The sequence below is a fragment of the Streptomyces sp. NEAU-YJ-81 genome (assembly GCF_017592595.1).
Classification (GTDB): domain Bacteria; phylum Actinomycetota; class Actinomycetes; order Streptomycetales; family Streptomycetaceae; genus Streptomyces; species Streptomyces hygroscopicus_B.
This window is the reverse complement of the sequence record NZ_JAGFNO010000012.1, coordinates 226,661-272,704: the sequence shown is the minus strand read 5'-3', so window position 1 is coordinate 272,704 and position 46,044 is coordinate 226,661. Positions and strand designations below refer to the sequence as shown.

Here is a 46,044-nt window from a genome sequence, read left to right as displayed (position 1 = left end):
GACGCGGTCGGCCGCCCGATGTCCCTCACCACGGCGGACAACTCCCTGCGCTTCGCCTACGACGCGGCGGGGCGGGAAACGTCCCGCACCTTCGGCGACGGCGTAAGCCTGACCCAGACCTGGGACAGCCTGGACCGTCTGACGACCCAAGCCCTGACCCACGACGCCTCCGGCGCGGCCGGGGCGCTGCTCCAACACCGGGCATACGCCTACCGCCCGGACGACCACCTCACCGAAATCCGCGAACTGACGTCCGGCACCCGCCGCTTCGACCTCGACCCGGTCGGCCGTGTGACGTCGGTCCACGCCCACGGCTGGACCGAGACCTACGCCTACGACGCGGCGGGCAACCTCACGCACGCCACGGCCCCTGACCACGAGGCATCCGGCGACCGCGAATTCACCGGCACGGTGATCCACCGCGCGGGCCGCACAAAGTATGAACACGACGCCCAGGGCCGCCTGACCCGCCGCACCCGCAAGCTACTGAACGGCCAGACCCGCACCTGGACCTACACCTGGAACGCGGAAGACCGCCTCACCGACGCGACGACGCCGGACGGCGAGCGCTGGCACTACATGTACGACCCGCTGGGCCGCCGCACCGCCAAGCAGCGGCTGGCGAAGGACGGCACGGTCGCCGAATCGGTGGACTTCACCTGGGACGGCACGAGGCTGACGGAACAAGTCACACCGGAGGGCGCGGCAACAACCTGGGACTACGCCCCAGGAACCCACCGCCCGGTAACTCAGACCGCACACCGCATACCGCGGGAGCCGGTGGAGGAAGCGTCATCGATTCTCCGCCGCCTGACCGGCACGACTGCCCAATCGGAATACGACGCCCGCTTCCACGCCATCGTCACCGACCTCGTCGGCACCCCCACCGAGTTGGTCGCACCCGACGGCACCTTGGCTTGGCAACATCGCACTACCCTCTGGGGCACTCCCCTCCCCACCCCGCCGGGGACCTCGGAGGTGGACTGCCCTCTTCGATTCCCAGGCCAATATGCTGACTCTGAAACTGGACTCAGCTACAACTACTTTCGGCATTATGACCCGGAATCTGCTCGGTACACCTCTCCTGACCCACTCGGATTGGCTCCAGCCCCCAATGCGATAACCTATGTCCACAATCCGCACACTTGGACTGATCACCTAGGGCTTGCCGGAGATAACGGAGCAGAATGGGCTGACCCTAAGGATATAAACTTTTCACAACGCACCGTATCTCCGAACGACTACGCGGAGAAGATGCGCTCTGGGGAATGGGATTGGCAGCGGCCTGGGGCAGCCTTGAGGGTCATGGAGGTCGACGGTCAACTGGTGTCGTACGACAACCGAAGGCTTGATGCAGCGCGAGAAGTTGGGGCACCCGTGGCAATCGAGCGCGTCGACCCGAACGCTGTCCACCCTGATTCGACAACTGGACGAACCTGGGCAGAGCAGTTCAGAAGGCGTATGAATTCGGCACGGAACAGGAATGAACTCGGTGAGCCTGTGCCACCGACAGGACTCGAGCAGAGACCAGATCACGTTCGGAACACGAAATGCAAGAAGGGGAAATGACCACCATCACAGAGCTGTGGGAGGAATTTCAGCTCCCCATCAGAGATGCCCTGCACTTCGCCGATGGGCAATCCTTCGACGTGAGCCTCGCTCCGGAATCATCGAGCGGACTAACGATCCAGGCACCTTTCGATTTGAATAGCATGCTTGCAGACGATCCATCATGGACGTCCTCAGTTGATGGACTTGTCGAGGCAGACCTAGGGAAGCGGGGGCTGCTGTGGGGCGGCGAGGGTTCGTACGGCTCCGAGGGCTTTATCGCCCGCTTGACCGCCGAGCGCTCACTGGTTTGGGCGATCTTCTTCATGGATTCGAATCCATTTGATCAGATCCAGTTGACCAACAACGTCGCCACCTTTATCTCAACCTCCACCGTGGAAATCACAGTCGACATCGATGATCCACGAGCGCCAACCCCCATGATATAAGGACAGGACGCCTGCCGAACATCCAACAGATCCGCACTTCGGCCCGTCGGCGGGGGCGTCCGATGTCACCGATATGGGGTATGCGGTGCGGGTGGTGCACGGCGGGGCCTGAGGGGTCGCGCCAGAGGTGGATCTGAGCATGGACGCCGCCCACGTGGCCTCTCAGGCGGTGGCGATGGCCAAACTGTCGGCCAACGTGATCGAGGCGGTCGGGGTCCGATGAGCGCGTGGAGTTGGCAAACGAGCCGGTGCATGCCGACAGGCCGTGGGTGTCGTCGTACGCGATCGACCCGTTCGAGGTGCCGGACGCCGACAAGACCCGACTGCTGGCCGAGTGGAACGAGCGGCTGCTGGCCGCCGACGGCGGTCAGCGGTCCTCGGGATAGGTCCTCAGGTCCGTGGTGGAGAGGGTCCAGTCACCGATGGTCACCTCGTCGCCAAAGGCGTAATCACTGCGGGTGCGGTAACGGGGGCTCTCCCCGCCGAGCCCGGGACCTGGATCGGACAGGGCCGCGATCGTGCCCTTCCGTGGGTCGACAAGAAGATAGAGAGGGATACCCATCGCTGGGTAGTCGTGCATCTTCTCCGACATAGTCGGTGGAGTGATTCGACGGCGAGACGATCTCGGCGACCAAAGCGACATCTCGAGGATGGAACGGCGCCATCGTGTTCTCGGCAAACACCGCGTCCGGAACGACGATGAGATCAGGGCGCCGAAGTTTCCCAAGAGAGGCATCTTCCACCTCGCTGCCCGTGTGAGCGACCAGAAAAGACGGGATTTGCCGGTCAAGCTGCTGGCGGATACGCAGAGCGATGAACTCGTGCGGACGCGAGGACGATCTCGTCACCACTGATCTCATAGCCCGGAACGGGTCCGGGGCGTTCTCGGCGAGCCGCTCCGCGATTCCCCGTGGACGTCCATACTCCACGGCCGACGCTCCTTCACCACGGCGAACCCGCTCGTCTGCGCCTCCATCATCACGCATCGCCGGCTCCAGTGTCTCCCGTGACCTGCTGCGACCGGCTCTCCTCGGACGCGAGAGCGTATTCGCACCACACCGTCTTACCGACGCCTCGTTCGGCCACCCCCCACTTCGAGGCCAGCGCGTCCACGAGCAGCACCCCGCGCCCGTCCTCCGCCTCGTCTCCTTGGTTACGGAGCACAGGGCGCCGCTCATCGCGGGCGTCGGACACCTCGATACGGGCCGAGGCGGGGGCCCGACAGCCATCGGGACCGGGCGGGGGCTGAACGCTGAGCCGCAGATGAAAGTGCCGACCGGGCACGTGCCCATGGCTCACGGCGTTCGCCGCGAGTTCCCCCGCGATCAGCGCGAGGCTCTGCGAGGCGTCACTGTCGCGGGGAATGCCCCACTCCTCCAGTCTGCGAACAACGAGGCGCCGGGCGAGCCGGGCACCGCGTCGGGAAGAGGTGAAGAACATCTCGAACGTACCGCTAGGGGGATTTTCGCCATTCACATCACCGAGCGTGGCGAAGCGCACTTAGCCTGACCAGACGGGCGGCGGGTACGCAGGGTCGCGGTACGGGCACGGTTGGTGCCCGTACGGGAGGACCGCCGTGACGCCGAGGGGAAGGAGCGCGTTCTCGCGCAAGGAGGTGGGTGGGTCATGGCGGGTGACATCGTCAAGTGCATCGGCAGGCAGGTGAAGCTCTTCCGCGAACGGGCGGGGCTCACACAGGCGCAGTTGGGTGAGGCGATCGGGTACAGCGAGGAGCAGGTCTCCTCGGTCGAGCAGGGACGTCGAGTGCCCCAGCCCGACTTCCTGGACACGGCGGACGAGGCGCTGGAGGCGTTCGGGGTGCTGCGGGCCGCCAGGGAGGAAGTCGCCAACGTACAGCTCCCGGCGTTCTTCCGGGGCGCGGCACGGCTGGAGGCGCAGGCGGTCGAGTTCCACGCGTACGAGAACCAGGTGATCAACGGGTTGCTCCAGACCGGCGATTACGCCCGCGCTATCTTCACGATGCAACGCCCGATGTTGGGCGAGGAGACCATCGAGCAGCGAGTCACCGCCCGGTTGGCTCGGCAGGAACTCATCACTCGGCAACCCCCGCCGATCATGAGCTTCGTGACCGAGGAGGCGGTGTTGCGCCGACCGTGCGGCGGAACACCGGTGATGCGCGCGCAATTGGAACATCTGCTGCACCTCGGCCGGATGCGAAATGTAGATCTTCAAGTCATGCCGACGGGGCTGGAAGAGCACGCCGGAGCGGGCGGCCCCTTTGCCTTGCTGGAGCCCAAGGGGCGCCAGATGATGGCCTACGTAGAGGCCCAGGACATCAGCAGATTGCTGACGGATCGCAAAGCGGTCCGCACGCTCGAACAGCGCTACGGGATCATCAGGGCCCAGGCTCTCACTCCACGGGAGTCGCTGGACTTCATCGAGAAACTGCGGGGAGAAACGTGAACGACAACGACATCGAACTGTCGTGGTACAAGAGCAGCTACAGCAGCGGTGAGGGCGGCATGTGCGTCGAGGTGGCCGCCACCACCGACACCGTCCACGTACGGGACTCCAAGAACCGCCACGGATCACAACTCGCCTTCTCCATACGCCAGTGGGACGCGTTCATCGGCCGTCTCACGGCTGAAGAGTTCGGCGCGTAACCACCCGTTCGGGCCGCCCTGGGTAACCGGGGCGGCCGTTGTCTTTTCATCGCGCAGAGCGGTGTGGCGATTACCGGTGGTGTCGGTCACCCGTGCCCGAGCGGCCTGCGGTCGGCGTGGACGTAGGACGCGGTCGGCCGCCCGATGTCCCTCACCACGGCGGACAACTCCCTGCGCTTCGCCTACGACGCGGCGGGGCGGGAAACGTCCCGCACCTTCGGCGACGGCGTAAGCCTGACCCAGACCTGGGACAGCCTGGACCGTCTGACGACCCAAGCCCTGACCCACGACGCCTCCGGCGCGGCCGGGGCGCTGCTCCAACACCGGGCATACGCCTACCGCCCGGACGACCACCTCACCGAAATCCGCGAACTGACGTCCGGCACCCGCCGCTTCGACCTCGACCCGGTCGGCCGTGTGACGTCGGTCCACGCCCACGGCTGGACCGAGACCTACGCCTACGACGCGGCGGGCAACCTCACGCACGCCACGGCCCCTGACCACGAGGCATCCGGCGACCGCGAATTCACCGGCACGGTGATCCACCGCGCGGGCCGCACAAAGTATGAACACGACGCCCAGGGCCGCCTGACCCGCCGCACCCGCAAGCTACTGAACGGCCAGACCCGCACCTGGACCTACACCTGGAACGCGGAAGACCGCCTCACCGACGCGACGACGCCGGACGGCGAGCGCTGGCACTACATGTACGACCCGCTGGGCCGCCGCACCGCCAAGCAGCGGCTGGCGAAGGACGGCACGGTCGCCGAATCGGTGGACTTCACCTGGGACGGCACGAGGCTGACGGAACAAGTCACACCGGAGGGCGCGGCAACAACCTGGGACTACGCCCCAGGAACCCACCGCCCCATAACCCAAACTGAGCACCACACGTCGCCTGAGCCAGCGGAGGAAGTATCACCGCTCCTCCGCCGCCTGACCGATACGACCCCGCAATCGGAATACGACGCCCGCTTCCACGCCATCATCACCGACCTGGTCGGCACCCCCACCGAACTGGTCACCCCCGACGGCACCCTCGCCTGGCAACACCGCACCACCCTCTGGGGCACCCCTCTCCCCGCCCCACCCGGCTCGGTCGACTGCCCCCTCCGCTTCCCCGGCCAATACGCGGACCCGGAAACGGGGCTGCACTACAACTACTTCCGCTACTACGACCCGGAAACGGCGCGGTACATCTCCGCAGATCCCCTTGGGCTGAGCCCGGGTCCGAACCCCATCGCATATGTGCCCAACCCCTTCGTGCTATCCGACAGCCTAGGTCTCGCACCCGATGGCTGCCCGAGAGACGACACATCGCCACGGACCCCTGTTGGCCACAGGGGGCAAAAGTGGGAAATAAAGCATCCCGTTGACAGGACAGCGAGTAACGCCCCAGGCGAGGTGAACGGGATTCACTACAGTGGCCATGCGTTTGACCGAATGCAGAAACAAGGCATCATGCCTTCAGCCGTTCAGCATGCGATCGAGCATGGTCACGAGATGTCCGGAAAGAGAGAGGGCACAACGGTATATTACGACGAGCTAAACGATCTGACGGTCGTCAGAAGTTCTTCAGACGGCAGGGTCGTAACCGTGGACTACGGAAAGATTCGACAGTAAGGCTGGTCGTGGAAACTAATTATGGGGCATTGCTTCGGAAATCGTTGCAGGAGTTTCGGGAAGGTAAGATTTCGCTGGCACGACTCGTCAGCGACGTTGACTCCATTTGGGAATCATTGGAGCCTTCTGGAGCGAAGGACAGCATTCGCGGAGACTGGTGGACGCTGGAGCAAGTGCTCGCTGTGGACGTGATCGATCGCGCGTTGGACACTCTTCCCTCAGATGCCGCAGAACAGGTAGCAGAAGCACTTCAGGGACTCGAGTCGGCGTCGCGAGATCTTGATTAAGCGCCCGGAAGATTCGGGACCGGAGCAGGCTACACAGCCCCACGACAGTGGATGTAAGCCGTCGACGCAATCAGCCCGTATCGGGTTGCGGCAGCCGCTCCGAGCCCCGGCCTCCACGGGCAATTACCGCACCCCAGCCCGCAGCAACATGGTTCACTGCCGACGGACAACACCATCGACAGAACCGACGAAGGGGAGTCGCCCGTGGCGCACGAGATCGATCCGTCCTTCCTCGCGCTACCGCTGAGGGCGCTCGCCGACGCGGCGCTCGCGCGGGCACGCGCGCTCGGGGCCGAGCATGCCGACTTCCGGTTCGAGCGGGTGCGCAGTGCCGCCTGGCGGTTGCGGGATGCCAGGCCCTCCGGGGCCTCCGACATCACCGACCTGGGGTATGCGGTGCGGGTGGTGCACGGTGGGGCGTGGGGGTTTGCGTCCGGGGTGGACCTGAGCATGGACGCCGCCGCCCGCGTCGCCTCGCAGGCGGTGGCGATGGCGAAGCTGTCGGCCAAGGTGATCGACGCGGCGGGGTCCGATGAGCGGGTGGAACTCGCGCCGGAGCCGGTGCATGCCGACAAGACCTGGGTTTCCTCGTATGAGGTCGACCCGTTCGAGGTGCCGGACGCCGACAAGACCGGACTGCTCGCCGAGTGGAGCGAGCGGCTGCTGCGGGCCGAGGGGGTCGCGCACGCGGACGCGTCGCTCCTGACCGTCCACGAGAACAAGTTCTACGCGGACACCGCGGGCACCACGACCACCCAGCAGCGCATCCGGCTCCATCCGCAGCTCACGGCCGTCGCGGTGGACCCGGCGAGCGGGGAGTTCGACTCGATGCGCACGCTGGCCCCGCCGGTCGGGCGCGGCTGGGAGTATCTGACCGCAGGGCCCGGGGCGGGCGGCTGGGACTGGGACGGGGACCTCGCAGAGATCCCGGAGCTGCTCGCGGAGAAGATGCGCGCGCCATCCGTCGAGGCCGGGTCGTACGACTTGGTGGTCGACCCGTCCAATCTGTGGCTGACCATCCACGAGTCGATCGGCCACGCCACCGAGCTGGACCGCGCGCTCGGCTACGAGGCGGCGTACGCGGGCACCTCCTTCGCCACCTTCGACCAGCTCGGGTCGCTGAAGTACGGCTCCCAGGTCATGAACGTGACCGGGGACCGGACGGCCGAGCACGGGCTGGCCACCATCGGGTACGACGACGAGGGGGTGGCAGCGCAGTCCTGGGATCTGGTGAAGGACGGCACGCTCGTCGGGTATCAGCTGGACCGCCGGATCGCCCGGCTGACCGGTTTCGAGCGGTCGAACGGCTGCGCGTTCGCCGATTCGCCGGGCCATGTGCCGGTGCAGCGGATGGCGAACGTATCGCTCCAGCCCGCCCCCGGCGGCCCCTCGACGGAGGAGCTGATCGGGGACGTCGAGAACGGTCTGTATCTGGTCGGCGACCGCTCCTGGTCGATCGATATGCAGCGGTACAACTTCCAGTTCACGGCTCAAAGGGCGTACCGCATCAGGAACGGCGCTCTCGCCGGGCAGGTGCGCGACTTCGCCTATCAGGCCACCACCACCGACTTCTGGGGTTCGATGACGGCCGTCGGCGGTCCGCAGACGTATGTCCTGGGCGGCGCCTTCAACTGCGGCAAGGCCCAGCCCGGGCAGATCGCGGCCGTCTCGCACGGCTGCCCGTCGGCGCTGTTCCGCGGCGTCAACATCCTCAACACCACCCAGGAGGCGGGACGATGAGCAGCAAGCCGCATGAAATCGTCGAGCGCGCCCTGGAGCTGTCCCGTGCGGACGGCTGTGTGGTGATCGCGAACGAGAGCTCGACGGCCAATCTGCGCTGGGCGGGCAACGCCCTGACGACCAACGGCGTCACCCGTGGCCGCACCCTGACCGTCGTGGCCACCGTGAACGGCGGGCAGGGCACCGCCTCGGGCGTGGTGTCCCGGTCCGCGGTCACCGCCGACGAGCTGGAGCCGCTGGTCCGGGCCGCCGAGGCGGCCGCGCGGGAGGCGGAGCCGGCCGAGGACGCCCAGCCGCTGGTGGAGCGGAATCCGGGTGCGGCGGTCTCCCCCGGTTTCACCGACTCCCCCGCCGTGACCTCCTCCGAGGCGTTCGCCGACTTCGCCCCCGCCCTCGGCGAGTCCTTCGCCCGGGCCCGCGCGGGCGGCCGGGAGCTGTACGGATTCGCCCACCATGAGCTGGTCTCCAGCTATCTGGGCAGCTCCACCGGGCTGCGGCTGCGCCATGACCAGCCGACCGGCACGCTGGAGGTCAACGCCAAGTCCCCGGACCGGACGCGTTCGGCCTGGGCCGGGCGGGCCACCCGCGACTTCACCGATGTGGACCCGGCCGCGATCGACGCCGAGCTCGCCCGGCGGCTCGCCTGGGCCGAGCGGAAGGTGGAGCTCCCGGCGGGCCGTTATGAGACGCTGCTGCCCCCGAGCGCGGTGGCCGATCTGCTGATCGACCAGCTCTGGTCGTCCTCGGCGCGGGACGCGGCGGAGGGCCGTACGGTCTTCAGCAAGCCGGGCGGTGGCACCCGGGTCGGCGAGAAGCTGTCCGAGCTGCCGCTCACGCTGCGCAGCGACCCGGCCGAGCCAGGGCTTGAGGCGGCGCCGTTCGTGATCGCGCACTCGTCCGGGGACGACGCGTCGGTCTTCGACAACGGTCTGCCGCTGTCCGCCACCGACTGGATCCGCGACGGCGTACTCCAGCATCTGATCACCACCCGGCACACCGCCGGGCTCACCGGGCTGCCCCTCGCTCCCCCCGTCGACAACCTGATCGCGGACGCGGGCGGCACCCGCTCGCTGGACGAGATGGTCGCCTCGACCGAGCGTGGGCTGCTGCTGACCTGCCTGTGGTACATCCGCGAGGTCGACCCGGCGACGCTGCTGCTGACCGGGCTGACCAGGGACGGCGTCTACCTCGTGGAGAACGGCGAGGTGGTCGGCGAGGTGAACAATTTCCGGTTCAATGAATCGCCGGTGGATCTGCTCGCCCGCGCCACCGAGGCGGGCCGCACCGAGCGGACGCTGGCGCGGGAGTGGAGCGACTACTTCAACCGCGCCGCGGTGCCCGCGCTGCGCATCCCGGACTTCAATATGAGCTCGGTCAGCAAGGGGGTGTGAACGAGCCGAATAGACTGGTCCACGCCCGATCTGATCCGTATCCGCTTCGTCTATCCCCAGGAACACCATGACACGCCTCGGCGAATCCGTCGCCCGCGCCACCGAGCTCCTCTCCCAGGACCTCTCCTCCGACAAGACCGTCGAGCAACTGCTCGAGGAGACGGGCTCGCGGCGCTATATCGATCTGACGGACCTGTCGCCGACGGAGCAGGCCGAGCTGATCGCGTCCCGTACGGTCGAGATCCTGCCCGGCGTGGCGGAGCTGGCCAAGCGGATCGAGGAGCGCCGCGGCGCGGGCCAGGGCCTGGGCATCAAGCTGGGCATCGACCCGACGGCCGCCGATGTGCATCTGGGCCATGTGGTGCCGATGATCATCCTCAGCCGCTTCCAGCGCATGGGGCATGACGTCACCCTGCTGATCGGCGACTTCACGGCCAAGATCGGCGACCCGTCGGGCCGTACGGCGGAGCGCCCGCCGCTGACCGACGAGGACATCGCCCGGAACCTCGCGGGCTACCAGGACCAGGTCCGGCCCTTCTTCGACTTCGAGAAGGTCAGCTTCCGGCAGAACAGCGAGTGGCTGGCGCCGTACACCTTCCCCGAGCTGCTGGGGCTGCTCTCCCAGGTGCCGGTCTCCCAGCTGCTGCAGCGCGAGGACTTCCGCAACCGGCTGGCCGCCGGCTCGGGGCTCACCATGTCCGAGCTGCTGTACCCGATCGCGCAGGCCCTCGACTCGGTGGCGCTGGAGTGCGATGTGGAGCTGGGCGGCGCGGATCAGCTGCTCAATCTGCAGATGGGCCGCAAGCTGATGGAGCTGCGCGGGCAGCGGCCGCAGCTGGTGGTCACGATGCCGCTGATCGAGGGCACGGACGGCACCGGCGCCAAGATGTCCAAGTCCAAGGGCAACTACGTCGCGCTGTCCGCGACCGCCGACGATGTCTTCGGAAAGATCATGTCGATTCCGGACCGGCTGATGAAGCCGTACCTGGAAGCATGGACCGAATGGACGGACGCGGAGATCGCCGCCGCGACCGCCCGGGTGGAGGACCGGTCGCTGCACCCGATGGATCTGAAGAAGGTCCTGGCGGGTGAGGTCGTGGCGGCGCTGTACGGCATCGAGAAGGCGATGGCGGCCCGTGCGGGCTTCGTCGCCCAGTTCTCCAAAAAGAGCTTCACCGACGTCGGGACCCTGCCGGTGGTCGACGCCGGGGAGCACGGCGCCGAGTCCATCGCGACCGTGCTGAGCAAGGTGCTGGAGTTCCAGCCCAGCGCCTCGGCCGCCCGCCGGGTCGCCAAGCAGAACGGTCTGCGGCTGGTGATCGAGACCGAGGGCGGCCAGGAGTCGGTGGTGCTGCCCGAGGCCCAGGCGGTGCGCCCGCTGGCCGAGGTGATCGCGGAAACGCTGGCGTCCACCGGGGTGACGGCGGGCTCCGGCACGGTCTACCTCAAGGCCGGGCGGAAGATCGCCCAGGTGCGCGGGGTGTAACCCGCCCGCCTCACCGCCCGCCTCACCGCTGGACGAAAGCGGCGGCCGGTGCGCGTCCACCACGCGCGCCGGCCGCCGCCGTCGTATCGGCACCCCCGGCGCGGCGCGCCTCGTTCCCGGGGGTCGCCGCTCAGGTCGGCTCAGGTCCGCTCAGCACCGTGTCTGCGTCCGCCGCCGCGGATGGAGTGCCACAGCGGGGTGCCCAGGGCGACGATCACCACCGCGCCCGCCAGCTGGAGCAGATGCCGGATCCAGTCGAAGCCCTCGGTGTGCCTGACCCCGATCCAGCCGGCCACCGCGTTGCCCAGGATGCTGCCGAGGATGCCGTAGACGCAGGTCAGCCAGAGCGGAATGGCCTGTTTGCCGGGGAGAATCGCCCTGGCGATCACACCCAGGATCAAACCCACGACGATCGCCCATAGCCAGTTCATGTCGCCTCCCTGACACGCGGCGAAGGGATGCACGGGAGATGCACATCCCCTCCAGTGTTCGGCCACTTCGGGTACGGCGCACGCCGGAGGGCCGGTACGCCTTCTGGCGCACCCCGGACAGCACCCGTCAGGGCGCCCCGGTCTCGAACCGACAGCAGACGCGGCGTAACGTTGAGTACGTCCCAGAGCGGGGGAAGCCCGCTCGGCGATCAGGTGGTGGAACGTGATGCGGAAGCATGGCGATGCGGAGGTCTTCCGGATCACCGGAGCCCGGCAGGGGCTGGCCGATGATATCCGCGGCCGGCAGCGGCGCTATGTGATCTCGATGTCGGTGCGGACCCTCGCGGTCGTGCTGGCGGCGGTGTTGTGGAACGTGGAGCGCCATGTGGCCATCGTGGCTCTGGTGCTGGGCGTGGTGCTGCCCTACATCGCGGTGGTGATCGCCAACGCGGGCCGGGAGAACTCCACTTCGCTGCCCACCACCTTCATCCCGACCCCGCCCCGTCCGATGCTGATCGCCGGGCGCGGCGAGGAGCCGACCGATTCCCGCGGGGCGGAATCCGTCCCGGAGGACGTCGGACATATCAGCGAGCCTGGACGGGGCGAGCGGGGCTGACCTGCCGCGTTTCGGTAAGCTCAAGAAAACCTCAGATCAATAGTGCAGGACCGGTGCACCGGGCCCCATCCCTCGTGACATACTGCGTACGCGCTCCGCATCCCCCGTCGGAGCGACGGACCGACGCCGGGCGGCTCCCCCCGTGGCTGCCCGGCGTCGCCATGTCCGCCGGGCCTTCCGTAGAGTCTGCGGTGTGAACACCCGCGAAACCTCCGCCGAGACCGATACCGTGATCTGCTCCGCCAAGGGCTGCCGTGCCCCCGCCGTATGGGTGCTGGCCTGGAACAATCCCAAGATTCACACCCCGGAGCGGCGCAAGACCTGGCTGGCCTGCGAGGAGCACCGCGAGTATCTGTCGGAGTTCCTCGGGATGCGGGGCTTCCTCAAGGACGTGGTGACGCTGGCGGAGTGGTCGGCCGCCGATCACTGACGTCGGCCCCTCCCGGCCACTCCCCTGCCCCGGGCCACCGACCCCGGCGGCCGTCAGCCGCCGATCGCCGACATCGGGCGGTCGGGCTGGAGGAACGACGGGTCGTCGAGCCCGGATCCGGCCTTCTTGCCCCACATCGCCAGCCGCCACAGCCGGGCGATCTCCTCGTCCGGGGCGCCGGAGCGCAGCGCTCCGCGCAGATCGGACTCCTCGCGCGCGAACAGACAGGTGCGCACCTGTCCGTCGGCGGTCAGCCGGGTGCGGTCGCAGGCGCGGCAGAAGGGCCGGGTGACCGAGGCGATGACGCCGACCCGGGCCGGGCCGCCGTCGACCAGCCAGCGCTCGGCGGGCGCGGAGCCGCGCTCGTCCTCGCCCTCGGCGGTGAGGGTGAAGCGGGTGCGCAGGCTCGTCAGGATGTCCCCGGCGGTGATCATGCCGTCGCGCTTCCAGCCGTGCTGGGCGTCGAGCGGCATCTGCTCGATGAAGCGGAGCTCATAGTCGTTCTCCAGGGCCCAGGCGAGCAGATCGGGCGCCTCGTCGTCGTTGAGCCCGGGCATCAGCACGGTGTTGACCTTCACCGGGGTCAGCCCGGCGGTGCGCGCCGCGTCGAGGCCGCGCAGCACATCGTCATGGCGCTTGCGCCGGGTCAGGGCCTGGAAGACCTCCGGGCGCAGGGTGTCGAGCGAGACATTGACCCGGTCCAGGCCCGCGTCGCGCAGGGCCTGGGCGGTGCGCTGCAGCCCGATGCCGTTGGTGGTGAGCGACATCTGGGGGCGCGGGGTGAGGGCCGCGCAGCGCTCCACGATGCCGACCAGACCGGGGCGCAGCAGTGGCTCACCGCCGGTGAAGCGGATCTCGGTGACCCCGAGCTCGGTGACGGCGATCCCGATCAGCCGGACTATCTCGTCGTCGGTGAGCAGGTCCGGTTTGGCGAGCCACTGCAGGCCCTCTTCCGGCATGCAATAGGTGCAGCGCAGATTACAGCGGTCGGTCAGGGAGACCCGCAGGTCGGTGGCTACGCGACCATAGGTGTCGATCAGCATGGTGCGGCCCCTCCACGGTTGACATCGCGTGCAGTGTGGTCAATTCTCCCGCAGCGTACGCGACGGGTGTGACAGGGAGGGGCCGCGCGGGTGGTCGGGGCGGATCAGTGGGCGCCGTGGCCGGTGAGCGAGCGGACCTCCAGCTCGGCGTACTTGTCCTTGTCCGGCTGCTCCTTGGAGACGAGGGTGCCCAGCCAGCCGAGCAGGAAGCCCAGCGGGATGGAGATCAGGCCGGGGTTCTCCAGAGGGAACCAGTGGAAGTCCACGTCCGGGAACATCGAGGTCTCCTTGCCCGAGACGACGGGCGAGAAGAGCACCAGGAAGACCGAGGAGATCAGTCCGCCGTAGATGGACCACAGCGCGCCCTGGGTGGTGAAGCGCTTCCAGAACAGGCTGTAGAGGATGGTCGGGAGGTTGGCGGAGGCGGCGACCGCGAAGGCGAGCGCCACGAGTCCGGCGACGTTGAGATCTCGTGCGAACACCCCGAGGACGACGGCGACGGTGCCGATGCCGACGGTGGCCCAGCGCGCCGCCGAGATCTCCTCCTTCTGCGTCGCCTCGCCCTTACGGATGACATTGGCGTACAGGTCGTGGGCGAAGGAGGACGAGGAGGCGAGGGTGAGTCCGGCGACCACGGCGAGGATCGTCGCGAACGCCACCGCGGAGATCACCGCGAGCAGGATGGCGCCGCCCGTGGAGTCCGGTCCGCCGCCGATCTCCTCGGCGAGCAGCGGGGCCGCGGTGTTGCCGGATTTGTTGGAGGCGATGATGGCGTCGTGGTCGAGCAGGGCGGCGGCGCCGAAGCCCAGCGCGATGGTCATCAGGTAGAAGACGCCGATGATGCCGATGGCCCAGTTGACCGACTTACGGGCGGCCTGGGCGGTGGGCACGGTGTAGAAGCGGATCAGGATGTGCGGCAGTCCCGCGGTGCCCAGGACCAGGGCGATGCCAAGGGAGATGAAGTCGAGCTTGGTGGTGGCGTTGAGCCCGTACTTCAGCCCCGGCTCCAGGAACGACTCTCCGATGCCGCTGTTCTTGGCCGCCTCGCCCAGCAGGTCGGAGATGTTGAAGTTGAACTTCAGCAGCACCAGGAAGGTGATCAGCAGGGTGCCCGCGATCAGCAGCACGGCCTTGACCATCTGCACCCAGGTGGTGCCCTTCATACCGCCGATGGTGACGTAGAGCATCATCACGACGCCCACGAGGACGACGATGAGGATCTTCCCGGCTTCGCTGGTGATGCCCAGCAGCAGGGAGACCAGCACACCGGCGCCCGCCATCTGCGCCAGCAGATAGAAGATCGAGACGACGATGGTGGAGACGCCCGCGGCGGTGCGCACCGGGCGCTGGCGCATCCGGTAGGCGAGGACGTCGCCCATCGTGTAGCGCCCGGAGTTGCGCAGCGGCTCGGCGACCAGCAGCAGGGCGACCAGCCAGGCGACGAGGAACCCGATCGAGTACAGGAAGCCGTCGTAGCCGGAGAGCGCGATGGCGCCGGCGATGCCGAGGAAGGACGCGGCGGACATGTAGTCGCCGGAGATGGCGAGGCCGTTCTGGAAGCCGGAGAACTGGCGGCCGCCGGCGTAGAAGTCGTTGGCGTCCTTGGTCTGCCGGCCCGCCCAGATGGTGATGCCGAGGGTCGCCAGGACGAAGACCGCGAAGAGCGTGATGATCAACGGCCGGTTGTCCGAGGCGCTCTCGGCCGCGAGCAGATGGAAGCTCATGAACGCTCCTCCATACGGGACTTGATCGCCTCGGCGCGGGGGTCGAGCTTGGCGGCGGCGTGCCGGGAGTACCACCAGGCGATGAGGAAGGTCGTCAGGAACTGGGCGAGCCCGAACACCAGGGCCACGTTGACATGGCCGACGACCTTGGCACCCATGAAGTCGCCCGCGTAGTTGGACAGCAGTACGTAGAGCAGGTACCAGCTGACGAACGCGATGGTGAGCGGGAAGGCGAACGAGCGGTGGGCACCGCGCAGTTCGCCGAACTCCGCGCTCGCTTGCACCTCGGCGTAGGAAGAACGGTCTCGTTGCCGCTGATCGTCGGGACGATCATTGGCCGGGGCGGTATCCACGGTCTCTCCTGGTGAGTGGGTCCGACGGGGATGAATACGGCGGCGGAGGTGATCCAGATCACGCATGGTAGGGCGACGCCGACCCGCTACGACAGGGGCCGGTTGATTGAAAGACGGATACAACTTCGGAGGACGGATCGGCTCCGGGTACTGTGGCGGGTTTTCTTCCGGAATGCATTGATGTCCGACCTTGATCAGCGATAGCTTCCTTCGTCATGTACCCGCCCAGACGCCGACGGCGTTCGGGCGGCCCGGACGGATGAAGTGGAGACCCCATGGCTCATCTGAGATCGGCTCCTCCAAGACCCGGACGGCGGGCTTTTGACGGCCCGTCGGCTGCGCACCACCCCATCGCCACTCCCCGCCGCCTCTGCCCCGGTCTCGCGGCGTCCCGGGGCATCGAGGCGGCGTGCGGGATCCGCGCCCCGAGGGCGCGCACATTCGCTTGTGCGGATGACCCCGGCCGTACCGCGGCCGTTGACGCGGCCCGCTGGGCCGCCGCCCGCGCCCGGGGGCTCCACGTCCCCCGAGTGGCGCGCTGAGCGCGCGTCCGCGCCCCCGGTCCGGAACGCTGTCCATCCAGCCCGGTCCGTCCGCCCAGAGCCTCCCCACCCGATCGAGAGAACCGGAGTACCCATGACGCCGCGCCGCACCTCCCTGCCGCTGCGCACCGCCGCGATACCCGCCGCCATGGCGCTCACCACCGCGCTGGCCTTCCTGCCCACCACCGCCACCGCTCTCGGACGGGACGGCCACGCCTCCGCGGCCACCGCGGCCGACGGTCCGTCCCTGAGCTATGTCGTCAACACCCGCCCGGGGCAGGACCCGTCCCGGATCCGCAAGGCCATCGCCCAGGCCGGCGGCACGGTCGTGGTGTCGTACGACCGGATCGGCGTCATCGTCGTCCACTCCGCCAACCCGGACTTCGCCAAGAGCGTCCGTAAGGTCCGCGGCGTCGCCTCCGCCGGTAACACCCGCACCGCCCCGCTGCCCGCCCAGTCCACCGACGACATCGATACGCCGAAGCTGCTGAGCGAGAAGGAGCGGCAGGCGGTGGCGGCGAAGGCCAAGGCCGGGCAGGACCCGCTGGAGCCGCTGCAGTGGGATCTGCCGGCGATCAAGGCGGACAAGGCGCATGAGAAGAGCCTGGGCAGCCGGAATGTCACCGTCGGGGTCATCGACACCGGTGTGGACGACACCCACCCCGACCTGGCGCCGAACTTCGACCGTAAGGCGTCCGTCAACTGTGTGACCGGCAAGCCGGACACCGCCGACGGCGCCTGGCGGCCGACCGCGGAGGAGTCCCCGCACGGCACCCATGTCGCGGGTGAGATCGCCGCCGCGAAGAACGGCATCGGCGTCACCGGCGTGGCCCCGGGCGTCAAGGTCTCCGGTATCAAGGTGTCCACGACGGCCGGGTTCTTCTACACCGAGGCGGTCGTCTGCGGCTTCATCTGGGCCGCCGAGCACGGCGTGGACGTCACCAACAACAGCTATTACACCGACCCGTGGTACTTCAACTGCACCACCGACCCGGACCAGAAGGCCCTGGTCGAGGCGGTGCGCCGGGCCTCGTCGTACGCGGAGCGCAAGGGCGTGGTCAATGTGGCCGCGGCGGGCAACGAGAACTACGACCTGACCTCGGACACCATCACCGACCCCTCCAGCCCCAACGACACCACCCCCGGTGACCGGGAGGTGGACCCGAGTGTCTGCCTGGACATCCCGACCCAGCTGCCGGGTGTCGTCACGGTCGCCTCGACCGGCGCCAAGAACCTCAAGTCCTCGTTCTCCAACTACGGCCTCGGGATCATCGACATCGCGGCCCCCGGCGGCGACAGCACCATCTACCAGAAGCCGGAGCCCCCGGCGACCAGCGGTCTGATCTACAACACGCTGCCGGGCGGGCAGTACGGCTACATGGCGGGCACCTCGATGGCCTCGCCGCATGTCGCCGGTGTCGCGGCGCTCGTCAAGAGCACCCATCCCCACGCCTCCCCCTGGATGGTGAAGGCGCTGCTGAAGGCCGAGGCCGATGACCTCGCCTGCCCGACGCCGTACGACATCGACGGCGACGGCACGGTCGACGCGGTGTGCGAGGGCGGCAAGCGCTACAACGGCTTCTACGGTGCCGGGCTCGCGGACGCCCTGGACGCCGTCGAGAAGTGACCGGCTGACACAATGCACGGGCCGCCGGGGTGGATCAGCCGCCCGGCGGCCCGTACACGTCCCCCATGTAGCGGCGAGAGGACCCCGTTCCCGTGCACCACGACGCCTCCTGGGGACCGCTGCCCCCGCGGTCGGCCTTCTGGCTGCTGATCCGGTTCGTGCTGACCGTGCTGCTTCTGCCGCTGTGGTGGGCGCTGATCGTGGTGATCTTCCTCGGCTTCATCGCCTTCGGGATCGTGGCCGAGATCCTTACGGTCATCCCCGGGTTCGAAACGGGGTTCCTCGGCCTGATCGACAAGTTCGGGGACAGCGTGGCGGTGTGGCCCGCCTGGTGCGTGACGCTCCCGGAGCTGCGGCACGAGGGCGACGCGGCCTTCTACCGGGCCCGGGTCGACAAGCGCATCGCCGCCTGGACCAGCAAGGAGCTGGCCGCCCAGAAGGCGAAGAAGGCCCCGCCGCCGGGCCCGCACGACGTCGTCGTGCGCGAGTACCGCGGGGTGGGCGCGGGCTATGTCATCGAGGCGGCGCGGGCCCGGGGCTGGGAGCTGAGCCATGACCGCCCCTCGGACCCGCTGCGGGTGGTCCGGCTGAGGCGGCTGCCGGTCACGGCCTGACGAGCGCCGGTTGTGGCCCAACGGGCGCCCGTTCCAGTCTGCCGAGCGCCTCTCACGGCCCGACGAGCGCCGGTTCCGGCCCGGGGCGCGGGACCGCGTCGCGCGTCGCTCCCGCCATCAGCAGCCACTGGGCGGCGATATAGGTGGCCATGATCCAGAACTGGGGCACCGGCGGCCGTGGCCAGTCGGCGAGCCCGGCCGCGATCAGAGTGTCGGAGAGCATGAACAGCGCCCCGCCGAGCCCGGTCCACGGGCCCGCCCCGAGCGCGGCCAGCGCCATGACCGTCAGCAGCAGGCTGTAGCCCGCGACGGGAAGCCGCAGATGCGAGGCGAGGCCGGACCACAGCAGCGCCACCGTGCCCAGCCAAGCGGCCCCGTACCCGGCGGCCGCCCAGGGCGCCGTACGAGGCCACCCGGCGCGGGCGAACAGGGCGCCCCGCCCGGCACGGGTGAACAGCGCCAGGTAGCAGAGGTGCCCAGCCGCGAAGCACCCCATTCCGGCCAGGAACGCGGTCTCCCCGCCGATCTGCAGCAGCACATCGCCGCCACAGCCGCACACCAGCGCGGCGGGGAGCGGCCACGGCCCGCCGCGCACCAGGGCCCAGGCGGCGAGGACGGGCATCAGGGCGGGCTTGGTGAGGTGGACGACAGTGGTGGCGTCCATGAGCAGCGCGCCCAGGTGAACGGCGGTCAGCAGCGCGAAGAGGGCGGGCAGGGCCCTCGTCGCGCGCCCGGCGGCGGCCGTCACCGCACGCTCTCGCCGACCGGCTCCCGCGGCCCGGGCTCCGTAGCAGGCCCGGGCTCCGTAGCAGGCCCGGCCTCCGTAGCCGACCCGCCCTCCGGGACCGGCCCGGGCTGCCAGCCCGGCCCCCTGAAGACCCGGCCCGCACGCTCCCGCCAGCCCCGCGCCGCCGCGATGTCGCGGGCGATGGCCGCGTACTCGTGTGTGGCCACGCGCAGCGGGTTGTAGGTGTCGATGTTCTTCGTCAGGCCGTAGACGGGCCGCTCGATCTCGGGGACGAACGACCCGAAGAGCCGGTCCCAGACGATGAGGATGCCCCCGAAGTTGCGGTCCAAGTAGCCGCCTTGGGAGGCGTGGTGGACGCGGTGGTGCGAGGGGGTGTTGAAGACGAACTCGATCGGGCGCGGCAGGGTGCCGATCCGCTCGGTGTGGATCCAGAACTGGTAGACGAGGTTCACCGACGAGCAGAACGCCACCGCCGCGGGGTGCACCCCGAGCGCGATCATCGGCACGTAGAACGGCCACACGGTCCAGGTGGTCCAGGGCTGCCGCAGGGCGGTGGTGAAGTTGAAGTTGCGGCTGGAGTGGTGCACCACATGACACGCCCACAGGATGCGGATGACATGGTGCCCGCGGTGCGACCAGTAGTAGAAGAAGTCCTGGGCGAGCAGCATCAGCGGCAGCGTCCACCACAGCACCGGGACGCGCAGTGGGGTGAGTTCGTAGATGGCGGCGTAGATCGCCACAATCGGGATCTTCCACACCAGGTCGAAGACGAGGCTGCCGAGCCCCATGGTGACGCTGGTCGCGGCGTCCTTCGCCGCGTAGCCCTCGGCATCGTCGTCGGGATGGAAGCGGTAGCTCACCATCTCCACGACGGTGAGCAGGACAAAGGCCGGTATCGACCACAGCACGGCATTGGGCAGGTGCGGCATGTCCGCAACATAGAACCGCCCGTAAGGCCGCCGCTAGGGGTAGTTACCAACAAGTATGGTAGATGCGATGTCAACAACAGGGGTCGCCCAGGAGCGCATGGCCGATTAAGCTCCCCGCCTGTGCGCAGAGCCAGAGAACGGTTCCGGACCGGCGGCATAGCCCTCACCTGCTTGCTGTCGGCGCTCACCACGGGGTGTTCCTCCGGGTCGGGCGACGATGACTCCCCCTCACCCCTGATGGCCGCGGTGGGGCACATCTCGGTCGCGGGCGCGACGGGGGCCCAGGTCTCCTATCTCGACGCCGACCGGGTGCGCTCCCTGGAGAAGGGCGGCTCCCAGCGGTTCCGCACGGTCGGCCGGGCGGGCAGCCCACTGCTGAGCGGCTACCGCTTCAACGCCCATGCCTACGGCCTCGATCCAGCCATGATCGACACCGATGTGACCAATGGCTACGCCGGACACTGGGACGGCTCCTTCGACGCGGACCGCATCACCGCCAAGCTCAAGGCGGGCGGATTCGCCCGGAGCACCTGGCACGGCGAGACCATCTGGAAGAAGGAGGGCATAACCCTCCGGGTCGCCCAGGACGAGCTCTCCTTCGGCTTCGCCGGCAAGGACCTGTCCTCGGTGCGCCCGGCCAAGGGCAAGTCCCTGGCGGACGATCCGGATTACCAGGCCCTGGACCGCTGCCTGGGCGATGCCTACCGCGTCGACTTCGGCGGGAAGAACGCCGAGCACGCCAAGAACACCGTACGCCTGTCGGCCACCGGACAACTGGCGAAGTCCGCGAAGGAGACATCCGGGGTCATCTGCGCCCTCACCGACGGCAAACGGACCGCCGAGCGCGCCGCCGACCGGCTGAAGTCCGTCATCGGGCAGCGGGCCCCGCGCTTCGACGGCGCCAAGGTGACCGTTCTCACCGGGCATTCGCCCGGCGTGAAGGTCACGGTGCCCGACCGCCCGGGGGACAAGCGCGCCGGCCGCATCCTCACCAGCGACATCGATCTGCAACTGGCCCTGTCCAAGCTCTGACCCACCGCCCGGCGCCGACGCCCCGTCAACCCCGGGGCTCCGCCTGCCCTGACCGGCCCGCCGGTCAGGGTTGTCGGCGGCGGCCCGTATCCTCATTGACCATGCTCGAAGACCCCACGACAGCCGCACCGCACCCCGCACCGCCGTCCTCCTGGCCGGCCACCTATCCGCAGGGTTACGCGGTCGTCGACGTGGAGACCACCGGCCTGGCCCGCGACGACCGGATCGTCTCCGCGGCGGTCTATCAGCTCGACGCCCGGGGCGCGGTGCAGGACCACTGGTACACCCTGGTCAATCCGGAGCGCGACCCGGGCCCGGTGTGGATCCACGGCCTCACCGAGGAGGTGCTCGATGGCGCCCCGCGCTTCCCCGAGATCGCCGGGGAGCTCGCCGAGCGCCTGGCCGACCGCGTCCTGGTCGCGCACAACGCCGCCTTCGACTGGTCGATGCTCGCCCGGGAGTACGCCCGCTCCAAGAGCGCCGCGCCCGTGCGGCAGCGGCTGTGCACCATCGCCCTCTCCAAGGAGCTGGGCCTGCCGCTGCCCAACCACAAGCTGGAGACCCTCGCCGCGCACTATGGAGTGGTCCAGCGCCGCGCCCACCACGCCCTGGACGACGCGCGGGTGCTCGCCGAGACCTTCCGGCCCAGCCTCCACCGGGCCGCCGAGACCGGGCTGCGCCTGCCGCTGCTGGCCTGCCAGCCGCTCACCGAGTGGTCCGACGGCCCGGCGATCGGCCGCCAGCGCTCGTACCGGCAGACCTGGCGCCCCAGCCGCAAGCGCCCCGCCTGCCCCTACCCCAACCCCGGGCGGTACGAGCCGGGCGGGCAGCTTGTCCAGGGCATGCGGGTGGCGTTCTCCGGGGACACCTCCGTCGACCGCGAGCTGCTGGAGGACCGGGCGATCGAGGCCGGGCTGCACGTGGCCACCAGCGTCTCCCGGCTCACCAGCGTGCTGGTCACCAACGACCCCGACTCGCCCACGTCCAAGACCGCCAAGGCCCGGTCCTTCGGCACGCCCGTGATCGACGAGGCCGCCTTCATGCAGCTCCTCCAGGACGTCACCCCAGCGCCGCCGACAAACAGGTGAAGTCGGCGCGACGCGCCCGGCCGTCGCTCGCCCGCCACCGCGCGGGCCCGCACGCTGAGGCGCATGGCACGTTGTGAGGTATGCGGAAACGATTACCGGATGACATTCGAGGTGCACGCGCAGGGCGATGTGCACGTCTTCGACTGTTTCCAGTGCGCCATCCACCGCATGGCGCCCATCTGCGAACACTGCCGCGCCCAGATCATCGGGCAGGGCGTGGAGGCGGACGGCCAGTTCTTCTGTTGTGCGCACTGCGCTCGGGCGGAAGGGAAGGTGGGCATCGTCGACCATGTGTGAACCCGGCCACCTGCGTGGATTGTGCCTGGGCCGCCCCCAGCGGCCGAGGGACAATCCACGCCGAGTAGGGTCAAGGACGTGTACCGCTTCCTGTTGACCCGGCAGTGGGTGATCCTCACACTTGTCGCCCTGGCGCTGATCCCGACGATGATCAGGCTGGGCTTCTGGCAGCTGCACCGCCATGAGCACCGGGTCGCGCAGAACCAGCTGATCGGGGACAGCCTCGCCGCCCCTGCCGTGGCCGTCGACAAGCTCACCTCCCCCGGCCGTACGGTGGCCCGCGACGACACCTGGCGCACGGTGACCGCCACCGGCACCTATGACACCGCCCATGAGGTCGTCGTCCGCCAGCGCACCGGCTCCGACGAGCAGTCCATCGGCTACTTCGTCCTCACCCCGCTGCTGCTCACGGACGACCGCGCGGTCCTGGTCAACCGGGGCTGGATCCCGGCCGGTACGGACCTCACCGCGTTCCCCAAGGTCCCCGCCGCCCCCTCCGGCAAGGTCACCGTCACCGGCCGGCTGAAGGCCGACGAGACCACCGGCAACAGCGGCATCAAGGACAAGCAGGGGCTGCCGCCCCGCCAGGTCTCGCTGATCAACAGCGAGCAGCAGGCGAAGGCGCTGGCCCGGCCCGTCCTCGGCGGCTATATCGAGCTCACCTCGTCCTCCCCCAAGGGCGACAAGCAGCCCCAGCCGGTCCCCGCGCCCAACCACAGCGACATCGGCCCGCACATGGCGTACGCCGTCCAGTGGTGGCTGTTCTCCGCCGGTGTGCCCATCGGCTGGGTCGTCCTGGCCCGCCGCGAGCGGCGGGACCGCGCCGCCGAGGCCGCGAAGGCGGCGGCCACCCCGGAGAAGGTCCCCGCCGCGGCCACGGCGGACTGAGCGCCGTCCGGGCCTAGGATCCGCCTTCCGGGGGAAGGCGCCCGGACATGGCCCAGCACATCGACGACTACGCCCTCATCGGTGACCACCAGACGGCGGCTTTGATCAGCCGCCATGGCTCGATCGACTGGCTGTGCCTGCCCAGCTTCGACTCAGCGGCCTGTTTCGCCGCGCTCCTCGGCGGCCGTGACAACGGCCACTGGCGGCTCGCCCCCAAGGGCGCGGGCGCCTGCACCCGCCGCGGCTACCTCGATGACTCCCTCGTCCTGGAGTCGGTCTGGGAGACGGAGACCGGCACGGTCAAGGTCATCGACTTCATGCCGCAGCGCGATCGCGCCCCCGACGTCGTCCGTATCGTCGAGGGCGTCTCCGGCAGCGTCGAGATGCTCGGAGTCCTCCGGCTGCGCTTCGACTACGGCCGGATCGTCCCCTGGATGCGCCGCACCGACGGCCACCGGATCGCGGTCGCCGGGCCGGACTCCGTATGGCTGCGCTCGGAGCCCGAGGTCCACACCTACGGCAAGGACTTCAGCACCCGCTCCGAGTTCACCGTCTCGGCCGGGGACCGGGTGGCCTTCGTGCTCACCTGGCACCCCTCCCACGAGCCCCGCCCCCGGCTCATCGACCCGTACGACTCCCTCCGCTCCAGCCTGGCGGACTGGCGCGACTGGGCCGCCCGCTGCCGCTACGAGGGCCCGCACCGGGACGCCGTCATCCGCTCCCTGATCACCCTCAAGGCGCTCACCTACGCCCCGAGCGGCGGCATCGTCGCGGCCCCCACCACCTCGCTGCCCGAACGGCTCGGCGGGGTCCGCAACTGGGACTACCGCTACTGCTGGCTGCGCGACTCCACCCTCACCCTGAACGCCCTCCTCCGCGCCGGCTACCACGAGGAGGCCGCCGCCTGGCGCGACTGGCTGCTGCGCGCGATCGCCGGTGACCCGGCCGAACTGCAGATCATGTACGGCCTCAGAGGCGAGCGCCGGCTCCACGAGCATGAGCTGCCCTGGCTGGAGGGATACGAGCGCTCCACCCCCGTCCGGGTCGGCAACGGCGCGGTCGACCAGCGCCAGCTCGACGTCTACGGCGAGGTGCTCGACACCCTCCACCTCGCCCGCGCCTCCGGGCTGCCCGCCGAACCGCACGCCTGGAAGATCCAGACCGCGCTCATGGACTTCCTGGAGTCCGCCTGGCGCGACCCCGACGAGGGGCTGTGGGAGATCCGCGGGCCACGCCGCCACTTCGTCCACTCCAAGGTCATGGCCTGGGTGGCCGCCGACCGCGCCGTCCGCACCCTGGCGGCCGCCCCCGAGCTGAGCGGCGACGCGAACCGCTGGCGCGCCATGCGGGACGCCGTCCACCGCGAGGTCTGCGAAAAGGGCTACGACCCCGAGCGGTCCACCTTCACCCAGTCCTACGGCTCCGCCGAGCTGGACGCCGCGACCCTGCTCATCCCCCGCGTCGGCTTCCTCCCGGCCACCGACCCCCGCGTCATCGGCACCATCGACGCGGTCCGCCGCGAGCTCAGCGAGGACGGCCTGATCCGCCGCTACACCGCCGCCGACGGTGTGGACGGCCTCCCCGGCTCCGAGGGCGCCTTTCTCGCCTGCTCCTTCTGGCTCGCCGACGCCCTCCACCTGGCCGGCCGCCACAAGGACGCCGGCGCGCTCTTCGAACGCCTCCTCGCGCTCCGCAACGACGTCGGACTGCTCGCCGAGGAGTACGATCCGGCGACCGGCCGACAGCTCGGCAACTTCCCCCAGGCGTTCAGCCATATCGGCCTCGTGGGGACCGCCCTCACCCTCGCGGAGCGGCCCAGGGCAGACTGACTCCATGGATCTTGGACTCAAAGACCGGGTGTACATCGTCACCGGAGCCACCCGCGGGCTGGGCCTCGCCGCCGCCCGTGAGCTGATCGCCGACGGTGCGAAGGCCGTCATCACCGGCCGCGACGCCGATACGGCGGCCGCCGTCGCCGCCGACCTCGGCCCGAACGCCGTCGGCGTCGCCGCCGACAACGCCCACCCCGAGACCGCGGCCCGGCTCATCGCCACCGCCCGCGAGCGCTTCGGCGGCTTCGACGGCGTCCTCATCAGCGTCGGCGGCCCGCCGGCCGGGCTGACGGCCGACATCACCGACGCCCAGTGGCAGGCCTCCTTCGACTCCGTCTTCCTCGGCGCCGTCCGCTTCGCCCGTACGGCCGCCGAGCAGCTCCCCTCCGGCGGCGTGATCGGCTTCGTCCTCTCCGGCTCCGTCCGCGAGCCGATCCCCGGCCTCACCGTCTCCAACGGCCTGCGACCCGGTCTCGCCGGTTTCGCCAAGTCCCTCTCCCTCGAGGTCGGCCCCCGCGGCATCCGCGTCGTGGGCCTCCTCCCGGCCCGCATCGACACCGACCGCGTCCGCGAACTCGACGCCCTCTCCGGCGACGCGGAGGCCTCGCGGGAGCGGAACGCGGCGGCGATTCCGCTGCGGCGGTATGGGACGCCCGAGGAATTCGGCAAGGCCGCCGCGTTTCTGCTCTCGCCTGCGGCGTCATATCTCACCGGGCTGATGCTTCCGGTGGATGGCGGGGCCCTGCACAACTTCTGAGGGGGCGGCAACCCGCGCAACACCAATGTGCGGCTCCCCCGCGCGGGGTGGGCCCCTCGACCCCGCCGGGGTCCGCCCAGGACCTGGACCCGGCCGCACACCGAGTGCGGACCGTGGACGCCTCCGGCGGACAGCCCCCCACCCCGCCCCTTCCCGAAGGAGGGGGCTCCGCCCCGGACCCCGCTCCTCAAACGCCGGAGGGGCTGAATTCACGGCCCCCGGGCCGAACGGGCGCCCCGTGCCACCGAGGCGCGGTCGCCGACGAGACGGGAGGGGGCGGGGTCGCAGGGGTGGGGTCCTGGACGCTTACGTGTATTTGTGGCGCCAATCTCCGACCAACTCCACGTCCCCGGTCAATGGCGCCGTAAATATACGGTCCAGGGCCCCGCCCCGGAGGCCCCGCACCCGGCACCCACCACACACCCCACCGCGCACCCCAGCAACCACCACCCCACCCGCGCCCCGCGCCCCGCAGACCTACCGCGCCCGCTCCGCCCCGTGCCGGGCCACCCTCAGGCGCACCTCCGCCGGGAGTTGTTCCAGGCCCGCCGAGCTCCGTGCGCGCTCCAGGGCCTCCGCCCGCAGCGCGTCCAGTGTCAACGTCGGTTCGGCGCGCGGCTCCAGCACCAGACCCATCCGCGCCTCCGGCGTGGTCCGTCGGCCTCGCAGCAGGACGTGGGCCCGCTCCACGCCGTCCAGCGACTCCGCGTCCGCCAGGAGCGCCGCCTCCAGGGCCCGCCCCCGTAGCAGGGCGCCCTCGCCGTCGCCCGTCTCCACCAGCACCTCCTGCAGCCGACGCCGCCGCATCTGAACCAGGAACCAGCACAGCGCGAGCACGAAGAGCACCGCCAGCGCCGCGATGACGGCCGGCCACCACCATCCGGCATCCCGCCACCGCGTCCGATCCGCCCGGCTCAGCAGCACATCACTCCGCCCGTCGAACGGCGGCCACCCGGCCAGTACCACCGCGCCCACCCCGGCCAGCACCAGACCCACGACCCCCAGCAGCACCCGGTTGACGACCCTCAGCATGGCGCGCTCACCCCTTCGACTTCGCCGACCGCCGGACACGGACGGACAGGGCGGGCCGCCGGGCCAGGCCCAGTTGCCGGATGCCCTCGTGGAGGGCGGCGTCCAGATCCGCCCGTACCTCGTCGAGATCACGGAAGTGGGCCAGCGCCCGGGCCCTGACCCGCCGACGCCCGACATCTACGCGGGCGGACCGCACACCGGGCACCTCCATCGCCCGGTCCCGCAGCACCAGACCCGCCGAGGTCCGGTCGATCCCCGCCCGTACGACGACCCCGGCCCCGACCCGGGTCCCGGCGCCCGCCTCCACACCCTTCCCCGGCCCCGCCTCCGCCTCAGTCCCCGGCCCCGCCTCCGCCTCAGTCCCCGTCTCCGGCGGACACATCGGGAGCAGCCCACGCAGCCCCGGCGCCAACGCGAGGACCACCATCCACACTCCCAGCGCGGCCAACGCCGCCGCCCCGCCCATGATCCACGCGTCGTCCAGCGGCCGTGAGGCAAGTTCATCGGCGAGCCATTCCCGCCATCGCATGGCGGGCCGACCCGAGCGCACGGCCGCCACGTCGTACAGCAGCAGCCCGCTGATGGCGGCGATGACCAGGGCGACGATCCCGGCCGGTACCCGCCGCACGGACCAGAAGCGCCTCGTACGCACGGGCGGATCCCCGTCCCGGGCACCCGTGCCCGCTCTCCCGCCGTACGCCGACGCCGAGGTGGACTGACGCATCTTCTGGTCCGCGTTCATCGCACCCTGTCCCTCCCCCGACGCACCCTCCGCTCCGGGTGCTCCCACTGCGGCACATGCAGTCGTTCGACCGTCACCACGACCTCGGGCACCTGCATGCCCGTCAACTCGCCTACCCGTTCGATCACATGACGACGCACCGCACCACAGTGCGCGCCGATGTCCGAGGGATAGCCCAGCTCGACGGCGACCCGGACGCGCGCGACGTCCCCGCGCACCACGGCGACCGCGTGCGGCCGCGCGGCGGCGGCATCGGTAAGTCCAACGTCGGCGGTATCCACGACGTCCGCTACATCCGCCATATCCGCAGCGGCAGCCGCGTCCATGGCATCCGCGGCGCCGGCCCCGTCCGCCCGCAGCGCCTCCCGTGCCGCCTGCGAGGCGATCTTCGCGACGACCCGGTCCGCGATCCGCGTCGCGCCCCGCTCACTCGGCTCGACCACGGCGCGTCCTTACTGTCGTCATGGCCCCAACTGCCGCCACGGCCCTTGCCGTCGTCACGGCCCCTGCCGTCGTCATCGCGCCTGTCGTCGTCGAAGTGTTCACCGTGGCCGTCCGTCATCACGGCCACGGGAACGGAAGAAGTCGCCCGGTTCCAGATCACCGTCCAGGAACCGGCCGACGATAAACCCGACGGCGCCCAACGCCGCCACCAGCAGAAAGGCCCCGAAACCACCGAAGTATCCGGCGAAAGCCAGCGCCATCCCCGCGATCATCCCGACCACGGCCATGCTCATCGTGTGCTCCCCTGCTGGAGCCAACCGGAACCGCTGCCGGCCTACTGGAGCCGCGGCTCCGGCGATTCCTCTTCCTCGTCCGGCAACTTCACATCGCTGACCGCGATATTGACCTCGACCACTTCGAGGCCGGTCATCCGCTCGACCGCCGCGATCACGTTCTCCCGCACGGCCCGTGCGACATCGGCGATGGAGACGCCGTAGTCCACCACGATCTCCAGGTCGAGGGCCGTCTGTACCTCTCCCACCTCCGCCTTCACCCCACGGGCGACCGACCGGTTGCCGGGCACCCGGTCCCGTACGACTCCGAAGGTTCGCGCGAGACCGCCACCCATCGCATGGACGCCGACCACATCGCGGGCCGCCATACCCGCGATCTTCTCGACGACGCCATCGGCGATGGTGGTGCGCCCCCGCGAGCCGGGATCGCCTCCGCCGCGCCGGGGCCGGTCGGTGGCGGCCGGGGCGATGCCGCCCCTGGCGCCCAGGGTCCTCGGAGTGCCTGCGGCGGGCTCTGTGGCGGGGTTCTCGGGTCGGTTCCGTGGTGCGGTCTCGGACATCACCGATCGTCCCTTCCGAGGCGAAGAGCGGTCGAAGAGGTTTCCGCTCGCTCTACCGCCAACCTTAAAGGGGCCTTCCCCGAACCGCCTCGGAGATGCGGCACTCGCGCGATGGATACGGCAGGCTGTAAGCACACGGCAGGCTGAGACCAGTAGGGCTCGGTCCCGTCCGGCGCCAAGGGGTGACACGGTGGTCACAGACCGGCTCGCGCAGACCGTAAGGGAGCAGCTTCGGCTCGGACGGCTGCTGCCCCTGGGCGAGCGGGAGGACGGCTCCTGGATCACCGAACACGCGGCGGGCGAGGTGCTCCGGCGGGCCGCCGACCAGGTCCCCGACGCACGCCTGGGAGCGCTTCGGATCGCGCCCGCCGACCCCGACACCGACGCGACGCCCGCGGTACCGCCCCCGCCGAGCGCACTGCCGCCGGGAGCGCTGCGCATCGCGGCGGAGTGCGGGGCGACGCTGGAGGAACCGCTTCCGGTGACGGCGGACCGACTGCGCGACGTACTCCTCGACGCGGCGACGGACCGGCTGGGGCTCCTGGTGGAGGCGGTGGACGTACGGGTGACGGACGTGCTGGACGAACTCCCGGCCCCGCCCTCGGCTCCGGTGGCCCCGCGACCCCACCAAAACCAACCCCCATCACGGCCGACGTGGGTCGAACGCCCCGACCCGGACCCCGCCGCCGCGGCCGCCGCTCGCGCCGCCGCATCCGTGCCCGGCGTCGCCCGGCTCGCGTCGGTGCTGGGATCACCCCGGCCCGTGCGGATCGAGGGCGCGCACATCCGGATCGAGCTGGCCGTGGCGGCGGATCACCGCGCCGTGGAGGTGGCGCGGGCGGTGCGAACGGCGGTGGCACAGGCCGCCCCGGCCCCGGCCCCCGGAGACCAGCCGCCCACGGTGGCCGTCCTGGTCACCGCCGTGGACCCCTGACCACAGCCCTGGTCGGACCTGGCCGGTCAACCGTCGCCGCCAGTCAGTCCAGACCGATCAACCCTCGGCGCTGTACTTCCGCAGCCCCTCGACCGTGCGCTCCAGCTCCGCGACCCGGTCGGCCAACTGCTCGGTCCGCGCCTCGAGCCGGCAGTTCTTGCGGTGCATCTCCAGGAACACATTGACCTTCGTCCGCAGCAGCCAGGGGTCGAAGGGTTTGGTGAGGAAGTCGGCGGCGCCGATCGCATAGCCCCGGTAGGCGTAGTCGGAGTCGGCGTCGGTCCCGGTCAGCAGGATGATCGGGACGTCCTTGGTCTGGTCGAGCCGCTTGATGTTGGCGGCGGTCTCGAAGCCGTCCATGCCCGGCATCAGCACATCGAGCAGAACGACGGCGAAGTCCTGCCGCAGCATCGCCTTCAGCGCCTCCTCGCCGGAGCGGGCGCGGACGAGCTGCTGATCGAGCGGGCCGAGGACGGCCTCCAGCGCGATCAGGTTCTCTTCCATGTCGTCGACGATGAGGATTCCGGCCTTCTCGCATGCGGTCGTCATCACTCCCCCTGTCTCGGCCTCGGCGGACCGGTCTCGTCGGGCACGCTCCCGTCCTGGCCGACGCCCTCACCGTCATCCGCACGGCCGTCCTCGACCCCGTCTCCATCGCCGTCCTCGACACCGCCCGGCACACCGAGCGACGCCTCGTCGAAGGCGTCAGCACCAGACGCAACGGCGTCACCACCAACCGCAGCAGGGTCACCACCTGACGCGGCAGCGTCACCGCCCCCGCTCCCCGCCTCCCCCACCGGATCGAGCAGCTCGATGATCGCCGACATCAGCCGGTCGACGTCCACGGGCTTGGGGACATAGCCGTTCGCGCCGCTGTCGATGGCCTTCTCCCGGTCGCCGGGCATGACCTTCGCGGTCAGGGCGAGGATCGGCACATCGGCCAGCCGGGGTGTGCTTCGGATGGCCCGGATCGTCTCGTACCCGTCCATCTCGGGCATCATCACGTCCATCAGGACCAGCGAGACGTCGGGGTTGCGATGGAGTACCTCCAGCCCCTCGCGGCCGTTCTCCGCGTACTTCACCGTCATGCCGACCCGGCCCAGCACATGCGTGAGCGCGAAGACGTTCCGTATGTCGTCGTCGACGATCAGGATGCGGCGGCCGTCCAGCACCCGGCCGGGGCGTCCGCGCTGCCACTCCTTGAGCTGGGTGGCCCCCGGCCAGCCGTCATCGTGGTCCCCGGCCTCGTCTCCGTCCCCGGTCTCGGCCCCGCCGCTCAGGGCCCGGGCGGCGACCAGGCTGTCCGCCTCGCCGAAGACTCCGCTGGGGGCGTGGTCGGTGGTGTCCGGCAGCGTCTCGTCCGGGGCGGGGGCCGCCGCCGGGACGGTGGAGCCGGTGGCCCTGGGGTCCGAGGGGTCGGGCACCGGGGCGACGCCGCTGTAGTGCACGGGGACGTAGAGGGTGAAGCGGGAGCCGACGCCCAGTTCGCTCTCGGCCACGATCCGGCCGCCGAGCATTCCGGCGATCTCCCGGCTGATGGACAGGCCGAGGCCGGTGCCGCCGTACTTGCGGCTGGTCGTGCCGTCGGACTGCTGGAACGCCTCGAAGATCACCGGCAGCTTCTCCGGCGGGATGCCGATACCGGTGTCGGTGACGGCGAAGGCGATCACGGCGTCCGCGGACCGCAGCGCCTCCTCCTCGAACTGCGCTCCCGGGGTGCGCTCGACGCGCAGCGTCACCCCGCCCGAGGAGGTGAACTTCAGGGCGTTGGAGAGCAGATTGCGCAGAATCTGCTGGAGCCGCTGCTCATCGGAGAACATCTCGCGCGGTACGTCCTCGCCGACGGCGATCTCGAACGACAGCCCCCGGTCGACGGCGAGCGGCCGGAACGTGGCGTTCACATAGTCCAGGATCTTGACCAGCGGCAGCTTCTTCGGACGGACGTCCATCCGGCCCGCCTCGATCTTCGACAGATCCAGGACATCGTTGATCAGTTGGAGCAGATCGGAGCCGGAGCGGTGGATGGTGGCGGCGAACTGCACTTCCTGGGGGGACAGCCGCCCTTCGGGGTTGTCGGCGAGCAGCCGGGCCAGGATGAGCAGCGAGTTCAGCGGGGTGCGCAGCTCATGCGACATATTGGCGAGGAACTCGGACTTGTACTGGGAGGCGGTCGCCAGCAGCGCGGCCTTCTCCTCCATCTCCGCGTTGGAGCGCTGCAGCTCGTTCGAGCGCTGGCGCAGCTCGGTGGTGAGCCGCTGGGACTCGGAGAGCAGCGACTCGGTGCGGGCGTTGGCGATGATGGTGTTGATCGAGACGCCGATGGTGTTCACGAACTGGTCGATGAAGGCCAGGTGGACCTCGCTGAACCGGCTGAACGAGGCCAGTTCGATCACTCCGAGCACCTGGTCCTCGTAGAGGATCGGCAGGATGACCACGCTGGCCGGGAGCGCGGAGCCCAGCCCGGAGTTGATGGCGAGGTAGTCGGGCGGGACGTCGTTGATGAGGATCCGCTTCTTCCCCACCGCCGCCTGGGCGACCAGCCCGCGGCCCGGTGGGCCGGTCCGCGGGGTCTGGCCGTCGCCCCCGACCGCGTCCTGATCGGTGCCGTATCCGGCGATGAGCTCGAGCCCCTCACCGGGCTTGGCACCGGCCGCGCTGAGGAAGAACGCCCCGAACTGCGCGTTGACCAGCGGGGTCAGCTCGCTCAGGATCAGATCGGCGACCTCGACCAGATCGCGGTGGCCCTGCATCAGGGAGGCGATACGGGCCAGGTTGGACTCCAGCCAGTCCTTGGCACGGGTGGTCTCGCGGAGGTTGGCGACCATCAGATTGACGTTGTTCTTCAGCGCGGCGACCTCGCCCTGTGCCTCGACCGAGATGGACCCGGACATATCACCCTGGGCGACGGCGGAGGCGACCTCGGCGATCGCGCGCACCTGGGTGGTCAGGTTGAGGGCGAGCTCATTGACGCCGGTGGTCAGCCGCTTCCAGGTGCCGTAGACGCCCTCGACCCGGGCCTGGCCGCCCAGGCGGCCCTCGCTGCCGACCTCACGGGCCACCCGGGTCACCTCGTCGGAGAACGAGGAGAGCGTGTCGACCATGGTGTTGATGGTGGTCTTCAGCTCGAGGATCTCGCCGCGCGCGTCCACGTCGATCTTCTTGCTCAGATCGCCCTCCGCCACGGCGGTGGCGACCTGCGCGATGTTGCGGACCTGCGAGGTCAGGTTGGACGCCATGAAGTTGACGTTGTCCGTAAGGTCCTTCCAGACCCCGGAGACGCCCGGCACTCCGGCCCGGCCGCCAAGCTGGCCCTCGGTGCCGACGTCGCGGGCCACCCGGGTCACCTCGTCGGCGAACGAGCGGAGCTGCTGGACCATGGTGTTCACGGTCTCCTTGAGCTCCAGGATCTCGCCCCGGGCATCGACCGTGATCTTCTTCGAGAGATCGCCGTTGGCGACCGCCGTGGTGACCTGGGCGATATTGCGGACCTGGGAGGTCAGGTTCAGGGCCATGGAGTTGACGTTCTCCGTAAGGTCCTTCCAGACCCCGGACACGTCGCGGACCTGGGCCTGGCCGCCGAGGTTGCCCTCGGTGCCCACCTCGCGGGCCACGCGCGTCACCTCGTCGGCGAAGGACGACAGCCGGTCCACCATGGTGTTGATCGTCGACTTCAGCTCCAGGATCTCGCCCTTCGCCTCCACCGTGATCGTCTTGCTCAGATCGCCCTCCGCCACGGAGGTGGCCACCTGGGCGATATTGCGGACCTGAGAGGTCAGGTTGTCGGCCATGAAGTTGACGTTCTCCGTAAGGTCCTTCCAGACCCCGGAGACGCCGCGCACCTGGGCCCGGCCGCCCAGCTCACCCTCAGTGCCCACCTCCCGCGCCACCCGCGTCACCTCGTCGGCGAAGGCGGAGAGCTGGTCGACCATGGTGTTGATCGTCGACTTGAGCTGCAGGATCTCGCCCCTCGCATCCACGGTGATCTTCTGAGAGAGATCGCCGGTGGCGACCGCCGTGGTGACCTGGGCGATGTTGCGGACCTGCGAGGTCAGGTTGGACGCCATGAAGTTGACGCTGTCCGTAAGGTCCTTCCAGACCCCGGACACGCCCCTGACCTGGGCCCGGCCGCCCAGCTCACCCTCGGTGCCCACCTCCCGCGCCACCCGCGTCACCTCGTCGGCGAACGCCCCGAGCTGGTCGACCATGGTGTTCACGGTGAGCTTGAGTTCCAGCAGCTCACCGGTGGCCTCGACGGTCACCTGGCGGGTGAGGTCACCGCGGGCGACCGCGGTGGTCACCTCGGCGATGTCGCGGACCTGCGCGGTCAGCCGGGAGGCCATGGTGTTGACGGCCTCCGTCACCATGCGCCAGTCGCCGGAGAGTCCCTGCACCTTGGCGCGGCCACCCAGCCGGCCCTCGGTGCCGACCTCGCGGGCGATCCGGGTCAGCTCGCCGGTGAACAGCGACAGCTGGTCCACCGTGCGGTTCACCCCGCGCCCCAGCCGCCGCAGATCGCCGCGGAGCTGGCGGTTGCCGTCGTGCAGATCCACCCGCTGGGTCAGGTCGCCCGACGCGATCGCGTCAAGCACCCGCGTGGCATTGGACACCGGGCCGACCAGGGCGTCCAACAGGTGATTGGCCGCATCCACGCTGGTCGTCCAGGCCCCCAGACCGGGGCTCGCGGTGATCCGCTCGTCCAGCCTGCCCTGGCGCACCACCTCTCGGCGCACCCTCTGCAGTTCCCCGGCCAGATGCGCGTTGCGCAGCACGAGCTGGTTGAAGACCCCGGCCATCTCGCCGACCACACCCTCGGCCGAGGGGTCCGCACGGACGGTGAAGTCACCGTCGCACAGTGCGTTCATCGCCGCGAGCAGGGAACGCAGCTCGGACGTGGTCTCCGCATCGCACGCCGGGCCGGACGGCCCAGCGGAATCCGCACTGTCCGCGGGTCGCGCCGGGGAAGTGTCGGTGGTGATCGGGTCGAGTGCCATGGCGTCGTCCCTTAAAGATCATTCAATTCCCCCTGTCTGTCATAATATGGCACCTAGATGGCCTAAACCGCTCATATTGCCCTGGAGCCGCACGTGGGAGCTTTGTTTCCTCTCGCGCGTGAGTCCGTCTCACGGACAACGCTGCCCGGAAGCGTGCGCGCGCCCGGCGCAGCGCGCACCTTCGTCCGTACAGCACTTACGGGACGGAGCGCCGCGGAGGCGTTCGAGCCGGTCGCCCTCGACGAGCGGTCGATCGACGACGCGGTGCTGCTGGTGAGCGAGCTGGTCACCAACGCGGTGCTGCACGCGGGCACCCGGGTCGAGGTGGTCTGCCGGCTCCAGCCCGGTGACGCCACCGCCGACGAGGGCGACACCATGGGGCAGCCCGCCGAGACGCCCTCCCCGGCCGACCCGCCGAGACGGCCGGGGATCGTCGTGGAGGTGGCGGACCTCCACCCCGCCAGCACCGTCTACGGAGGGCCCGAGACCCAGCGCCGGGGCCGCGGCCGCGGGCTCCAACTGATCGGGGCGCTCGCCGAATCCTGGGGCGTGACCTATCACCGCACCCGTAAGGCGGTCTGGTTCCGGCTGGACGCCGAGCGTGCGGTGCCCGAGTCCGACGCCGTCCCCACCAAAGCGCTCGGGCGTGAGCTGCGGTTCGCCGAGACCCTCGCCCCCGTGACGCCGCGCGAGCAGCGCGATCCGACCGCCGATTGGGTCGACCGCGGCGGGCCGTCCTTCCTCGCCGAGGCCAGCGAACTGCTCACCGGCCAGCTCGACGAGAACATGGTCGCCGCCCTCGCCGGGCAGCTTCTGGTGCCCCGGCTGGCCGACTGGTGCGCGGTCTGGCTGACCACCCCGAGCGGCGGGCTGCAGCTCGCCCGCGTCTGGCACAGCGATGAGCACCGTATCGGCGCGCTCCGCCTGTCGCTGGAGCGGCATCCGCCGCCCACCGGGCTCGGTTCGGCGGGCACCTCCTGGCCCTGGCCCGGGATCGCGGACAGCCAGGGCGGATCGGCAGTGTGCTTCCCGCTGATCGCACACGGCCGCAGCCATGGCGCCCTGCTCATCGGCCGGGCGGGCGTGCCACGGATGGCGGAGGGCGTGGTGCGGCTCTCGGAGGACGTGGCGCGGCGGGTGGCCCAGGCGGTGGCCACGGCCCGGCAGTACACCCGGCAGGCGACGATCAGCCGGGCACTGCAGCGCCGGCAGCTACCCATGTCGCTCGCCCACATTCCGGGGGTGGACTCGGCGATCGTCTACGAGCCGCACGGCGAGGGACAGACCGTCGGCGGCGACTTCTACGACCTGTTCCCCATGGGCGACCGCCGCTGGTGCTTCCTGCTGGGCGACGTCCAGGGCAGCGATCCGGAGGCGATGTCGGTCACGGGGCTGGCCCGCCATCTGGTCCGGCTGCTGGCCCGCGAGGGCCATGGTGTCGAGTCGGTGCTCAACCGGCTGAACCAGGCGCTGGTGGAGGAGGACGCGGAGGCGGCGGAGATCGACGGCGAACAGTCCCGGCCACGCTTCCTGAGCCTGCTGTACGGGGAGCTGGAGCCCGACCCGGAAGGGGGCAGCGCCCGCTGCACCCTGGCGAGCGCCGGCCATCCGCTGCCGCTGCGGCTGACCACCGACGGTACGGTGGCGCCCGCCGCCGGCCCCCAGATGCTGCTCGGCATCGACGAGAACCCGGACTTCCACGCCGACACGCTGGACCTGGCGCCCGGCGAGACGCTGCTGTGCGTCACCGACGGGGTGACCGAGCGGCGCAACGGCGTCCGTCAGCTCGATGACGACGACGGCCTCTCGGACATCCTGCGGGACTGCGTCGGGCTGGGGGCCAAGGCGGTCGCGGAGCGGGTGCGGCGCGCCACGTATGACTTCAGCCCCGAGCCGATCGACGATGACCTCGCGGTGCTGGTGCTGGAGGCGGTACCGACGGTGGAGCCGCCGCGGACGCCGTGACGGCGCGGGCACTTTGGGCGGCGCGGGCGGCCCCACCGGGAAGCGGCGCTCTCTAGTCCGTCAGCCCCGCCAGGTCGCGCAGCCGACGGGCCTGGGCGGCGCGCTCGGCGACGCGCTGGTCCTCGTAGGTGCGGTCCACGGCCCCCCGCAGCAGCGCCTTGGTCTCGATCACGGCGTCACGGGGCGCGGCGAGAAGGGCCGCCGCCAGGTCCTGGACCGCGCCGTCGAGCTCGGCGGCGGGCACCACGAGATTGGCGAGCCCGGTCCGCACGGCCTCCTCGGCATGGACAAAGCGCCCGGTCGCGCAGATCTCCAGCGCCCGGGCATACCCCACGAGCCCGACCAGCGGATGGGTGCCGGTGAGGTCCGGCACCAGCCCGAGGCTGGTCTCGCGCATGGCGAACTGTGCGTCCTCCGCGCAGACCCGCAGATCACAGGCGAGCGCGAGCTGGAAACCGGCCCCGATGGCATGGCCCTGGACGGCGGCGATCGACACGATGTCGTTCCGCCGCCACCAGGTGAACGCCTCCTGGTACTCGGCGATGGCGGCGTCCAGTTCGCTGTCGGAGCCGCGCCCCAGCTCGAGGAACGACGGCTCGCCGTCGAACCCCTCGGGCGTGAACGCCTGACGGTCCAGGCCCGCCGAGAAGGACTTGCCCTCGGCGCGCAGCACCACGATGCGCACGGTGCCCGGCACCAGCTTCCCCGCCTCGGCCAGCGCCCGCCACAAGGCGGGCGACTGGGCGTTGCGCTTCGCCGGGTTGGTCAGGGTCACCGTGGCGACCGTGTCATCGACGGTGAGCTGAACGCCGTCCTTGTCGAGCAGGGTCACAGGGGCCTCCGGTCGAGTGCGGTCAGTACAAGTGACTGCACAGTAACCACCCGGCCGAACCGACGATCAGCCGGGTGGCACCCCTGTCCATACCTGCCGATGATGACGGAGCACAGCTCGTGCGATCAGGCCGTGGCGGCCTTCTTGCCTCGCGTCGCGCCGCCGCGTCCCCGTAGGGAGACTCCGGATTCACTGAGCATCCGGTGAACGAATCCATAGGAACGGCCGGTCTCCTCGGCCAGCGCCCGGATGCTCGCCCCGGAGTCGTACTTCTTCTTCAGGTCTGCCGCGAGCTTTTCGCGCGCGGCGCCGGTCACCCGGCTGCCCTTCTTCAGAGTCTCGGCCACCCGTGCCTCCTCATGGGAAGTGCGCTCTGGACTCTCATGATCACCCCTACAGAGCTTCCTGGCCACCCATTCGGCAAGGTCTGTGGATGAAGGATTGCGGGAGATCGCGGCGCGACGGCCTTCGGAATCAAGGATTCCGGCGCTGTTCAACCTGACACTCTTTCGTGTTCATCGGCGAAGAGGCAGGTCAGGGCATACGTGAGCAAGGTCGCAGAGGTCCGGACCGGCGCACGGCACGTCGCGTGCGCCGGTGGCCCGCGACGCGCCGCGATACCAGCCGCTCTCACTCAGATGATGGATCACGCCTAGGCCGAATGATCTATGAGAAGGGCGTCGGAGCGGAGGAACCGGACTCTTGGGGCGGCGGCCGGAACGCAGCCCCGGCGCCGCCATCGGCCCTCGTCAGGCGAGCGCGACGAGGTCCGCGTACGCCTCGCCCCACAGATCCTCGACACCGTCCGGAAGCAGAATGATCCGCTCCGGCTGCAGCGCGTTGACGGCGCCCTCGTCGTGGGTCACCAGCACCACCGCACCGGCGAAGGTGCGCAGCGCGCCGAGGATCTCCTCACGGCTGGCCAGGTCGAGGTTGTTGGTGGGCTCGTCCAGGAGCAGCACATTGGCCGAGGAGACCACCAGGGTGGCCAGCGCGAGCCGGGTCTTCTCACCGCCGGAGAGCACTCCGGCCGGCTTGTCCACGTCGTCGCCGGAGAACAGGAACGACCCGAGCGTCTTACGGATGTCGACCAGGTCCAGATCCGGGGCGGCGGAGCGCATGTTCTCCAGGACGGTGCGGTCCGGGTCGAGCGTCTCGTGCTCCTGCGCGTAGTAGCCCAGCTTCAGCCCGTGGCCGGGGATCACCTCGCCGGTGTCCGGCTTCTCGACCCCGGCCAGCAGCCGCAGCAGGGTCGTCTTACCGGCGCCGTTCAGCCCCAGGATGACGACCCGGGATCCCTTGTCGACGGCCAGGTCCACGTCGGTGAAGATCTCCAGGGAGCCGTACGACTTCGACAGCCCCTCCGCGGTCAGCGGGGTCTTGCCGCACGGGGCCGGATCGGGGAAGCGGAGCTTGGCGACCTTGTCGCTCTGCCGGACTTCGTCCAGACCGGCCAGCAGCCGCTCGGCGCGGCGGGCCATGTTCTGCGCGGCCACGGTCTTGGTCGCCTTGGCGCGCATCTTGTCGGCCTGCGAGTTGAGCGCCGCGGCCTTCTTCTCGGCGTTGGCGCGCTCGCGCTTGCGGCGCTTCTCATCCGCCTCGCGCTGGGCCTGGTAGAGCTTCCAGCCCATGTTGTAGATGTCGATCACCGAGCGGTTGGCGTCCAGGTAGAAGACCTTGTTGACGACCGTCTCGACGAGGTCGGCATCGTGGGAGATCACGATGAAGCCGCCGCTGTAGGTCTTGAGGTAGTCCCGCAGCCAGGTGATCGAGTCGGCGTCGAGGTGGTTGGTGGGCTCGTCCAGCAGCATGATGTCGGAGTCCGAGAAGAGGATCCGGGCCAGCTCGACCCGGCGCCGCTGACCGCCGGAGAGCGTATGGAGCGGCTGGCCGAGCACCCGGTCGGGCAGGCCGAGGCTGGCGGCGAAGGTCGCGGCCTCCGCCTCGGCGGCGTATCCGCCCTTGGTGAGGAACTCGGTCTCCAGGCGCTCGTACTTCTTCATCGCGCGCTCGCGGGTGGCGCCCTTGCCGTTGGCCATCCGGTCCTCGTTCTCGCGCATCTTGCGGAGCACGGAGTCGAGGTCGCGGGCCGAGAGGATGCGGTCGCGGGCGAGGACGTCGAGATCGCCGGTGCGCGGGTCCTGCGGGAGGTAGCCGACCTGACCGGAGCGGGTGATGGTGCCGGCGGTCGGGATGCCCTCACCGGCCAGGCACTTGGTGAGCGTGGTCTTGCCCGCGCCGTTACGGCCGACCAGGCCGATGCGATCGCCCTTGGCGATACGGAAGGAAGCGGACTCGATGAGGACGCGAGCGCCGGCACGCAGCTCGACGCCGGAGGCGGTGATCACGGGAATTACTCCTGGGCAGGGTGGACGGCGGACGGGACGGACGAGAGCGGCCGACGCCGTCTAATGCACGAGGAGAATTGCCATGCGGCTAGTTTAGCGGTGCGGGCAAGTCGTTTTCCCCCGGCCCTTACGGCCCTCGCCGCGACCTTACGGCCTTCCCCCATGGTTTCCCGCGGCGGCCGCTCTCCTCTCCCCCGCGGCCGCTCCCCCTCGGGCCCGGCCCGTGTGAACCTGTCAAGCCCCGCCCGTGTGCACCTGGAAGGCCGCCCGGCGCACCGCCTTGGCCAGGGCCGGATCGGGGTGGGCGGCGGCCAGCGCCACCAGGACCTGCACGGTGCGGGGGTGCCCCACGGCCCGTACCTCCTCCAGCAGCGCGGGCACGGTGCCCTGGACGGCGGACTCCAGGTGGCGGACGAGCAGCGGGCTCTCCCCGTGGTCGGAGATGGCCGCGGCGGTGTCCACCCACAGCCAGGTGGCCTCCTCGCGGGTGAGCGCGTCCAGCGCCTCGTCCGGGTCGGCCCCCTCGTGCTCGGCCAGCCACAGAAGCGCGTACGGCCGCAGGCACGATTCGTCGACGACGGCCCGTACGGCGGGCTCGGCGGGCGCTCCGACGACGCGCAGCGCCTCGAAGGCGAGCCCGCGCAGCAGCGCGTCGTCGCCGCGCGCCGCCTCGATCAGCTCGGTGACGGCGCTGCCGACGGGGCGGGCGGCCAGCCAGGCCCGGTACTCGGCGCGGGCGGGGCCCGGGGTGAGGCCCGCACAGCCGCGCAGCATGTCGGCGGCGGGCTGCTCGATGTTCCCGGCCGGGCTCTGGGCGGCGACGCAGATCTGCTCCAGCTTGACCCACACCGCCCAATTGCCGAGCGCGGACAGCTCGGCCTCCCGGCTGTCGCCCTTGGCGTCGTCGGCCGCCCTCCCGGCGCTCTCCGGCCCCGCCGCCCCGTCTTGGGGCTCCTCCCGTACGGTGAGCGCCCCGACGGACGAGAGAGCGTCCAGGACCCAGTCGAGCAGCCCCTCCAGCGTGGCGGTGTCCTCGGCGTCGTCGGGGCTCCCCGCACTCCCGGCGCCCCGCGCGGGCTCCTGCGGCTCCGTGGCGTCCCGGAGCTCTGTGGCGTCCCGGAGCTCCGTGGCGTCCTGGGGGACCTCGCACCGCTCGGTGCGCAGCTCGGCGACCCGCTGCCGGAGCATGTCCAGCAGGGCGGAGATCTGCATGGGGCCGGCCGAGAGCTGCAGCAGCGAGAGCAGTTGCGGTACGGCCTCGACGACCTCCGCGACCGCCGTCGGCTCGGCCGCCGCCGGGGCGGGGCAGGCCAGGGACCACGCGTCGAGGAGCGCGACCCAGCCGCGCAGCACGGCGCTGTCGTCCCGGTCCCACGCCTGCAGCCGCCAGCCGGGGCGGGTGGTACCCGCGTGGTGCTCGATGAGGCCGATGAGGCGGGCGCGGTCCCAGTCGCTCCGCACCTCCGGTTCGCTCAGCCCGAGCGCGGCGGCGGCGCGGGCGGCGGCCTCGTCGGACAGCGCGCCGGGAGCGCCGTGCTCGGCCGCGGCCCAGTGGGCGACCGCCACGGCCCCGGTGAGCCCCGCCCTGGCCCGCCGGGCCAGCTCCGCCGGGGGCGGAGTGCCCTCCGGCGGGCGGGGCGCCGGTCTTGAGCCGCGGTTCACCGCGGGCCGGCGGGCGGTGGCCATCGGCCGGTTGCGGACGAGTCGGAGCCGGGAGTCGCGCGGAGTACGGGACGTCACGGAAGCAGTCTCGCCGTTGACGGCCCGAAAGCCCAATCGGCACCCGTCCGGCGGTCGCCGCGAACGGTTCGCGCCATCTTACGGACGCTCGCGCCACCGCCCCGCGAACGCTTCCCGCGCCGTCTCGCACGCGCTTCCGCGATCGCCTTACGGGCGCTACAGGAGCGGTATCAGAAAGCGCCGCAGAGCCTCCTCGTACCCCTTGGGGTCCGCGTTCCACATGGCCGCGTGCGGGGCCCGCCGCACCGTGTGAAGGGTGACCAGGTCGCGTCTGCGGTCGGCGAATTCGCGCGAGGCGTGCCAGGGCGCGAGGGTGTCGTCGGGGCCGTGGGCGACGAGCGTGGGCACGGACAACCGCTCGGGATCGGCCACCTCCGGAAGCACGCTGTCGTGGAGCCCGGTGCGCCCCTCGGCGGCCCGCAGGGCGAGTGGGAGCAGCGGAGCGGGGACGCCGCGGGCCGCGGCGAGGGCGCGCAGGGTGGCCTGCCAGTCGAGCACCGGGGAGTCCAGGACGAGGCCGAGGACGCGGTGGCGCAGCGCGGAGTTCGCGGCGGCGTGGAGGGCCATCGAGGCGCCGATGGACCAGCCGTGCAGCACGATCCCGGTGGCCCCGTACGCCACCGCGTAGCGGAGGGCCGCGTCCAGGTCGCGCCATTCGGTGTCGCCGAGGTGGGATATGCCGTCCTTGGGCCGGGGGGCGCCGGGGTCCCCGCGGTAGGCGAGGTCGAGCACCGGCACCCGCAGCTGCCGCAGGAAGGGCATGACGACCATAGGGTGCTCACGGGTGGTGCCGAGGCCATGGGTGGTGATCACCCATGTGGAGCGTTCGCCGGGGATGAACCAGGCGGGCAGCGGGCCGAGTTCGCCGGGCACGTCGACGTCGGCGTGGTCGATGCCGAGCGCGTCCCGCGGATTGCCGATGTACACCTGGGGGGTCAGCCGCACCCGGGTGCCGGGGGTGAGGTCGCCGTGGGTGACCCGCTCCAGGCGGCGCACCACGCAGTCGGCGGGGTGCGGGGCGTCCTCGATGACGGGGCCGACGACGGCGTGGCAGGAGCGGCCGGTAAGGCCGTAGACGCCGGGGCGCAGCGAGGCGAGCGAGCGGGTCAGGGTGATCTGGCCGGCCGCGGTCGCGTGCACGGTGAGCGGGGGCTCGTTCGGCAGCGGACGGTCGGGGGCCGGTTTCAGCGCAGCGTCGGTGGCGTACCGTCCGGCCGCCACCGCGGCCACGCCGGCACTCAGCAAGGTGGTGGCGGCCGCGACCGCCGTTGTCCACAGGCGCATCCCTCCCAGTGTGGGCGGGGAGGCGGCCCCCGGCCAGCGGGCGCGCCCGGCCGGGTGACCGTCCGGCCGGGGCCCGGGCGCGTGCGGTGCGGGGCCGGGCGGGTGCGGTGCGGGCCCGGGCGGGTGCCCGGCGGGCTCAGCTCGGCTGGCCGTAGCCGCTGAGCTTGTCCGCGGCGCGCCGCAGCTCGTCCGGCGGGATCAGGGAGGGGGTGCGGCCGGGGACGGAGACCGCGGTGAGCCAGACCCGGCACATCCATTCGAGCTGGGCGGTGCGGTCGTACGCCTGGTCCAGGGTGGCGCCGTGGACGACGGTGCCGTGGTTGCGCAGCAGGCAGCCGCTGCGGCCGCGCAGCGCCTCGATCATGGCGTCGGCCAGTTCGTCCGTTCCGTAGAGCGCGTAGGCCGCGACGCGGACCGGTCCGCCGAGGGCCGCGGTCATGTAGTGGATCGCGGGGAGCTCGTCGACGAGCGTGGAGACGGCCGTGGCGTGGACGGCGTGGGTATGGACCACGGCCTCGGCGTCGGTCTCCCGGTAGACGGCCAGGTGCATGGGCAGCTCACTGGTCGGCTCGAGCGTGCCGAGGAGCTGCTGTCCGTCGAGGTCGACGGCGACGGCGTCCCGTGGGCCGAGCCGGTCGTAAGGGACGCCGCTCGGGGTCACCAGGACGGTGTCGCCGACCCGGGCCGAGACATTGCCCGAGGTGCCGACGACCAGGCCGTCGGCGGTGGTTCTGCGGGCCGTTCTCACCACCTGCGTCCATGCCTGCCGCAGGGGATGGGTCAGCCGCGGCTGCGGCTGCCGCGTGGATCGCGACTGGGTCACCTGCCCTCACCTCCGAGGCCCGATCCTCCCAGGCGTCCGGCGGCCGGGCGATGGCGGGACCGGAAGGGGCGCGCCGCTTGTCTACGACCGCGCCTCGTGGGCAGCCGCCCCTGTGAGGGTGAACGAGGGTGAACGGCGGGCGGCCGCGGGGCCGGTCCCGGGGCCTCCGCCGGCAGTCCTCGATCGGGACTCAACTCCCGTACGACATGGGAAAGTAGGCTTGAATTCATCAGGCTTTAGCACTCCCGCAACCACGTCACCCTGATGCCCCACTCAGTTCATCTTCCGTTCACCCTGTTTCCTTACGTTCACCGTGCCACTAACGACCTTCGAACTGATTGACCGGGTGTATGGAACACATCACGCTTCTCATCGGGATCGTGATCGTCACGGCCTTGGTGTTCGACTTCACGAACGGCTTCCACGACACGGCTAACGCCATGGCCACCACCATCTCCACGGGAGCACTCGGTCCCAGGGTGGCGGTGGCGATGTCGGCCGTCCTCAATCTCGTCGGCGCGTTCCTGTCCGTGGAGGTGGCCAAGACCATCTCCGGCGGGATCATCGACGAGGACTCCGGTATCCGACCAGAAGTGATCTTCGCGGGGCTGGTCGGGGCGATCCTGTGGAATCTGGTGACCTGGCTCGCCGGGCTCCCCTCCAGCTCCTCGCACGCCCTGTTCGGCGGCCTGATCGGCGCCACCGTGGTCTCCGTCGGCCTGGACGGGGTCAACGGCGACGCGATCGTCATGAAGGTCCTGATCCCCGCCGTCGCCGCGCCGGTCGTGGCCGGCATCGCCACGGTGGCCGCCACCCGGCTCACCTACCGGCTCGGCCGCGGCCGCTCTTCGGAGGACACCGCGAAGGGCTACCGCGCGGGGCAGATCGCCTCGGCCGCCCTGGTCTCCCTGGCCCACGGCACCAACGACGCCCAGAAGACGATGGGCGTGATCACCCTGGCGCTGGTCACCGGGGGCGTGGTGGCACCCGACTCCGACCCGCCGCTGTGGGTCATCGTCTCGGCGGGCCTGGCCATCGCGCTCGGCACCTACCTGGGCGGCTGGCGCATCATCCGCACCATGGGCAAGGGCATCACCGACATCCAGCCGCCGCAGGGCTTCGCCGCCCAGACCGGCGCCGCGACCGTCATCCTGGCCTCCTCCCACATCGGCTTCGCGCTGTCCACCACCCAGGTCTGCTCCGGCGCCGTCATGGGTGCGGGTGTCGGCCGTAAGGGCGCGGTGGTGCGCTGGTCGACCGCCGGCCGCATGGTGCTCGCCTGGGTGCTGACCCTCCCGGCCGCGGGCCTGGTGGCGGGCGGCGCCGCGCTGCTGGCCGACCAGGGGAACGCGGGGGTCACGGCGGTGGCCGTGCTCGCCGTCCTGGCCTGCGGGGCGATCTGGGCGCTGTCGCGCCGCAAGCCCGTGGACCACACCAACGTCAACGAGGTCGGCGCACACGAGCCGGTGGGCGTCGTCACGGCCGCCCTGCGGTCCGTGGCCCCACCGCCCGCGGGTGCGAAGCCTTCCGCCCCCGAGAGCGCGGCGGAGACCGCCCCCGAGGGCGGCATCGCCGAGCACACGCCCGACCAGACCCCCACCCCCGCCGCCGCGAGCAGCACCTCCCGCTAAGGAGCCACGGAACATGAGCATCGACTGGGCGGCACTCGGCCAGGTCTTCGGCGTCAGCCTCGTGGTGACGGTCGGCATGGTGGGCGTCTTCACCCTGGGCATCCTCGGGACGTCCCGTAAGGCGGCGCCGGAGCAGGGCGGCGCGGCCGCCGTGTCCGGTGGCACGGTCGGCGCCTCCGCGCTCGCGCGCACCGGGGCGTACACCTGCTTCGCGCTGTGCGCCGCGGCCGTGGCGTACGGCATCTATCTGATCGTCGCCTGAGGCTCGCGTCCTCATCGACCCACCGGCCGCCGGATGGTGGCGCTGACCAGCGCCGACCGTCCGG

General features: G+C 70.5%; 42 protein-coding genes and 2 pseudogenes. 23 read left to right on the top strand and 21 right to left on the bottom strand.

What is annotated here, in order from left to right:
• The 3 genes and pseudogenes from J5X86_RS25885 to J5X86_RS25875 all read left to right on the top strand — a co-directional run.
• Positions 1-1,569, top strand: a 1,569-nt coding sequence (locus tag J5X86_RS25885) for an RHS repeat-associated core domain-containing protein (protein ID WP_279595378.1), incomplete at its 5' end; no start/stop codon positions are given.
• Positions 1,566-1,997, top strand: a complete 432-nt coding sequence (locus J5X86_RS25880) for a hypothetical protein (RefSeq protein WP_208519102.1) — start codon at positions 1,566-1,568, stop codon at positions 1,995-1,997. The genes J5X86_RS25885 and J5X86_RS25880, both read left to right, overlap by 4 nt.
• Before the next feature lie 49 nt (positions 1,998-2,046).
• A pseudogene (locus J5X86_RS25875) lies at positions 2,047-2,362 on the top strand (TldD/PmbA family protein); the annotation flags it as partial.
• A gap of 2 nt (positions 2,363-2,364) precedes the next feature.
• Here the strand turns inward: J5X86_RS25875 and J5X86_RS52055 are convergent.
• Together J5X86_RS52055 and J5X86_RS25865 are read right to left on the bottom strand one after the other, a co-directional pair.
• Complete coding sequence (locus J5X86_RS52055; protein ID WP_279595377.1) at positions 2,365-2,559, bottom strand: hypothetical protein; 195 nt, start codon at positions 2,557-2,559, stop codon at positions 2,365-2,367.
• A 416-nt stretch (positions 2,560-2,975) separates the two neighbouring features.
• Positions 2,976-3,437, bottom strand: coding sequence for an ATP-binding protein (locus J5X86_RS25865; protein ID WP_208519122.1), 462 nt, complete (start codon positions 3,435-3,437; stop codon positions 2,976-2,978).
• A gap of 186 nt (positions 3,438-3,623) precedes the next feature.
• Here J5X86_RS25865 and J5X86_RS25860 point away from each other — a divergent pair, with 186 nt between their 5' ends.
• From J5X86_RS25860 to tyrS, 6 genes and pseudogenes are all read left to right on the top strand, one after another.
• On the top strand, positions 3,624-4,421 hold the full coding sequence (locus J5X86_RS25860; protein WP_208519101.1) for a helix-turn-helix transcriptional regulator: 798 nt from the start codon (positions 3,624-3,626) through the stop codon (positions 4,419-4,421).
• Entirely contained in the window at positions 4,418-4,621 is a 204-nt protein-coding gene (locus tag J5X86_RS25855) for a DUF397 domain-containing protein (protein WP_208519100.1), read from the top strand. Before J5X86_RS25860 ends, J5X86_RS25855 begins: the two co-directional genes overlap by 4 nt.
• A gap of 96 nt (positions 4,622-4,717) precedes the next feature.
• Positions 4,718-5,926: pseudogene (locus tag J5X86_RS25850) on the top strand (RHS repeat-associated core domain-containing protein); the annotation flags it as partial.
• A gap of 809 nt (positions 5,927-6,735) precedes the next feature.
• Positions 6,736-8,271 carry a TldD/PmbA family protein gene (locus J5X86_RS25845; RefSeq protein WP_208519099.1) on the top strand — a complete coding sequence of 512 codons (1,536 nt, stop codon included), beginning with the start codon at positions 6,736-6,738 and terminating at the stop codon, positions 8,269-8,271.
• The gene (locus tag J5X86_RS25840) at positions 8,268-9,662 is read left to right on the top strand and encodes a metallopeptidase TldD-related protein (RefSeq protein WP_208519098.1); all 1,395 of its coding nucleotides are present in this window, start codon (positions 8,268-8,270) and stop codon (positions 9,660-9,662) included. Before J5X86_RS25845 ends, J5X86_RS25840 begins: the two co-directional genes overlap by 4 nt.
• 67 nt (positions 9,663-9,729) lie before the next feature.
• Positions 9,730-11,148 carry a tyrosine--tRNA ligase gene (gene tyrS, locus J5X86_RS25835; protein ID WP_078640716.1) on the top strand — a complete coding sequence of 473 codons (1,419 nt, stop codon included), beginning with the start codon at positions 9,730-9,732 and terminating at the stop codon, positions 11,146-11,148.
• A gap of 140 nt (positions 11,149-11,288) precedes the next feature.
• On the opposite strand, the gene J5X86_RS25830 is transcribed toward tyrS, so the two are convergent.
• Entirely contained in the window at positions 11,289-11,579 is a 291-nt protein-coding gene (locus J5X86_RS25830; protein WP_208519097.1) for a GlsB/YeaQ/YmgE family stress response membrane protein, read from the bottom strand.
• Positions 11,580-11,805: 226 nt separating this feature from the next.
• Here J5X86_RS25830 and J5X86_RS25825 point away from each other — a divergent pair, with 226 nt between their 5' ends.
• Together J5X86_RS25825 and J5X86_RS25820 are read left to right on the top strand one after the other, a co-directional pair.
• Positions 11,806-12,195, top strand: a complete 390-nt coding sequence (locus J5X86_RS25825) for a DUF3099 domain-containing protein (protein ID WP_208519121.1) — start codon at positions 11,806-11,808, stop codon at positions 12,193-12,195.
• A gap of 193 nt (positions 12,196-12,388) precedes the next feature.
• Positions 12,389-12,625 carry a hypothetical protein gene (locus tag J5X86_RS25820; protein ID WP_078640719.1) on the top strand — a complete coding sequence of 79 codons (237 nt, stop codon included), beginning with the start codon at positions 12,389-12,391 and terminating at the stop codon, positions 12,623-12,625.
• A 53-nt stretch (positions 12,626-12,678) separates the two neighbouring features.
• On the opposite strand, the gene moaA is transcribed toward J5X86_RS25820, so the two are convergent.
• The 3 genes from moaA to J5X86_RS25805 form a co-directional block, all read right to left on the bottom strand.
• Positions 12,679-13,668 (bottom strand): GTP 3',8-cyclase MoaA, encoded by a 990-nt coding sequence (gene moaA / locus J5X86_RS25815; RefSeq protein WP_208519096.1) that lies wholly within the window; start codon positions 13,666-13,668, stop codon positions 12,679-12,681.
• A gap of 104 nt (positions 13,669-13,772) precedes the next feature.
• A complete protein-coding gene (locus tag J5X86_RS25810; RefSeq protein ID WP_208519095.1) occupies positions 13,773-15,392 on the bottom strand; it encodes a cation acetate symporter in 1,620 nt (539 codons plus the stop codon).
• Positions 15,389-15,745 carry a DUF485 domain-containing protein gene (locus tag J5X86_RS25805; protein ID WP_208519094.1) on the bottom strand — a complete coding sequence of 119 codons (357 nt, stop codon included), beginning with the start codon at positions 15,743-15,745 and terminating at the stop codon, positions 15,389-15,391. The genes J5X86_RS25810 and J5X86_RS25805 overlap by 4 nt, the downstream gene beginning before the upstream one ends.
• Before the next feature lie 636 nt (positions 15,746-16,381).
• On the opposite strand from J5X86_RS25805, the gene J5X86_RS25800 reads away from it, so the two are divergent.
• Together J5X86_RS25800 and J5X86_RS25795 are read left to right on the top strand one after the other, a co-directional pair.
• Positions 16,382-17,914 carry a S8 family serine peptidase gene (locus tag J5X86_RS25800; RefSeq protein WP_119986805.1) on the top strand — a complete coding sequence of 511 codons (1,533 nt, stop codon included), beginning with the start codon at positions 16,382-16,384 and terminating at the stop codon, positions 17,912-17,914.
• Between the two features lie 92 nt (positions 17,915-18,006).
• On the top strand, positions 18,007-18,528 hold the full coding sequence (locus tag J5X86_RS25795) for a hypothetical protein (RefSeq protein WP_208519093.1): 522 nt from the start codon (positions 18,007-18,009) through the stop codon (positions 18,526-18,528).
• Positions 18,529-18,580: 52 nt separating this feature from the next.
• Here the strand turns inward: J5X86_RS25795 and J5X86_RS25790 are convergent, their stop codons facing one another.
• Together J5X86_RS25790 and J5X86_RS25785 are read right to left on the bottom strand one after the other, a co-directional pair.
• Positions 18,581-19,276 carry a lysoplasmalogenase gene (locus J5X86_RS25790; protein WP_208519092.1) on the bottom strand — a complete coding sequence of 232 codons (696 nt, stop codon included), beginning with the start codon at positions 19,274-19,276 and terminating at the stop codon, positions 18,581-18,583.
• Positions 19,273-20,205, bottom strand: a complete 933-nt coding sequence (locus tag J5X86_RS25785; RefSeq protein WP_208519091.1) for a sterol desaturase family protein — start codon at positions 20,203-20,205, stop codon at positions 19,273-19,275. The genes J5X86_RS25790 and J5X86_RS25785 overlap by 4 nt, the downstream gene beginning before the upstream one ends.
• Before the next feature lie 120 nt (positions 20,206-20,325).
• Between J5X86_RS25785 and J5X86_RS25780 the strand changes: the two genes are divergently transcribed.
• The 6 genes from J5X86_RS25780 (at position 20,326) to J5X86_RS25755 (ending at position 26,099) form a co-directional block, all read left to right on the top strand.
• Positions 20,326-21,237, top strand: a complete 912-nt coding sequence (locus J5X86_RS25780; RefSeq protein WP_208519090.1) for a hypothetical protein — start codon at positions 20,326-20,328, stop codon at positions 21,235-21,237.
• 101 nt (positions 21,238-21,338) lie between these two features.
• Positions 21,339-22,325, top strand: a complete 987-nt coding sequence (locus J5X86_RS25775; protein WP_208519089.1) for a DEDDh family exonuclease — start codon at positions 21,339-21,341, stop codon at positions 22,323-22,325.
• A 63-nt stretch (positions 22,326-22,388) separates the two neighbouring features.
• Complete coding sequence (locus J5X86_RS25770) at positions 22,389-22,622, top strand: hypothetical protein (RefSeq protein ID WP_078640728.1); 234 nt, start codon at positions 22,389-22,391, stop codon at positions 22,620-22,622.
• A gap of 78 nt (positions 22,623-22,700) precedes the next feature.
• Entirely contained in the window at positions 22,701-23,510 is an 810-nt protein-coding gene (locus J5X86_RS25765; RefSeq protein ID WP_208519088.1) for an SURF1 family protein, read from the top strand.
• Positions 23,511-23,557: 47 nt separating this feature from the next.
• Positions 23,558-25,339 carry a glycoside hydrolase family 15 protein gene (locus tag J5X86_RS25760; protein WP_208519087.1) on the top strand — a complete coding sequence of 594 codons (1,782 nt, stop codon included), beginning with the start codon at positions 23,558-23,560 and terminating at the stop codon, positions 25,337-25,339.
• Positions 25,340-25,343: 4 nt separating this feature from the next.
• Positions 25,344-26,099 carry an SDR family oxidoreductase gene (locus J5X86_RS25755; RefSeq protein ID WP_208519086.1) on the top strand — a complete coding sequence of 252 codons (756 nt, stop codon included), beginning with the start codon at positions 25,344-25,346 and terminating at the stop codon, positions 26,097-26,099.
• A 477-nt stretch (positions 26,100-26,576) separates the two neighbouring features.
• Here J5X86_RS25755 and amaP read toward each other — a convergent pair whose 3' ends face one another.
• The 5 genes from amaP to J5X86_RS25730 all read right to left on the bottom strand — a co-directional run bounded on the left by amaP (position 26,577) and on the right by J5X86_RS25730 (position 29,170).
• Entirely contained in the window at positions 26,577-27,131 is a 555-nt protein-coding gene (amaP, locus tag J5X86_RS25750) for an alkaline shock response membrane anchor protein AmaP (RefSeq protein WP_208519085.1), read from the bottom strand.
• Between the two features lie 7 nt (positions 27,132-27,138).
• Complete coding sequence (locus J5X86_RS25745) at positions 27,139-27,873, bottom strand: DUF6286 domain-containing protein (protein WP_243981337.1); 735 nt, start codon at positions 27,871-27,873, stop codon at positions 27,139-27,141.
• Positions 27,870-28,316: a hypothetical protein gene (locus tag J5X86_RS25740; RefSeq protein ID WP_308124714.1), complete on the bottom strand. Its 447-nt coding sequence runs from the start codon at positions 28,314-28,316 to the stop codon at positions 27,870-27,872. Before J5X86_RS25740 ends, J5X86_RS25745 begins: the two co-directional genes overlap by 4 nt.
• A 99-nt stretch (positions 28,317-28,415) precedes the next feature.
• Positions 28,416-28,610 (bottom strand): hypothetical protein, encoded by a 195-nt coding sequence (locus tag J5X86_RS25735; RefSeq protein ID WP_078640735.1) that lies wholly within the window; start codon positions 28,608-28,610, stop codon positions 28,416-28,418.
• A gap of 41 nt (positions 28,611-28,651) precedes the next feature.
• Complete coding sequence (locus J5X86_RS25730) at positions 28,652-29,170, bottom strand: Asp23/Gls24 family envelope stress response protein (protein ID WP_093460822.1); 519 nt, start codon at positions 29,168-29,170, stop codon at positions 28,652-28,654.
• A gap of 190 nt (positions 29,171-29,360) precedes the next feature.
• Between J5X86_RS25730 and J5X86_RS25725 the strand changes: the two genes are divergently transcribed.
• The gene (locus J5X86_RS25725) at positions 29,361-30,104 is read left to right on the top strand and encodes a nucleopolyhedrovirus P10 family protein (RefSeq protein ID WP_208519084.1); all 744 of its coding nucleotides are present in this window, start codon (positions 29,361-29,363) and stop codon (positions 30,102-30,104) included.
• Positions 30,105-30,161: 57 nt separating this feature from the next.
• On the opposite strand, the gene J5X86_RS25720 is transcribed toward J5X86_RS25725, so the two are convergent.
• Together J5X86_RS25720 and J5X86_RS25715 are read right to left on the bottom strand one after the other, a co-directional pair.
• Positions 30,162-30,653, bottom strand: coding sequence for a two-component system response regulator (locus J5X86_RS25720; protein WP_078640738.1), 492 nt, complete (start codon positions 30,651-30,653; stop codon positions 30,162-30,164).
• On the bottom strand, positions 30,653-35,095 hold the full coding sequence (locus tag J5X86_RS25715; RefSeq protein ID WP_208519083.1) for a HAMP domain-containing protein: 4,443 nt from the start codon (positions 35,093-35,095) through the stop codon (positions 30,653-30,655). The genes J5X86_RS25720 and J5X86_RS25715 overlap by 1 nt, the downstream gene beginning before the upstream one ends.
• A 93-nt stretch (positions 35,096-35,188) precedes the next feature.
• Here J5X86_RS25715 and J5X86_RS25710 point away from each other — a divergent pair, with 93 nt between their 5' ends.
• Positions 35,189-37,060, top strand: a complete 1,872-nt coding sequence (locus J5X86_RS25710) for a SpoIIE family protein phosphatase (RefSeq protein ID WP_208519082.1) — start codon at positions 35,189-35,191, stop codon at positions 37,058-37,060.
• 52 nt (positions 37,061-37,112) lie between these two features.
• Here J5X86_RS25710 and J5X86_RS25705 read toward each other — a convergent pair whose 3' ends face one another.
• The 6 genes from J5X86_RS25705 to J5X86_RS25680 all read right to left on the bottom strand — a co-directional run bounded on the left by J5X86_RS25705 (position 37,113) and on the right by J5X86_RS25680 (position 44,087).
• Entirely contained in the window at positions 37,113-37,892 is a 780-nt protein-coding gene (locus tag J5X86_RS25705) for an enoyl-CoA hydratase/isomerase family protein (RefSeq protein ID WP_014059783.1), read from the bottom strand.
• A gap of 125 nt (positions 37,893-38,017) precedes the next feature.
• The gene (locus J5X86_RS25700; RefSeq protein WP_014059784.1) at positions 38,018-38,239 is read right to left on the bottom strand and encodes a helix-turn-helix domain-containing protein; all 222 of its coding nucleotides are present in this window, start codon (positions 38,237-38,239) and stop codon (positions 38,018-38,020) included.
• A gap of 402 nt (positions 38,240-38,641) precedes the next feature.
• Positions 38,642-40,240 (bottom strand): ABC-F family ATP-binding cassette domain-containing protein, encoded by a 1,599-nt coding sequence (locus J5X86_RS25695; protein ID WP_208519081.1) that lies wholly within the window; start codon positions 40,238-40,240, stop codon positions 38,642-38,644.
• 234 nt (positions 40,241-40,474) lie between these two features.
• Positions 40,475-41,980 carry a hypothetical protein gene (locus J5X86_RS25690; protein WP_374229292.1) on the bottom strand — a complete coding sequence of 502 codons (1,506 nt, stop codon included), beginning with the start codon at positions 41,978-41,980 and terminating at the stop codon, positions 40,475-40,477.
• Between the two features lie 156 nt (positions 41,981-42,136).
• Entirely contained in the window at positions 42,137-43,264 is a 1,128-nt protein-coding gene (locus tag J5X86_RS25685) for an alpha/beta hydrolase (RefSeq protein ID WP_208519080.1), read from the bottom strand.
• Between the two features lie 136 nt (positions 43,265-43,400).
• A complete protein-coding gene (locus J5X86_RS25680) occupies positions 43,401-44,087 on the bottom strand; it encodes a class II aldolase/adducin family protein (RefSeq protein WP_208519079.1) in 687 nt (228 codons plus the stop codon).
• A gap of 350 nt (positions 44,088-44,437) precedes the next feature.
• Here J5X86_RS25680 and J5X86_RS25675 point away from each other — a divergent pair, with 350 nt between their 5' ends.
• Positions 44,438-45,718 carry an inorganic phosphate transporter gene (locus tag J5X86_RS25675; protein ID WP_208519078.1) on the top strand — a complete coding sequence of 427 codons (1,281 nt, stop codon included), beginning with the start codon at positions 44,438-44,440 and terminating at the stop codon, positions 45,716-45,718.
• A 13-nt stretch (positions 45,719-45,731) separates the two neighbouring features.
• Entirely contained in the window at positions 45,732-45,980 is a 249-nt protein-coding gene (locus J5X86_RS25670) for a hypothetical protein (protein WP_078640746.1), read from the top strand.
• Positions 45,981-46,044 lie beyond the last annotated feature (64 nt).

What these genes read in the sequence shown, in the direction of transcription:
- J5X86_RS25880 (WP_208519102.1), top strand. Translation starts at nt 1,566, where the DNA reads ATGACCACCATCACAGAGCTGTGGGAGGAATTTCAGCTCCCCATCAGA.
- J5X86_RS52055 (WP_279595377.1), bottom strand. Translation starts at nt 2,559, where the DNA reads ATGGGTATCCCTCTCTATCTTCTTGTCGACCCACGGAAGGGCACGATC.
- J5X86_RS25865 (WP_208519122.1), bottom strand. Translation starts at nt 3,437, where the DNA reads ATGTTCTTCACCTCTTCCCGACGCGGTGCCCGGCTCGCCCGGCGCCTC.
- J5X86_RS25860 (WP_208519101.1), top strand. Translation starts at nt 3,624, where the DNA reads ATGGCGGGTGACATCGTCAAGTGCATCGGCAGGCAGGTGAAGCTCTTC.
- J5X86_RS25840 (WP_208519098.1), top strand. Translation starts at nt 8,268, where the DNA reads ATGAGCAGCAAGCCGCATGAAATCGTCGAGCGCGCCCTGGAGCTGTCC.
- tyrS (WP_078640716.1), top strand. Translation starts at nt 9,730, where the DNA reads ATGACACGCCTCGGCGAATCCGTCGCCCGCGCCACCGAGCTCCTCTCC.
- J5X86_RS25830 (WP_208519097.1), bottom strand. Translation starts at nt 11,579, where the DNA reads ATGAACTGGCTATGGGCGATCGTCGTGGGTTTGATCCTGGGTGTGATC.
- J5X86_RS25825 (WP_208519121.1), top strand. Translation starts at nt 11,806, where the DNA reads ATGCGGAAGCATGGCGATGCGGAGGTCTTCCGGATCACCGGAGCCCGG.
- moaA (WP_208519096.1), bottom strand. Translation starts at nt 13,668, where the DNA reads ATGCTGATCGACACCTATGGTCGCGTAGCCACCGACCTGCGGGTCTCC.
- J5X86_RS25810 (WP_208519095.1), bottom strand. Translation starts at nt 15,392, where the DNA reads ATGAGCTTCCATCTGCTCGCGGCCGAGAGCGCCTCGGACAACCGGCCG.
- J5X86_RS25800 (WP_119986805.1), top strand. Translation starts at nt 16,382, where the DNA reads ATGACGCCGCGCCGCACCTCCCTGCCGCTGCGCACCGCCGCGATACCC.
- J5X86_RS25785 (WP_208519091.1), bottom strand. Translation starts at nt 20,205, where the DNA reads ATGCCGCACCTGCCCAATGCCGTGCTGTGGTCGATACCGGCCTTTGTC.
- J5X86_RS25775 (WP_208519089.1), top strand. Translation starts at nt 21,339, where the DNA reads ATGCTCGAAGACCCCACGACAGCCGCACCGCACCCCGCACCGCCGTCC.
- J5X86_RS25770 (WP_078640728.1), top strand. Translation starts at nt 22,389, where the DNA reads ATGGCACGTTGTGAGGTATGCGGAAACGATTACCGGATGACATTCGAG.
- J5X86_RS25760 (WP_208519087.1), top strand. Translation starts at nt 23,558, where the DNA reads ATGGCCCAGCACATCGACGACTACGCCCTCATCGGTGACCACCAGACG.
- J5X86_RS25755 (WP_208519086.1), top strand. Translation starts at nt 25,344, where the DNA reads ATGGATCTTGGACTCAAAGACCGGGTGTACATCGTCACCGGAGCCACC.
- amaP (WP_208519085.1), bottom strand. Translation starts at nt 27,131, where the DNA reads ATGCTGAGGGTCGTCAACCGGGTGCTGCTGGGGGTCGTGGGTCTGGTG.
- J5X86_RS25745 (WP_243981337.1), bottom strand. Translation starts at nt 27,873, where the DNA reads ATGAACGCGGACCAGAAGATGCGTCAGTCCACCTCGGCGTCGGCGTAC.
- J5X86_RS25735 (WP_078640735.1), bottom strand. Translation starts at nt 28,610, where the DNA reads ATGAGCATGGCCGTGGTCGGGATGATCGCGGGGATGGCGCTGGCTTTC.
- J5X86_RS25730 (WP_093460822.1), bottom strand. Translation starts at nt 29,170, where the DNA reads ATGTCCGAGACCGCACCACGGAACCGACCCGAGAACCCCGCCACAGAG.
- J5X86_RS25720 (WP_078640738.1), bottom strand. Translation starts at nt 30,653, where the DNA reads ATGACGACCGCATGCGAGAAGGCCGGAATCCTCATCGTCGACGACATG.
- J5X86_RS25715 (WP_208519083.1), bottom strand. Translation starts at nt 35,095, where the DNA reads ATGGCACTCGACCCGATCACCACCGACACTTCCCCGGCGCGACCCGCG.
- J5X86_RS25685 (WP_208519080.1), bottom strand. Translation starts at nt 43,264, where the DNA reads ATGCGCCTGTGGACAACGGCGGTCGCGGCCGCCACCACCTTGCTGAGT.
- J5X86_RS25675 (WP_208519078.1), top strand. Translation starts at nt 44,438, where the DNA reads ATGGAACACATCACGCTTCTCATCGGGATCGTGATCGTCACGGCCTTG.
- J5X86_RS25670 (WP_078640746.1), top strand. Translation starts at nt 45,732, where the DNA reads ATGAGCATCGACTGGGCGGCACTCGGCCAGGTCTTCGGCGTCAGCCTC.